This is a genomic window from Treponema sp. OMZ 788 (genome assembly GCF_024181245.1).
Lineage (GTDB): Bacteria > Spirochaetota > Spirochaetia > Treponematales > Treponemataceae > Treponema_B.
In genome coordinates this window covers 461370-519040 of sequence record NZ_CP051199.1, presented here as the reverse complement: position 1 = coordinate 519040, position 57671 = coordinate 461370, and the positions used below count along the sequence as shown (strand labels likewise).

Here is a 57671-nt window from a genome sequence, read left to right as displayed (position 1 = left end):
CACCTAAATCTATAAGGATTTCGGTGGTAGACGGAGCCATCGAAACGATTTTTTCAACCTTTGCAGGTAAAACAATAGGGGCTCCTGCCCTGTCCATCGTTAAATCAATCGAGGGAAGGCTTGCTTCTTTTGCGCCCCCTGCAAAAACCATGGTGCCGGCTGCCAAAAGCAGGGTCAGCAAAAAGAAAATTTTCTTAAACTTTTTCATAACCTACTCCTAAAAAAAGTTTTTTCGAGTAATTTTGCAGAATGCACAACTACATACAATACCGATAAACAGCGAGGCAGTTGTGCCGAACTGTTTATCGAAACTCCTAAACAACTTATTTCCTATTGGCTAAGGCAACGATTCGATTCATCTCGTTATTGATGATCATGTAGCCTTCGTCAACACCCATACCGGGTTTTGCAAGCTGCTGGGCAGCACCGGCTGCAACAGAGCAGTTTACGATAACTTCGGCTGAGCGGTTGGTTTCGTTACATGTACCTCCGCAGTAGGCGCCTACTCCCTTTTCCTTGCAGTAAAGGATGGCTTCGATTGTGTTGTTAATTCCTCCGAGGTCTGGGGTCTTAATCTGAATCATGTGGCCTGCGCGGTTATCTGCAAAGTACTGAATGTCTTCGAGGGTGTTGCACCATTCATCGGCAACAAGCTCTACCTTTACGCCGTTATCGTCAAGGCTCTTTGTAAGAGCTGCAAGCACCTGCATCTGCTTTTCTCTGTCGCCCATATCCATGGGGCCTTCGATTCTAAGTTTAAAAGGAGCGGCAGCTTCTTCCAAGGTTTTAAGATAGGCAGTCATCTTGGGAACATCGTTATTTGTAAAGTCTCCGATTGTGCCGTATACATCGATGTGGAAGATAGGATTGTAGTCCTTGCAAGTTCTCATGGTTTCGACTCTGTTTTTAAGCCACTTAACATATTCCAAAAGTTTTTCGCCGTTTTTGCCGGTTTTTTCTTCAACATTGTTAAATAGACCGTGGGGAAGAACTTCAGCCTGCTTGATAATCATCTTATCGGCGTTTAAGTAGCGGTCATCACCGGACTGGGTGAAGATCGGTATTCTCTTTATTTGACAGCCGGTCTTGTATTCGTCTACAACAACCTCGGCCATCGTTATGTGGCGGGCCTTTGCAACTGCATCAAGAATGGCTTGAGAAATACCGTAGCGGAGAGCCGTGTGCATTCTCTTTCCGTTTACCTTGTGTTCTTCGAAGGTTTTGGCCATTTCTCTAAAGTTTGTAATTTCTTTTCCTACAAAGAGGGGCTTTATGTCCTTTTCGATTACGGGAATAAAGTCCTTTGCCAAAAAGAGGGGATCTCGTCCGCCTGCTCCGGAATACTGCACAGCGGCACAGTCGCCGTATGCAACCTGACCGTCTTCAAGAACGAACATAACGGAAATAGCTTCACCAGCCTGTCTGATTGAGGTAAAGCCCTCGGTTACAGGTTTTCCGGTATAGAAAAATCCGTCATGACCTGCACCCATCTTGATAGCCTTTTGATCATCAAAATAGAATCCTGTTTTTCCTTCTGCGCAAACAACATCAACAATTTTCATCTTTATACTCCTATAAAAACTTTTTGCAGCAAATATCAATTTGCGAAAAAAGTTTTTTCAAGTAGTTTTGCTTTATGCAAAACTACATATAAACAATGCGACGTTTGCCTGAAAGGCAAACTCGAAGATAAACATTGAGGCTTGTATTTCAAGCCGGAATGTTTATCCAACTCCTAATTTCTATAATTTTAGTGTTTAGCGGGTCTTCCGACCAAAACACCTGAACTTACGGCATAAACATCATCAACAGACATTTGGAAATCGACAGCTCTGTTGTCGGCCTTAGCCCTCTCTTCAAGTTTACTCCTGTTAAAGTCAAGAATATCCTTTGTAAAGGGCAGATTTCCCGGCATGAGGTAGCGGATACATCCGTCATTGTCACGGGCAGGCATTACCTTTCCGGCATTGTACTGGGAAGGGGCAAAGGGAATGTCTATTACACCGGCTTCAAAGGCCTTGATTGTGCCTTCAACCAGGTCTCCGTGTCCTATCTCATAGACCCTGTCCATAATACACTTTGTTTCTGCCTTGATAAGCTCAATTTCTTGAGCGAGAATCTTCGAATCGGGATAACGCTGGCCCTTCAAAAGGTTTAGTACCATTTTGGTAGCCTTGATACCTCCTGCATTGGCTTCCTTGGTAGGAATACCGAAGGCTTCATGCGGGGTTTTAACGATTACCTTTGTAGCTCCTGAAAGGGCAGCTGTTGTGCTACCCAAAGAAATAAGGCCGTAGGCCCTGGACTCATCGGCGGGGAAGCCTCCCATCCATTGATGGAAAACGGTGGTGATGCACATATCCTTGTAGCCGAATTTTTTCATATAGTCCTTGGTAATTTCTCTTAAAGAAATTACGGCAGCAACGTCCTGCGTCATGTTTCCGCACATACCGTAGCCTACAGTGATGCTCTTTACACCCTGCTCTGCTGCAAGCAAGGCTTCGATAACGCCTACTGCAATGGCAACTGAGGGAGGAACGAGGGTTCCTGTAAGAGGGCCGAAGGGTTCCCTGTTTAGGTGAACTCCGTTTTCTTCATAGAAACCTACAAGGCGGTCGGCATATTGCCAGCACATAATACTGTGTTCGATTGAAACGGCCTTTGCATAAGGAACGTTGTAGCTTATTCCGCCTCCCTCATTGGAGGTGTAGCCTCCGGCATGAATAATCTCTGAAAGAAGACGGGCATCGGGAGTTCCGTGTCTTGCCTGTAAGGGAAGGTTTACGGCTTCCAAAACTTGGCGGCAGGGGCCGACCCCCCAGTTTACCACAGGAAAACCGTTCATAAGAGAACGGCCAGCCTTCTTTGAAGCCTCAATACCGGCCTCACCCTCTTCATACCTATTTTGACGCGTATAAGCATCAATGGTGCTGGGTAAAAAGTCGGCACCGCCCTCATCCTGTAAAAACTTTAATAGGTTAATGTGTTCATCCAAAAGAGGAACACCGGCACGAGGCTGTGCCGTCGTAATGCCTTCTTTATCGGCTTGTTCAAGTTTGATTGCAAAGTTTTTTTCAGGCGGGATCTTCTTTAGATAATCGATAGACTCTTTTAAGTCAACATCCTTTCCCGTAGGCCAAGTTTGGAGAATCTCTTCTCGCATCTCCATGAACTCTCCCTCGGGAATTTTTTTATTTTTCCATCTCATACTCTTGCTCCTAAAGTATAGTGTCTCATTGTATCACAAAGAGACTTAGGCTTCAAGAGGGGCAAGAGTTTGATATAAAAACCTTAGAACTAAAGACTTTCTATTTTTTCGCGACTTAAGCCGGTTCCCTCAACTATTTTATCGATATCAATTCCAAGCCGTTTAAAATATGCTGCTGTTTCCAACTTTGCTTGATATGACCCCTCCGCCATACCTTCCGCCCGGCCCTCCTCCCTGCCTTCGGCTAAGCCTAGATTTCTTCCTTCTGCACGTCCTTCCGCCAAGCCCTGTCTTCTAGCTTCATTCCGTTCACATTCGACATACATCTCGTATTTTTCGTTAGAGAGCTCTATTGCCATTCGCCTCTCTTCATCCGTTACCCTAAAGAGTGTTGCTTCTGCCATTTTTATACCCTCCTCTAATCTGCATAATTCTTCCAACATTCCGCTTTTTTTGTCTTCTTCATAGTTGGCCAAAAATCTTATCCAAAAGTCTTTTAAGCTATAATCTTCCAAGCTCTTTTTCATAGTATAAACTATTAGCTCGTTTAATTCAACATAAAGATATTGAATTACGGAACCCTCAGGCATTCTGACAAGTTCTGCATTTTTAGGAACATCACAGCCGAAAACCGATATGCTTATTGCATACAAAAAGTCATCTTCTTTCGGCTCAGTTTTTAAAAAGCGGGAGGCCATTCGCATAAGGTACATTTGATTTCGCCTGGGATAGTTGGTCTTCCAAAACTGCTGCATTTCAAGGTCTACAATAAGACCTGTATCGGTCTTAATCAAAAAATCAAGGCGGTAAGTTTCTCCTGCCGACCTATCCCTGATGAGCTCGGTATTAAGGATGTCGGCCTTTGTGATTTTACCGTAGGAATCTTCCAAAAAGGCGTTAAGAAAGCTTATGAGGGCCTTGTTTCCTTCTTCTCCTTTGGAAAACATCAGCTTAAATACCCAATCGGTCTTGGGATTTAAAATAGTTTTTTCATCATTCATAAGAACTCCTTCCATAAATTAAATACTTTGCAGGAATTCCTTCCTGCCTTCATTTAATTATATGGCTCTAAGTTGAATAATTAGTAAAATTTGAAAAAACTTTTATTTTTTACTACAAGCTTTTTATTATCCCTATCATCTCGTCTAGGCCGGCAACTTCGATGCTGTCCTCAGGCGGATATAGGGCTCCTCCGTAATAGATTGAAGGATTTGCCTTGGTAGACGGCTCTACACGCCTTTTAAGGGCAGCAAAGTGAATTTGATCTACACCTGTCAGCTTGATTAGCTTTGCTGCATTTTTTTCGGTAATTCCGCCGCCGGGCAAAATCTCGATTCGGCCCTTAGCTCTTTTTACCATTTCGGCAATCAGGCCGGCCCCCTCATAGGCTGTAGGTTCTTGCCCGCTGGTTAACACCCTGGTAAAGCCTAAAGAAATAAGCTCGTCCAAGGCCTTTAAGGGCTCAGGAACTACATCTATTGCTCGATGAAAAACCTTGTCCCTGCTTCCTGCAATCTTTATAAGAGCTTCACATCTCTTTGCATCGATGGTTCCGTCCTTTTTTAAAAAGCCGAACACCAGCCCGTCGGCTCCGTTATCCATAAAAAGTTTTGCATCTTCAATCATTGTTTTATACTCGTAAGAAGAGTAAAAAAAGCCGGCAGCTCTGGGTCTTACCATAGTCATAACCTTTAAACCGGTTTCTTTTTTAACCAGCCTTAGGGTTCCTAAAGAAGGAGTCAAACCTCCCAAAAAAAGAGAAGAGTTAAGCTCAATCCTTGAAGCTCCTGCCTTTTCTGCCATCACCGCATCCTCAAAAGAACCCGCACAAATTTCTATCGTAATATTCTTCATATAAACACCCCCGGCGATCGAACGCTTTTCCATTCTAAAAAATGCAGGCAAAAAAGTCAACATCCGATAGCAGCTATTGTCAAGAAACAAATAAAAGGTTAGAATAGAAGAATGAATAAGAGTAATAACACGATACCTGTTCTTTTAAAAGAATTAAAAGACCTTGAGTCAAAACTGACGGAAGCATATAAACAGCTTGGAAATAAACTTATCAAAGATACAGCCGATCCGGTTGCAGAAGCAAACGGGGTTTCTCAAGAAAATTTTCTTCAATGGCAAAGGCTGCACGATGAAAGAAAATTTTGTACTGAAAGCGTTTTGGATATAAAAAATAACAGTACGCGTCTTTCCGAACTTGACAACTTTAAAAAGCAGGTCAAAGACAGACTTGCGGATACAAAAAAAGAAACCGAAAAACTAAAGGGAGATTTTTTACTCAAACTTTATAAGGACTTTTTACCTCACTGCGGAAATCTTTTTGATTCTCTTTCTGCCGAAATCAGAACTGAAGAAGCGAAAATGCAGGAAACCATGGAAAAAATTGAAGCTCTAAATTCCGAAAAAAAAGAAGCAAACTTTTTTTTGAAGATCGGCATTTCGGGTAAGATTACCTCTAATGAATTAAAGGTAAAAAATTCCGAAAAAAAAATTAAAAATATTTTCACAAAATCGGACATAGACATTTGTAATTCTCAAGAGGTAAAAGCACTTTATGATGAAGATAAACTTTTCCCCGATCTCAAAAAAAAACTACGAGGAAATTTTAAAGCTCTGTACCGATTTAAGCGATTCTGAAAACCGCCTTAAAATGATAGATGAGGAAGCGGGCTTTGTGACAAAAAAATTAGCCGATGCCGGTGCAGATAAAAATTCAAAAAAACGAATCGATAATTTTACAAACAGGGTAAAAGAAATCGACGAAAAAATAGAGCTTATTTTAGAGTCTACAGGCCTAAAATATACCGAGAATTTTTACTCTGCAGAAGGAGATTCGGCCTTAGGAGAAAATCCTTCGGATGAAGCTCTTGGAAAATATGCGGATTATCTAAAAAAGGCAGGTAAGTACCTCAAAGAAATAAATAAGGTAAAATGCCATATAGAATTTTGCGAGGTAATGCAAAAAATTAAGGCGGAAGAAAATCAGATTCAAAACCTTAACCGCACAATAAAGAATTGCGAAAACTCCATAAAGGAAGCCGAAAAGAAAATAAGCAGCTCCGAAACGGCCATCAAAAACTCAGAAGTTAAAATAGCCGATTTAAAAGAATATGCAGCAGGGCTTGAAGAAAAATTCTCCGGTAAGCCCTCGGAAGAAAGCCGCAGTTCAGGCCAAGAAGAAGTTCAGCCAGATTCGGAAGATAATCAGACGGTTTCGGAGGAAGAATAATGGCTGCAAAAAAGGCTGTTTACGATGAGTCCAAAATAAAAACCTTGAGCTCCCTTGAACATATCCGTTTGCGGACGGGTATGTACATAGGCCGCTTAGGAGACGGTTCAAATCCTGATGACGGAATTTACATTCTCGTAAAAGAAGTTATCGACAACTCCATAGACGAGTTTATAATGGGGAACGGAACCCGCATAGATATTCAGCAAGAGGAAAACAAGATAACCGTCCGCGACTTCGGGCGGGGTATTCCTTTAGGAAAATTAGTAGAATGTGTTTCGGTTATAAATACGGGCGCAAAGTACAACGATGAGGTCTTTCAGTTTTCCGTCGGTCTAAACGGAGTCGGAACAAAGGCCGTAAACGCCCTCTCGGAGCATTTTAGGGTTGCCGCCGTAAGGGACGGTAAATACGCAGAAGCTATTTTTGAAAGAGGAAAGCTTGTAAGCGAAAAAAAAGGAAATGCCAAGCCCGGCGTCAAAAACGGAACCCTTGTCGAATTCATTCCCGACACAAAAATTTTCGGCGAGTATAAATTTAACTTGGACTTTATCGAAAAAAGGATTTGGAACTATGCCTATTTAAACTCAGGCCTTACTTTAAGTTTTAACGGAAAGCTTTTTAAATCTGAAAACGGCCTTTTGGACTTGCTCGAATCCAATGTCGGCACAAACACCATCTATGAGGTTTGCCGCTACAAGGAAAAGCAGCTTGAGTTTGCCTTTTCTCACACAAACAATTACGGCGAAACCTACTACTCCTTTGTAAACGGCCAATATACTTCCGACGGAGGAACTCACCTTTCCGCCTTTAAAGAAGGGCTTCTCAAGGGCATCAACGAATATTTTAGAAAAAGCTATAAGAGCGAGGACGTTCGTGAAGGAACTTGCGCTGCCGTTGCCGTAAAGATTCAGGCTCCCGTATTCGAAAGCCAGACAAAGAACAAGCTCGGAAACACCGAGGTGCGCTCCTGGATAGTCAACGATACAAAGTCTGCAGTCGTAGAATGGCTCCAAAAAAATGCCGACTCGGCTGCAAAACTTGAAAGCAAAATAATCGCAAACGAAAAACTCCGCACCGAGCTAAACACTGTAAAAAAAGAAGCAAAGGCGGCGGCAAAAAAAATTGCCATAAAGATTCCGAAACTGAAGGACTGCAAATTCCATTTGGGAGATGGGAAATTCGGCGAAGACACCATGATCTTTATCACAGAGGGAGATTCTGCGACGGGAGCCATGGTTTCAAGCAGGGATGTTTTAACTCAGGCAATTTTTTCTCTTCGAGGAAAACCCGAAAATATGTACGGCAAAAAACGGGCTCAAATATACAAAAATGCCGAGCTCTACAATATGATGATGGCACTAGGCATCGAAAACGATATCGAGGGCTTGCGCTATTCAAAGATAGTAATAGCAACAGACGCAGACAACGACGGCTTTCATATTCGGAATTTGCTTTTGACATTCTTTTTAAGCTATTTTGAGGAGCTGGTTACCTCAGGCCGCGTATACATCTTGGAAACGCCCCTTTTCAGGGTGCGCACCAAAAAAGAGACATCTTATTGCTATTCCGAAAAGGAAAGGGATGAGGCTGTAAGCCGCTTAGGTTCATCTTCCGAAATTACCCGCTTTAAGGGCTTGGGAGAAATAAGCCCCAAAGAGTTCGGTCAATTTATCGGGGCCGATATAAAGCTCCTCCCCGTAACCGTTCAAACCCTAAAAAAAGTTCCTTCAATCTTGGAATTCTACATGGGCAAGAACACCCCGGAGCGCCGCAAATTTATCATGAAAAATCTTCTGGCCGAGATAGATGCTTAACAACCTCGCCGGCGATTAAAAGACCGGCGATCGAGGGAACCCATGCAGCCGAAGCCGGAGGGTTTTGCTTTATTGTACATTCACTTTTAGAATAAAGCACCTTCAAGTGCTTAACATTCCTTTTTTTTAGCTCGGTGCGCATTACCTTACAAAGAGGGCAGACGCTTGTCTTGTAAATATCTGCAAATTCAAAATCGGAGTTTAGGCGGTTTCCGCAGCCCATTGCCGAAATAAGAGGAACCTCATTTTTTTCGGCTTCAACGGCAAGAAAAATTTTGAGAGAAACCGTATCTACGGCATCTACTATAAAGTCTAAACCATCAAAAAAATCTTCGCCTAAGACTTCATAAAAAGTATCGGGTAAAATAAAGGAATTGATTGCCGTTACCTTACATGAGGGGCTTATATCTGCAATGCGATCCCTTGCAATTTCAGTTTTAGCCCTTCCTATGGTAGAATAGAGGGCATAAAGCTGGCGGTTTATATTGCTTTCTTCTATCGTGTCGCCGTCAATGAGGATGAGCTCCCCTGCCCCGGTTCGGGCCGTTCCGTTACGGGCAACCCCGCTTCTGGCAAGGGCTTCGGCAGTATAGCTTCCTACTCCGCCGAGGCCGAAAACTGCGATACGGGCATTTTCTATCTTCGTTAAATTTGATGAGCCGACGAGAGGTTCAAACCTCGATAAAAAATTCATGGCGTTAAAAAAATCAACCTCAAAGCATTTATCGAATCTTAAAGAGAATTCCTAAAATGACAATAGTAATTAAAATTTGGATAATTACAAAGCGGATTAAAACCTGAGTCGGCGACCATTGCAAATTCTTTTTCATGTGGTCATGGAGCGGAAATCTGATATTCTTAAATATCTTGATCTTAAAAAAGCGGAGCATAACCACCTTCAAAATCCCCGTCCCTCCGTTTATGAGAATAACACCGCTAGTCATCAAAAGGATGAAGGGGTTGCGCGAAATAATTACAAGAACACCGATAAAAAAGCCTAAAGCACGCGAGCCTGCATCTCCCATAAGAACCTTACTCGGATAGGCATTGTGCCAAAGATAGCCCGTAAGCACTCCGCAGAGGGTGAAAATCATAACTGCCCATTTTGCTCCCGTGCTTATATTGGGAACCAAAAGATAGGCCGCAACCTTGACATGACCAAGAACAAAATAAAAAACTATTCCGAGGGAAACCAAGGCCAAGAGAATAAGAGTTCCCGAAAGGCCGTCCACCCCGTCGGTACAGTTTGTTGTGTTAATCGAAATCCACAAAATAATTATCGAAACAGCGAAGAACACAATAGGATGCACTTCGACAAGGCTCGAAGTAAAGGGAAGCCAAAAGGAAACCTTTCCTTCAAAATAGATGTAAAAAATAACAAGGGCTGTTACAGCCGATAAAATAAGATCCAAGCTGCCCTTTAAATATTCTCCCCAAGATTTTTCGGATTTATCATCTAAAAAGCCTGTAAGCATAACGGCAAAGGTTATGGCCAATATTAGACCTTGAGTAATAGTCGGTTTAATCAATAAAAAAACGCAGATTATAAAAATAGAGATAAAAACAATTCCGCCTCCGGTGGGCTTACCCACAGCAGCTTCCGGATTTACGGTAAATTCCCGCCCTCTGTCTTTGGGTAATTTGGAATAAAATTTAGGCAGCATTAAAACGGTAATTAAAAAGCCTAAAAATAAACCTAGAGAAATTAAAACGGCATAGGATTGTAAAAGTCTCATAGGCCCGAAATATGGACCCAGCAATTCTGCAATATGGTATAACATACTCCCATTATAGCAAATTTTTATGGATTATGTCTATCTTGTTTATAACTCAAAATTTATGTATATTTAAGCAATGTTAAACTATATAAAGAAAATAATCGCAGGCATTGCCATAGGAATCGCAAATGTCATCCCCGGCGTTTCAGGCGGAACCATTGCCGTCGTATTCGGGGTTTATTCCGACCTTATAGGGGCAGCAAGTCTTGATGTCAAGACCATTAAGGCTAATTTTAAAACCTATCTTTGCCTTTTCGGAGGCATGGGCTTAGGCATTCTCATTTTTGCAAGCCTTTTTAAGCTTGTTTATGAAAGATTCCCCATACAGACCAATTTCTTTTTTGTAGGCCTTATCGTAGGAAGCATCTTTATAATCTTTGATTTTGTCCGAGAAACGGAAAAAGAGAGCTCTTTTACAAAGGCATCTAAAATTGCTTGGTTTTTTATAGGTTTAAGCCTGATGCTTGCCCTTTACTTTTTTAAGGGAATATCAATTTCTTCTGCCGCAGCAATAGAAACATTAAGCCTCGGAAGTTTTTTATTCTTATTCCTTGCAGGCTTTGCAGGAGCTGCCGCAATGGTAATACCCGGCATATCAGGCTCCTTCCTACTTTTGATCATGGGAGCGTATTATACGGTGATTAAGGCTATTACCGGCTTTAACATTCCTATAATGATTCCCGTAGGACTGGGTGTCCTTGCAGGAATCATCCTCTCGGCAAGACTAATCGGCTTTTTTATGGAAAGATTCCCCAAGATAACCTACGCCTTTATTTTAGGACTCGTTGCGGGCTCAATCAGGCATTTGGTTCCTGACGGCTGAATGCTGCCTTCAATGAGGCTGGCTGCAGTCCTCTGTATGCTTGCAGGCTACGGCCTGATAACGGCATTTGAAAAGATAAACAAAAAATAGTCACTCGGCATTCGACATTTGATACTTGTCATTTATCACTAGGCATTTCCCCTGGCCCGATTGACTTAAGCGGCAATTAAAGTTATCATACAGCCCCGATGGAGATTTAATATGTCACACAAAAAAATTTATCAAGTTGATGAAAAAGTTCCGGCGGGGCTTTTCTTACCCTTAAGTATTCAGCACACATTTGCAATGTTCGGTGCCTCAGTCTTAGTTCCCATTATCTTCGGAATCGATGCAGGCATAGTTTTATTTATGAACGGAGTCGGCACCCTCTTGTTTATAGCCATAACAAGGGGAAAAGCCCCTGCCTACCTCGGTTCGAGCTTTGCCTTTTTAGGGCCTGCAACACTTATTATTTCTTCAATAGGTTTTCAATATGCTCAAGGAGCCTTTATAGTAACGGGGCTTTTAGGCTGTCTCATTGCCTTTATAATTTATAAGTTCGGAACCTCATGGATAAACATAATCCTTCCGCCCGCAGCAATGGGCTCTGTAGTTTCCCTCATCGGTTTTGAGCTTACAGGACTCACAGTAAGAGGCGGTACTATAGGTGCAAACATCATGACGGAATCAGCCTCACGGGGAGACATAATAGTCTTTTTTATCACGATAGGGGCTGCCGTTCTGGGCTCCGTACTTTTTAAAGGATTTTTATCAACAATTTCCATTTTAATTGCAAGCATCGCAGGCTACATAGCCGCAATCTTTTTCGGCATGGTAGATTTTTCGATAATAAGAGAAGCAGGGCTTTTTACCGTCCCTCATTTTCAGCTTCCTAAATTCGATCTTATGGCCGTAATTACAATGCTTCCCGTCTTGCTGGTTATCACAAGCGAGCACATAAGCCATCAGGTAGTAACCTCCAACATCGTCGGACGAGATTTGTTAAAAGATCCGGGCCTTCACAGGAGTATCTTTGCCGATAACTTTTCGACAGCCCTTTCAGGCCTTGTAGGAGGAGTTCCAACCACAACCTACGGCGAAAACATAGGCGTTATGGCGGTTACCGGTATTTACAGCGTCTATGTAATTGCGGGTGCGGCAATAATTTCTATCTGTATGGCCTTTATAAGCCCCCTTGCAGCCCTAATCCGCACCGTGCCCGGAAACGTCATAGGAGGCATAACCTTCTTGCTCTACGGAATGATAGGGGCCTCAGGCATCCGCCTTTTGGTAGATTCAAAAGTAGATTATTCAAAATCGAAAAATCTCATTCTAACCTCGGTCGTCTTTACCACGGGTTTGAGCGGCCTCAGCATAAAATTCGGCGAAATAGAATTTAAGGGAATGGTACTCGCCTCCCTCGTTGCCGTTATTTTGAGTTTTATCTTCTTTGTTTTTGAAAAGCTGGGAGTGCTGGAGGAGTAAATATTTGACAATGGCAATTATATGTGTTAAAATATCGGTATAGAAGATTACTATGAAAAGTTATACATCCCGTGAGGTTATAAAAATATTACAAAATGACGGCTGGTATGAGGTGGCAGTTGTTGGAAGTCACCATCAGTTTAAACATGAAACAAAAAGAACATTTTTTTTATCCTGCAATATTCACTTATAATGGCGAAAAAGAAATTGCCGTTATTTTTCCGGACTTGAATTGTGCTACCTCAGGAGAAGATGAGGCTGATGCTTTATTATCTGCAAGATAATTACTTGGATGTGTATTGTGCGGACTTGAAGATGACGGCGAACCTATTCCGGAGGCATCTCATTTGAGCAATATAAAAATGCGTAAAAATGAAAAAGCGGTTTTAATTGATGTATATCTTCCTACTTACCGCATGATGCAAAAGACACATTCGGTTAACCGCACCGTAACCTTGCCTGCATGGCTAAGTGCTCTTGCCTCGGAACATAACATAAATTGCTCTCAGCTTTTGCAAGAAAGCCTAAAAAAACGACTTCAAACGGTTTTACAAACGCGATAAGTTTTATGGATATTTTTTAATTCTTCCTAAAAATATTTACGAGGTTGACGGTTATAGGAATCGTGCAAATTAAACCTATACTCCCCGAAACGGCCCGCAATATCTCGGCAGATAAAAGCTCCAAGTTTATAATTTCCGTAAAGCCGTTGGAAAAAATTATAAAGAGTAAGAGTACGGGGATTGATGTACTCACATAGGCCAAAATAAGAGTGTTTGACATAGAACCTATTATATCCCGGCCTATATTCATTCCGGATTTTACAAGCTGCTTATTCGAAATCTTAGGACTTACAGAAATTATTTCCCACATTGCAGAAGAAACGGACATGGCGACATCCATGACAGCCCCAAGGGAACCTATCATAATTCCTGCAAATAAAAGGCCCTGATAATCTATCTTACGGTATTGGGGAACGAAGGCCAGCATTTGGGCATCTTCGTTTCCAAGCCCCGAGAGCCTTAAAATTTTTCCTGCAGCAAAGGCAAAAAGGCCTGCAATAATAACCCCGCCTATTGTTCCCAAAATAGCCGTGTAAGTCTTTTTGTTCTTCCCCGAAATTATAAAAAGAGTAATTACTGAAGCAGAGCTGCAAATTATAACAGCCCAAAGCATAGGATTATAGCCTCGAATGATAAGAGGAAGGAAGAGGCCGAATATAAGGCCCACGGTAAACCCAAGAGAGATAAGGGCTTTTACTCCGTTTTTTTTACCGACAAAGATTAAAACCGAAGCAAAGATAAGAATAAGAGCATAGACCTTATAATCCCTTGCCCTCTCGTAAATGCGCAAATTGTTTACCTTGCCTGTTTCGTCTTCATCCAGCTGTAAGACAAGTGTTTCGTTTACCTTAAAAATCAGCTTATAAGGAATTGCAAGCTCTATCGTGTTCCGGATTGTGTAAACCTCTCCCCTGTGCTTCCCGGTTAAAATCTTAACCTTTAAGTGCTGGTAACGGAAGTCCGATTCTATGGGAATATCGGGGCGGCTTTCCCCTGTGTCGTCATAAACGATTTCGATAACCCTGGCCTTAACAGCCTCGCTTTTGGGAGCGTTTATCTGAGCATCATAGTATTGGCTTAAGCCCTGATATTTATTGTCCAGGCCGTTAGACCGGTCTTTAGACAGGGATCCGGAAGACGCTTGCCCTGTATCTTCCGCAGATAGATTAAAACATAGAATAAGGATTACAATAAAAGTGAAAATATGTTTCATGTTTGATTCCGGCCGATTTTATTTTAAGAAAAAAGCGGTGCAAAATTTTTCACACCGCTTTAAATTGGTTCCCGTTATTTGCTTATATCTTTAATATAATCTACAGGTAGGGGCTTAATTGTTTTAGCCTTTTTGATTGCATCGATAAGGGCATCCCTTATGGATACGCTTTCTGCAACGTTTTCAGCCTTAGAAAAATCGTAAGAGTCTCCGCCCGTAAACATAAAGCTGTTTACTACAACCTTATATTTTTTATTCATGTCGAGGGGATTTCCGTCCATAAGAGTAATTTTTGTAATTCTGTTTTCAAAAGGTTTTTTGCCGTCATATTCTACCCTAAGTCCTGCAAATTGACCGTCTGTGATGTTAGGATTCATAATACCATGATCTATGGCCTTTTTAATCTCGGAACCGGGAAGATCGAAAACGACGAGGTAGTTGTCAAAGGGCATAATCTCGTAAAGATCTCCTACAGTGATATTACCGGCTGCAAGGGTTCGGCGTAAGCCTCCTCCGTTTTGAATGGCAATATCGGCCTTTCCCAGCTGTCGCTGAACCTCGGCGGCCCATGCACCCAAAGCAGTGTTGCTTCCCTTCTCGCTTCGCTCATGAGCAAACTCGGCTTCTGCAATACCGATAACCTCTCCCATAATAGGCCCTAGTTCTGTCTCATATTTTGTATAGAGAGCCTTACCCTTTGCATCTTCGATAAGAGAATCCTTGTGCTTATATATTTCGTCTACCATAGGCACAATCTTTACAATCTTGTTTTTTTCTCCGAAGGTGATGCTGAGCTTACCTACAGCCCGGCCGTGACAGTAAGCTTGAAGTATGGGCATACCGTTTGCTTCTCCTGCAACGGTTTGGTGGCTGTGAGCCGAAAGAACTGCATCCAAGCCCTTGATTTCGGTAAGCTTAACGGCATTTCCGCTTATCTTTCCGTCTTTTTGGAATGAATCGATGTGGGTCAGGGCAATAATTGCATCGGGCTTGCCTTCCTTGGCCTTTCCTGCCAAAAGATAGTCCGCCCATTCTTGACCTGTTTTTACGGGGTCGGTAAACTCCAAACCGCTTACATGTTCGGCACTGGTCAAAACAGCCGTATCGGGATGGGCAAGACCGATAAAGGCAATCTTGTAGTTTCCTTTGGTTATAATTGAGTAGGGTTTTGCCCATGACACGGGTTTCCCGCTCTTTTTTTCGACAATGTTAGCAGCCAAGAAGGTAAAGTTTCCGTCCTTTTGCCACTTTGTCATGCGGTTTGAACCCCAGTCAAATTCATGGTTACCTACGGCACAAACCTTAACATTCATCGCCCTCATCATGGCAGAAACGGGAGCTCCATAGGTTAGATTGGATATGGCTGTCCCCTGATAGTTGTCGCCTCCTGCAGCCACAATGGTGTTAGGATTTTCCATTCCGGCAGTGCGGACATAGCCTATCATCTTGGCCATACCGGCATTTTTTCCCTTTCCGGGGCGGGTATCTTCTGCAACGTTTCCGTGAAAGTCGTTAAAAAGAAGAATATCGACTTGATTTGCAGGGGCCTTTGCCTCAATGCCTGCATACTGACCGCTTACATCATGGGATTCGGTTTCACATCCTGTAAAGGCGGCACTTAGGATGAGAACGATCACAACAAAGCCGACGGCTTTAAAAAATTTGCTGTTCTTCATAAGCATACCTCCTATAAAAACTTTTTTTGTTATAATAAAATTATACAACGGTATGCGAAAAATTACAAGTTTTCTTTACACCTTACCAAAAACTTTTCGGCTATGGGCTTATCGGTTTTGATGATACAGGGATGGCCGTGGCAGACCCAGTCCATTTTTTCTTTTGTGTCGGGTTTTAGAAGGATATAGCCCGTGTCTTCGATAGAACAGATATCGGGGCCGACATATTCGAGAGGGATGCCAGAATCTATCTTGTTCATCGAAATAAACTCGTATTCGTTTTCTGAAAGTTTTTTGCCTATTTTGCCTGCAAGCATATAGGGGGACTTAGACTCGCCAACAGTGGTCTTATTGGCCTCCGCACTCGAAAAATAGAAACCCGTAGTAAATTCCCTATGGGCAGTATTGTACAATTCTTCAACAAAGGGAGAAGCCTCATCGGCGCTTATCTTTCCATTTAAAAAATCTATCTTTTTACGGTAGGCTCTTGTGGTCAAGGCAGTATAGTAAATGCTTTTCATGCGGCCCTCTATTTTTAGTGAGTCTACTCCGGCTTCTTTCATCTTGTCGAGGTAGTCGATCATACAAAGATCCTTTGAAGAAAAAAAGAGCCGTATAGTTTTCGCCTTCTTCTACGGGGAAAAGCTCTCCCTTCCGCTCCGACTCTTCAACAAAGAATTCTTCCTTAGGTTTTTCTGAATACATCTTGTAGTTCCAGCGGCAAGAATGGGTGCAGGCCCCGGCATTTGCGCTTCGGTCGGTAAGGTAGGAGCTTATCAGGCAGCGCCCCGAATAAGAAATACACATAGCCCCATGCACAAAACATTCAAGCTCCATTTCGGGAACCCGCTGCTTTATTTCTCGTACATCCTCAAGGCTTGCTTCCCTTCCCAAGACCACACGGGAAAAGCCCAAGTCCCTGTAAACCTTTACAGCCTCATAGTTTATGCAGTTTGCCTGAGTGCTTAAATGAAGCGGAATGTCGGGAAAGTTTTCTTTTAAAATTCGGGCGGCTCCCAAGTCTTGGACGATAAAGGCATCGAAAGGATATTGTTTAAAATATTGGACCTCAGACAACAAGTTTTTTAAGTCCTCATTATGAAAGCTTATATTTATTGCGCAATAAAGTTTTTTTGTTAAGCCCCGCTTTTTGTAGACTTCTTTTAAAAGAGAAATATTTTTATATTCTTCGCCCGAAAAATTATCGGCCTTAGCCCTAAGCGAAAAATTCTTTAATCCTATATAAGCTGCATCGGCTCCGTACTCCCATGCATAATCCAATTTTTCAAAATTGCCCGCAGGCGCAAGAAGTTCCATATTTATTCCCCTATTAAATTCGCTTGATTTTCTATCAAAGAGCCGCTCTCAAAAAATGAATTTACTTTTTTTCCTACAGCTTCAACTTCGAGGTGAGCCTCGGCAAAGTAGTCGGGGACTGCTTGAAACAGGTGAGGCATGTTTTCCATTATGTCAAGAGCGGATCTCCCTCCGGCCTTTTCGATTTTTTCGCAAAGACGGATTGAGTCATCCAAAAGAATCTCATTACTTCCGCATTGAATAAAAACGGGAGGAAAATTTTCAAAGCTGCCGAAAATAGGAGAGACAAGCTCGTTTGTAAGATTTTTTTCTTCCGTATATAATTGGGCAGCCCCCAACAAGGCTTCTTGAGAAAAAACAAAATCTTTTTTGCGGTTTGCACTCAATCCGCCGCTTGAACAAGTTAAATCAGCCCATGGCGAAAGTAAAACCAGCAAAGCAGGAAGAGGAAGATGTTTATTTTTTAAATAATGAATCAGCGAAAGAATTAAGCCTCCTCCGGCTCCGTCTCCTGCGAGAATCAAATTTGAAGGGGCGACGGTATGCGATTCTATAAGTTTTGCATAGACCTTATAAAAATCTTCGAGGGCGGCAGGAAAGGGCTGCTCGGGGGCAAGCTTGTACTCGGGTAAATATAAATCTGCCGAAGCCTCATGAGCAAGGCCCGCACAAAAAGAGCGGTAAGCTTTTTTTGTGCCGCTTATAAAAGAACCTCCATGGGCATATAGGATTACCCTGCCTGACACCGCCATCTCAGGCTTTAATACATCGGTATCTACACCGCGCAATTCGACTTCGGATAAGTCTACATTGTTCGGTACATGAGGAGAATAAAGAATATCGTCATAGGCAAGACGCAGCTCGTCTATAGTATGTTTTCGAGAAAGTACGGCTCTTTTAAATTTCTTTTTTAACTCGCGTAAATCCTTCAATTCGTTTTGCACTTAAATGTCTCCATTTAATTAATTGGTTTTTGAGGTATCGTTTAAAACTCATCGAGTTTGCGTAAATTGGCATAGATGCCGTTTAAACTTAAAAGCTCCTCATGAGTACCGCTTTCCATGATGCCCTCATCGGTAACTACCAAAATCCTGTCGGCATTTCTTATCGTAGAAAGACGGTGGGCTATAACTATCGTGGTCCTCTCCTCCGAAAGTTCCTCAATAGCTTTTTGAATTAAAATTTCGTTTTCGGTATCGAGGGCCGAAGTTGCCTCGTCCAAGATCAAAATCGGAGGATTTTTTAAAAAGACTCTGGCAATCGAGATTCTCTGCTTTTGTCCGCCTGAAAGCATTACACCGCGCTCCCCCACATAGGAGTCATAACCCTCTTCTAAACTCATAATAAAATCGTGAATATGAGCGTTTTTAGCGGCTTCTATAATCTCTTCATCGGAAGCATCGGGCTTACCGTAGGCTATGTTCTCTTTTATGGTTCCGCCGAAAAGATAAACATCCTGCTGGACAATTCCGATATTTTCTCTCAATGACTTTAGGGTCAAATCCCTTACATCCTTTCCGTCTATGCTTATCTTTCCGGCTGTTACATCATAAAAGCGCGGAAGAAGGGAGCATATAGTCGTCTTTCCGCCTCCTGAGGGACCTACAAGAGCAAGGGTTTTTCCCGCAGGAATATCTATGGAAATATTTTTTAAGATTGCGGCCGTTTCATTGTAGCTGAAATCTACATTTTCGTATTTGATATTTCCTCTTACATCCTTTAGCTCGACGGCATCTTCCTTTTCGGTTATTTCGGGGGCTGTTTCTATAATCTGCAAAAATCGTTTAAAACCCGCAGCTCCCTTTTGGAACATCTCAGTAAAATTGATAAGGAGATTTATCGGAGCTATATAGATATTTATATACAAGACATAGATGGTTAAATCGGGAATGGTCAGCTCATTCCTTGCAACAAAAAAACTTCCGGCTACAACGGTTACTATAAAAAACAAGCCTTGCAAAAGACCGTTTACGGCAAAAAATCCGCCCATCTGTTTATAGTTTAAATACTTTGAATGTACAAAGGCCTCGTTTGCAGTATAGAATTTTTTACTTTCCAAGGCCTCGTTTGCAAAGGACTGAACAACCCTTATACCCGAAAGAGTATCTTGCACCTGCGAATTTATTCCGGCTATTGTTTTGCGGTTGAGCATAAAAATTTTACGCATCTTTTTATTTTGAAAAAAGGTAAAGATAAACATAAGGGAGGTAACCGAGGCTAAAATAAGGGTCAGCCTTACGTTGATAAAACAAAGGAGCGAAAAAGAACCTATTATTTTAAGAAAGGAAATAAAAAGGTTTTCGGGGCCGTGGTGGGCCAGTTCCGAAATATCGAAAAGGTCTGAAACAATTCGGGAAATCATGTCTCCCGTTTTGTTCTTATCGTAATATGAAAAGGAAAGACGCTGCATATGATTAAAGAGGTCGTTTCTCATATCCCTTTCCATGCGGGCTCCCATTATGTGCCCCCATGAGGTTATAAAATATTGGGCAAAATATCTTATAATATAAAGCCCCAAAAGAATTAAGGCAATTATAAAACCAAGGTAGATGATGGCCGATGCCGTTACATCGAAGTCCAAAATTGTTCTATCTGAAAACAGAGAAAGCTCTCCGCTTCTTATTTTTGGAATTACCCTTGTCAAATACCTTATCACTTGCGGAAAAACCAAGTCTACCGCAGAAACCAAAAGAGCGCAAAATAAATCGAAGAAAAATAAGAATTTATAAGGCGTGTAATAGGCTGCAAATTTGAAAAAGGTGCTTTTTTTGTGCATAATTTATGATAATATACGATAAACCAAAAAAAGTAAATAGGCGTTTTTAGATGCACCTTTTACAACCTATAAAGCCCTTCGATTAGCTTTGTTATTGCTTCAAGAGCCCTTCCCCTGTGGGATACCGAATTCTTTTGTTCGGGGCTAAGCTCTGCAAAGGTTTTTCCGAACTCTTCAACAAAAAATATGGGGTCGTAACCGAAGCCGCCCGAACCTGACGGAGCTTCGGTTATATTTCCCTCGCAAGTTTCCTGTACCGAATAAAAACGGTCTTCATTTAAAAGAAAAATCATGCAGCAAGCAAACCGGGCACTGCGATCTTTTACCCCTTTTAATTCTTCAAGCACCTTATTTATACCGGCTTCAGCAGAAACATGCTCTCCATTTAAAGCACCATAACGGGCAGAATGAATTCCGGGAGCTCCGTTTAAAAAATCCACACAAAGGCCTGAATCATCTGCAAGAACAGGTGCTTGTACAATACCGTAAAGGGCCTTGGCCTTAATCATAGAATTTTCAAAAAATGTACTTCCCGTTTCTTCAGGGTCAAAGTCTATACCTTCTTCTTTAGGCAGAACAATTTTATGAGACGGAAGAAGCTCCTGCACTTCCTTTTTTTTGTTTACATTTCCCGATGCCAGATATATTTTCATACTGCTGAGTATACCAAATTTTCAAACTCTTGGCAATATTTTTATCGATTGTCCCCTTATACAGATTGATATATTTTCCTATATCGGTACTGCTCGGAGCCTTTAACTGCCGCCTGTTTAATCTTTTTGCCTTATCCCACAAATGGCGGTTATGCTTTAGCGAAAAACAAATCTTTGTAAGTTGAGTCTTTGTATTATAAGTATGCATTAAAAGATATTTAAAAAGTTGAGCTTTAACATAATATCTGTTTCTATTGCCTACACAATAATTTATTTTTTCATACCGGTTAAAGCAAGCCGACTTGAGATCATGAAGAATAGAACATAGGAGACGGGGATCCATTTTAATTGCAGCAGCTATTTTATCTATCAAATCATCATCAAGAAAAAAGCAAGCCCGGCAGGCAAGCAAAAAAATCTTTCTATGCTTACACGGCATACCAAAATAAATATCCCTCATCCGGGTCAAATATTTTGATTGAGGTTTTTCATCATTCAAACCTAAGGCTTTTGGTTTTACATCGCAGTAGGACGGTTCAGGCTCAGCCACATAAAAGTTAAAATTTTCATCTAAATCATATTCACCCATAAGATACTCCCACCGTGAGCCTTCCTGCTCGGCAATAACCGTATCGTTTATTTCATGCCTTACGGTTTTGCACTTAAACGTTAAATAATAAAATCGAAGATGATTTGTTAAATAAGTATAAAAACTTGAAAGTGAAGAATTATAATTTTCCAAAATTCTAGGAAGCTTATAATAAAACTTGAGTAAAAAATCACTTCGTAAATCTTCATCCTTAAAATACAAACCGAATCTTTCCGCATTCACATAAATTATCTCAAAGATATGCATTAAGAGCTCTTGCCGTCTTACAGGATCTGTCTTATTGATATTGTAGGCCTTGACAAATTCCTCTCCTTTTTCTAAACTGAAATCCACTTTTTTATCTCCTTTAACTTTAATAATTATATGTTGATAGAAGCAAAAAGAGTGCAAAGCTGCCGGCTTTAAAAAAAAGGATTATTTGGATTTTTTTTCATTTTTATAAACCACAAAAAATGAGTTTTTCTATTTTTTTATAAGAGCTCAAAAAACTATCAATAAAAAAATGAGATTTTCCATAAAAGACTAAATTTATTAGTCTTAAAAACACAAAAAATACCGATAATTAGAAGCGGAGAACAAATTTATGATAAGAAAACAAACAGAAAAAGAATCCCGTACAGGAAGCATAACTTTTTACTCTAAAGAACAGGTAGAATGTCCGGTATGCAGTACAAAATTTAAAAGAGAAGAACTCCACTCCGGAGGAGGAAGGCTTATAGCCGGAGACCTAACCGATGAGCTTCGAAGACTTTATGAACCGTCTGCAAAATACGGAGAAATATTTCCTGTAGTGTACAATTTGACCGTTTGTCATAAATGTCTTTATACCGCCTTTCCGCAAGACTTTTCTATTCCGCCCCGCCCTGTTATCGAAAAACTTTTTGAAAACACCGAAGCCCGATACTCAGCCGTAAAGGGTCTTTTTCACAATATAGATTTTACAAAATCCCGCGGCTTAAATGAAGGAGCGGCATCCTATTACCTTGCTATTTTGTGTTATGAACTTTTTGAAGAAAAATTTTCCCCCACGATAAAGCAGGGTATATGTGCAATAAGGGCAGCATGGCTATTTGACGAGCTAGGCAAAAAATATCCTGAAGAAAATTACAAATATGTTTCTGACCTTTTTTATCAAAAGGCAACCTTTCTTTACCGCCGAGCCCTCGAGCTGGAATCAAGCGGAGAAGAAATAATTGCCGGATTAAAATCTTTCGGCCCCGATGTGGACAAAAACTACGGATATGACGGAATAATCTATCTTTCAGCCCTTCTCGAATATAAGTACGGCCAAAAAATCGACATGGAAATGCGCCTAAAGCGTTTGGACTATCACAAATTTGCCCTTGCAAAGATGTTCGGCCTAGGCAGATCCAGTAAGGCCAAGCCTGGTCCGATCTTGGAAGCCGCCAGAAATCTATATGATCTTCTAAAAGTCGAGTTAAAGGAAGTAGAAGAATAATGGAGGCATCCCAAAACCAAAAAAATATCCTCCTTACCCTTTCTTATGACGGAACAAATTTTTGCGGCTGGCAAAAGCAAACGAAAGAAGGAAGCGAAACATTTAGGACTGTTCAAGGAGAATTGGAAAAGGCCTTAACCAAAATACACAAACATCCTGTCGAAACAAACGGCTCAGGCCGCACCGATTCGGGAGTTCATGCAGCCCGCCAAGCCGTAAACTTTTTTAGCGATATAAAAAGTATGAGGGCACAAAATTTTTTACCGGCCCTTAACTCAATCCTTCCTAAGGATATAAGGGTGATGGATGCAGCCGAAGTTTCTCCCCTTTTGCATGCCCGCTTTAATGCTCTTTCCCGCACCTACCGCTACAAAATTAAATGCGGGAAAACAATCTTTGCCCATGAACAGCCGTATGCATGGCACATAAGGCGTTACCCTGATATAAACAACTTAAACGAAATGGCCTTCTGCCTTTCGGGAGAGTTGGATTGCACCGCCTTTTCTGCGGCGGGGGATCAAAGTATAAGCAAATCACGCTATATCAAAAAGGCAGTCTTTTTTATAGAAAACGATTATCTTATTTTTGAAATTTGTGCAAATGCCTTCTTATGGAAGATGGTCCGCTCTATCGTTGGAACTCTTTTGCATTTAGACGAAACCGGAGCTTCCAAAAAAGATTTTAAGGAAATCTTAGAATCAAAAATGCGGGCAAAGGCAGGCCCCACCGCTCCGCCGCAAGGCCTTTTTTTATGGTCTATAGAATATCCCCAAGACCTGCTAAAAGCACCGCAGGATAATTCTAATAAACAGTAAAGCTAATTGCTCTTAAAACGGTCATACCGGCTTACGGCATTAGAAACCGTAAAAAACACAAGAACAATTCCAAAAATAATAAAATAAGACCCTATAGAAAAAAACATATTATAAAAACCGTGTATAAGCCATGTAACAAGAAACGGCCTTATCGGCTTTTTTTTCCCTTGTGCAATGCCGGTTTCAAGATAGTACACACCTAAGCCTGCATGCAAAATATTTGAAGTAAATGTTCTGATCCAAATTGATTCGGGATACCGTATCACATAAGCAACATTCTCAAACGAAGCAAAAATTAAACCATAAAACACAGATAAAAGCAGGAGGGCTCTTATATGCGAAGCGGTTTGAGCCGAGGTAAGACTATCAGTGTTTTTAATCTTCTGCATCCAAATCAATTTTATAAAAATATAAAAAAGCAGGGCCTTAACGGTTTCCTCAGGCAATGAAGAATGAATGAAACAGTCAAAAACAAGGTAGTAAGCATATCCTGCCTTTTTCAAAAAATCCTGAGAAAAAAAATATATGACTTTCTGCATTAAAATCGAAATAAAAACGGCAAAAAACGAAAACAAAAAAATATATAGCAATGTTTTAGCCGATAAATTTTCTTTTTTTATAACAATAAACGCCCAAACAATCGAAAGAGCAAAAGAAATCAAGATTATTGCCGCAATCTGCATACAAAAAAAAGAATACATTGAAAAAGAATTAAATTCAAGAGGTTTATCGGATAAGGCCTTTATTTTGAACTGAAAATACCTTATAATGTTACATGGAGTAAAAACTATGGATAAAGAAAAAAATAATTATGACAAGCTTTTTTCTGAAATTATAAACGCAAAGCACCTCGTAGCCTTTACAGGGGCCGGAATAAGCACCCTCGCAGGAATAAAGGACTTTAGGGGGAAGGACGGCCTTTATAAACAGCCTAATACCGAAAAAATGTTCGATATAGATGTCTTTTATCGGGATCCTTCGGTTTATTACGGCATGGCCAAGGAATTTATCTACGGATTGGAAGATAAAAGGCCGGCAATTGTGCATACCGTCCTTGCAGATCTTGAAAAAAGAGGCATCCTAAAAGCCGTAATTACCCAAAACATTGATTTACTCCATCAAAAAGCCGGCAGCAAAAATGTAATTGAGGTACACGGCTCTCCCTCCGTTCACTATTGTATAAATTGCACCTATACCGAAACATTTGAGGAAGCTGCAAAAACAGCCAAAACCGGAGCCGTACCCCGATGTCCCAAATGCGGAAGCCCCATAAAACCGGCTATAACCTTTTTTGGAGAAGCCCTGCCGCAAAAGGCCATGATTCAGGCAGAAATCGAGGCCTCAAAGGCCGATTTTATGCTTGTTTTAGGTACAACCCTCTTGGTTTATCCTGCGGCCGCACTCCCAGCCTATACATTAAGAAACGGCGGCAAGATAGCAATAGTAAACAACCAGCCGACCCAATTAGACTCCTATGCAGAAATCTTATTTGAAGATTTGGAAGAAACCTTTGAAAAAATAGATAAAAAATTAAAAAATTTATAGTTTTTTTTAATAAATTCACTTGACAAAAAAGTAAGGATATGGTAACTTACATCTAGGCACAGATTGCGGGTAGTTACCAAAAATTACCTGCGTAAAGCGTTCATAAAAGTATTTATATGTGAATGGTTTATACTCTATTTTAATCGCTCCGGTCCGCATACTCCCGGAGCGATTTTTTTATCTATATGCATTATAGACATTTAAGATTTACCGCCTTAATGCCGATAAATAAACCGAGAAAGATTTACCTTAAAATCACTCAAAAAGGTATTTATTTTTTTTTATTTATGTGTTAGGATGTAATTCATGGAAAAAGATAAAAGAATAATTGTTGATTCAGAAAAAATTGAAACGGCCATTCGCTTGGGTGTTCCTATCGCTATAACTTCATATACCTTGCCCAAAGAAACTGAAGTTTATATTACGGATGTTATTTCCGAATTTTTAAAACAGCTTCATTGTACGGATATTACGGATTATATCGTATACTACACTAATGAACTTACAACAAATGCAAAAAAAGCCAATACAAAACGGGTCTATTTTAAAGAAAGGGGCCTAAATATTTCCGATTCCGAGGACTATGACCTTGGTATGAAGGATTTTAAAGAAGAAACAATATCGAACATGGAGCATTACCTTGAGCTTCAAAAAAAAGCAGGTCTTTATGTTAAAATGTCCCTTCAATTAAAACGGGATAATATAATCCTTGAAGTAAGCAACAATGCTGCCCTAACACGCCAAGAATTTAAGAGAATTTTTGACAAAATAGTCAGAGCAAGACAGTTTTCATCACTGGATGAGGCCTTTACCCAAGTTTTAGACAGTACAGAGGGTGCCGGTCTGGGGCTTGTAATAATGGTTTTAATGCTTAAAAAAATGGGGCTTGACGAAAAAGCCTATCAAATAGATGTTGTAGACGGAGTTACCATAAACCGTGTTACAATTCCTCTTAAACTGGAATTAAAGAAAGAGGCCGAACCTCTTACAAGAGCTATTGTAGAATATATCAACGAAATACCTCAATTCCCTGAAAATATTATGCAAATTCAAAGGGCCATTAACGATCCCGACTCAAAGATGCAAAAAATTGCCCAGCTTATAAGCAGCGACATTGGATTGGCAACAGACCTTTTAAAACATGTAAACTCTGTGGCATTCGGTCTTTCCAAGCCCTGTATGAACATTGTAGAAGCCGTTAAGTTTGTAGGCTTGCGGGGAATACAAAACCTGTTGTATTCTATGGGTACTATTAAGGTACTGGAAACAACAGAAAATGAGCAAAAGCAGATTTGGGAAAACGCCTACAGGCTCGCATTTTTCTCATTGAATGTTGCAAAACTTACGGGAAAACGGAATATAGTCGATGATGCATATATTTGCGGCCTTTTGCATGACCTTGGAAAAATCATACTTGGTTCAATGTATCCGGAATTGATTGTAAAGCTCGCAGAAATTCAAGCCGAAAGGAATATTTCTCCGCAAGTTATGGACATGATTATGAGCGGTATGGCCCAAGCCGAAATCGGTGCAACCCTTGCCGAAAAATGGAATTTCCCTGAACCCATAGTAGTAACAATAAGGTATCAGGATAATTTTGAAAATGCACCTGAAGAGCACAAAGAGCTGGTTGAAAGCGTTTGTTTTGCAGACTTTATGCTCAACTTTTCTCAAAACAGAATTGAATACTATCAGGTTCCTGAAGCCTTGTTAAAAAGATTCAAAATAAAATCGGAAGAACAGCTTAAAAATCTTTGTGAAAAGTTTGAGTTTGCTTTTGAAAAATAAGAATCCTGTTATTTAATATCCGGAAAAAGCTCTTTTATAATCTCTCTATAGTTTTTGCCGTAATATAGATGGCCGTAGATGATTGCGGCGGCAAGCACATTTCTGCCGTAGCCTCTTGTTTCAGCATAAGCAAGACTTTCTAAAAATAAGTCGGTCGGCAGATCTCCGGCCTGTCTTACCCAGCGTTTAACTGCATTGGGACCTGCATTATAAGAAAAAAGAGCGTGCATAATTTTTCCGCCATTTCGGCGTATCATCTCAGACAAATAAAAGGCCCCGAAGCGGATATTTGTATCGGGATTGTTGAGGTCATAAGAATCTATCTTCAAACGTCGGGCTATATCGGCGGCAGTAGGTTTCATCAGCTGGGCAAGCCCGATAGCCCCGGCATGGGAAATAACCTCAGACTTAAAATAGCTTTCACTTCTAAGAAGGGCATATAAAAGATATTCAGGCAAATTATATTCTGCGGAGTATCTTTTAACCGAGTCAAGCCAAGGCCTAGGATAGATTAATTTTAAGTGTTCCTCTCCAAAGTCGGCACCTTCGGAGTTAACCGCAAATGACATAGTTCTCATAGAATCGGCATAATAACCGTTTTCGGATAAAATTTTTGAAAAAAAGGAAGCCTCTTCCGTAGTGATTTGAGGATATAAAACGGTAATTTTATTGTATAATTGAGAATAAAGTTTATATTTGACAAAGCCCTTTAAAATCTTAACCGTATCTTCATCCGAAAAACCGCCGCCGCCTTTTCGTTTATAATTTTTTCCGTATGGGGAAGAAACGATGGGCAGCCCAAGTTGATAGGCAGCCATCAGTCTGTAATAAAAAGAGGCATGATCCTTTTCGTAGGCTTCTCGGTAAAGTTTTTTGGACTCATCAGCAGGCAATTTTTTAGAGCGGGCAAGAATATAGGCATGGCGTGCATGATCCGAAAAAAGGTTTGTTTTTTGAACAGCTTTTTGAAGCCTTTCAAGGCCGTTCCAATCTTTGGCAAGAACAAGTTTCATACAGGCATGAGCTGTCAGCTCTTCATAAACTGGCATATTTTTCCATGAAGGAGCCGTAAAGCAAAGTTCATCCAAAAACACCTTAAACGATCTATTTTTTTCTATATCTAAAATGTACCAAAGGGCAACATCATAATCATAGGCTTGAGGCGGATAGCTCTTAGCTTTTTTAAAAAGTAAAACAGCCTTTTCGGTATTTTCCTTACCGCCCATTTTTAAACGCATACGGGCGGCATAAAAAGCGTACATATATTTTTGCACAATATAATCTGAGGTCTTGTTTGATCTTTGTTCATAAAACTCAAGCCGCTTTTCAAAAAGGACGGCATCGGCAGCATAATCAACAGAACCTGACAAAGCTGCCCTTCCTGCATCGGAAAGAACAGTTCTATGCTCAAACAAAGCCTCTTCCCCTGCCTCCATCAAGTCCTTAAAAATAGGCCATGCATCTTTAAACCGAGATTCAAAAGTTAATTTTCTTGCTGTTAGAATTCTAAAAAAATTGTTTCCGTAGACTTTTAACTCAGACTTATTCTTTTCGATATTTTTTAAACCTTCAATAAGCTCTGAGTCAAATTTTTGAGCGTTAAGATAGTCAGGTAAGGGCTGCTCCATTTTGTTAAAATTACCCGATAAAAATAAGAGCTTTTGAATTGCAGCTCTTATATCTTTATCGTTTTTTGCATCCAAGCGGAGGGCTTCGGGCAAAGCAAGTTTTTCTTCAAGACGCTTAATTTTTTCTTCATTTGACAAAAGAGAATAAAGCTCATCATCAGCCAGTTTTTTATACGGCATAGGAGAGTTTTTGATTGCATATTCAAAATAAGCCCTTGCCGATTCGTCATAGATTTTTTTATCGGCAGACCTTACCCTCGCCTTTTGAAGGGCAAGTCCTATGTAGTACAAAGATGAAGGATCGGTATTATATAGTTTTTTTAATTCCAAGGGCTGAGGCTTTAAAAAACGGTAAAAATTTTCCGAATAGAGGGCATCAATCAATTCTGCTTCTTCAGCTTTATCATAGGAGCCTGCACACGACAACCCCGAAAGACAAAAACAGAAGCAGAATAGGATACAACCAAGGCGTACAAAAAATTTAGATTTTATAAGGCTAACCCCTCAAACTTATTTAGGCGGAATATCTATATAGGTACCGGCGACAATAAGATTAGGATTTTTAATTTTGTTGTAATCAGCTATCTTTTTATAAAGCCAAGGGGTCTTATAGTATGTTTCCGACAGATCCCAGAGGGTGTCGCCCCATTTAATCTTGTAGCGTACAGCTCCCTTAGCATTTACCTTAGATTTCTTTTTAGAATCGGCCTTTTTCTTGGCAGCAGCCTTTTGTTTTGCTTCTTCGTCAGCCTTCTTTTTAGCCTCTGCGGCCTTTTGCTTAGCTTCTTCATCTGCCTTTTTCTTGGCCTCAGCTTTTTGGCGAGCTTCTTCTTCAGCCTTCCTTTTGGCTTCGGCGGCGGCCTTTTCTTCAGCATCTTCCTTGGGGGCATTAGAAGTTGTTGCATTTACATCTTTTTTAGGTTCCTGTACCTGCTCCACCTTTTCCGGAGCGGAAGCTATCATATCCTTGTCTGCAAAGGGCATTTTTTTTGTCAAAAGAAGGATGGCAAAAACCAAGGCTGTTATACACAGGATGATTATAAGAATTATCAGCCACATCGGCATCTTCTTCTTTTTTTCGGGTCTTTCTTCATCATATGTATGAAGCTGAGTCTCTTCATGAGTCTCGGTTTCAAAGGAATCATCAAAAGAAGTTTCATCACCTTCCTTGATAAAATAATCATCATCGCTGCTTTCAAAACCGGATGAATCATCAAGGGGGGCAAAATCAAAGTCGATACCGTCCAGACTTGTCTCATCAAGATTTTTTAACGAAACCCTCAGGGACTGATGAGAGCCTGAGCCCTCGTCCATTGCTTCTGCTGAAAGATTTTTTTCTTCATCAAGTTTTATTTTTAAATTTATAGTGGGGTCTCCTGCAGGGCCGGTCGAGATATCTTCTACAATAAGAGAACCTATATATTCTGGTTCTGTTTCTTCAAATTGCTTAAATAAATTTATTTGAACACTTTCCTGATTTTCCCTAACAGTAGTCAATTCCAAAGACTGTTCGGACAGGGCATCTTCATCCAAAATAGGGAAAAAGGTCCCGTCTGCAAGTTTGATTCCTATTTTTGAAGCCATATCGTCCTCCTGCAAAATTCCAAGTTTAATCTTTAATCATAGCGTCTATAACTATTCTAAACGCAAACGAGGTTCTTGTCAATGAATTTAAAACAAAAACTCCGGTGATATTATCGGCTAAATCAGCTTAAAAATTTAAAAATTTTTACCATATATTATAGAATCGAGAGTTTTTTTTCCGGCCAAGAGCATAATAAGGCGGTCAAAGCCCATCGCAACGCCGGAGCACTGCGGCATCTTAGAGCAAATTTCGCCGAAGCCCTTTACAGGCGGATGCGGAACAAGGGCATTTTTTTGTTTTAATTCGTTTTCTTTTTTAAAATAAGAATTTATTTTTTCAGGATTCCTTTCTTCGGTGTAGCAGTTTGCAAGTTCAACCCCGTTCAAATAAACCTCCCAACGCTCAACCGTCTTCCATTCGAGCTCTTCATTTTTTTTGTTTAAAACTTTTTGAGAATTTGCTTGGGCAAGACAGGGCACAAAGGCAGGGTAATCCAAAAGGGCTATGAGCTTATTTTTGGGAAGATTGGGTTCGACGGCATGAACCAAAATAAGCTCGTATAAGTCGTCTTCGTTCCAGCCGGAATAATCATCGGCACTTCCCAAACCTAATTTTTCCGCATAGGCAGTAAGTTCTTCCGGTGAGTGTTCCAAGCTTAAGGGTACTCCTGCGTATTTTCTAAAGGCCTCATCCATGGTAAGACATTCAAAGCCTTTTGAAAGGGTTTGTAAAACAGACCTTTCGACAAGGGGATTTTCTTTTACCCTATCGGCAACATGGTTTAAAAAAGCTTCAGTTATCTTTACGGAATCCATATAGTTTGCGTTTACAGTGTAATATTCAAGCATGGTAAATTCGGGGCTGTGGATATTGCCTATAGACTCTACATTGCGGTAACATTTGGAAATTTGAAACACCGAGCGGGAAGTTTGGGCTATGACGGGCTTAATATAAACTTCGGGTGAAGGTACCAAAAAAAGAGGCTTTTTTTCGTTCAATCCCTTTGATACGGCAGGGCTTAGATACTCAGTTTTAAAAACTTCCAAACAAGTTTCAGGGATGAGCTCGCCCGAAAGGGCAGGAGTATCCAGTTCCAGATATTTCATTTTAATAAAAAATTCCCTTGCAGCCTGAATGGTCAAGGCACGCAATTCTAAAGCTTCAATATCCATAAATAAACCTCGATTATTTTTAAAGAGTCCTACTCTGCAAGGGCTTGTACCGGGTCAAGCCTTGAAGCCTTGATCGCAGGATGCAGGCCGAAAAAGATTCCGGTACATACGCTTACAAAAAAAGCTATAAGGGAGCCCGAAAAATTGGGCAAAAAAATTATTTCCGGCGGAAAAAAGAAGTTTACAATCAGCTTACTAATCACAAGCCCCAGCACAATTCCTATAAGCCCGCCTGTAAGGGTAAGCGATGCCGACTCGATTAAAAACTGCATCCTTATTGCCTTGCCTGTAGCCCCGAGAGCTTTCCGTATGCCTATTTCTTTTCGGCGTTCGGTAACGGTAACAAGCATTATGTTCATAATGCCGATGCCGCCGACTAAAAGGGATATCCCCGCAATGGCGGAAAGCACAAGGCTTACCATCCCCGTAATCTTACCCATTTGTTCAAATTGCTGACGGGCAGAATAAACCCAGATAGCAAAGCGGTTTCCTCCCGATAACTCTTCGGAAAAATCCTGAATCTTTGTCTCAACATTTGAGGTGTCCTCAGGATTCGATATAACTACCTCGGCCGCCCAAACAGGTGCATTTCTATCTCCTAAAACCTTGTTCAAGGCAAATTTCCTCGGCACAAAGATTGCGTCCGAGGTGCGTAGGATCCAAGTGTTTTTCGGTTTTACGACTCCTATAACCTCAAGCCGTAGGGTTCTGGGAGGAGCATTTTCTCCGCTTGAAGGAATTTGCAAGGTAATAAATTTACCTACAGCCCTGCCCTCAGGGAAGAGCTGAAAGGCAACCCTCTCGCCTATAAGAGCCTTTTCTGCACCTGTAGAATAGTCAGCGGAAGAAAAAAAACTGCCGTAATCCATTGACACGCGGTGAGACTCAAGCCTTTCGGCCTCTATACCTTCTATATCGCTAATTTCAATCCGTAAATCGTTTCTTACAACTGCGGCTTGAAAACGGTTGGAATAAAAAACATGCCTTATCTCCGGGATTTTTTTAATCATTTTTTTGCGGAATTCATCATCAAATTTTATTTCTCCGCTGCCGCCGAATTCGGGATTCCCCATCTGGGTTCCTATATTGATTATATCCATACTGAACTCTTCAAACTCTTTTACCATGCTGTTTGAAAGGGAGCTTGCAAGGCTTGTAACGACTATAACCGAGGTAACTCCTATCACTATACCCAATAGGGAAAGCAGGGTACGCATCTTGTTCGTTTTAAAATTATGAATGGCGTTAATAAAATCCTCAAACATTTTCTTCCCCTGTTTGTTTAAGACCGGCGGCATTAAGGGAATCGGCTACCACAAGCCCGTCTTTTAAATGGATTGAGCGGGGAGCCAAAGAAGCGATTTCCTTATCGTGAGTTACCATTATGACAGCCGTTCCCGTCTTGTTGATTTTTAAAAAAAGATCCAAAACAGAATGTCCCGTCTCGGAATCCAAGGCGCCCGTGGGCTCATCGGCCAAAATAATCTTAGGATGTGTAACAAGGGCTCTGGCTATGGCAACCCTCTGCTTTTGACCTCCTGAAAGCTCTCCAGGCCTGTGCTTTAACCTGCCGGAAAGACCCACTTTTTCAAGCTCTTCCGCCGCCCGTTTTTTTCTTTTATCCAAGGAAAGCCCCTGATACCTCAAGGGGAGCATTACGTTTTCAAGCACATTTAGATTGGGGAGGAGGTAGTATTGCTGAAAAACAAAGCCCACGGTTTTGTTCCGTAGGGCGGCAAGATCGTTTTCGGTCATGTCGGCAGTACTTACCCCGTCAATATAAATTTTCCCTGAGGTCGGCCTGTCGAGGCAGCCTATCATATTCATGCAGGTAGACTTGCCCGATCCCGACGGGCCCATTATGGAAACAAAGGAGGATTCTTCTATTTTAAATGAAACCCCGGCAAGGGCCTTAACAAGAGTATCACCCATCTCAAAGGTTTTAACTACATTTTCAAGGCGTATAATATCGGCCATAAGCAAAGCTCCTACCACTTGGGAGGTTTGAACCTCAGGGTGTCGCCTTCCTTTAAGCCCGATAAAACCTTTACGGTGCCCGAAGTATAGGCTTCAACCTCTACCTTGACCCTCTCAACCTTTCCGTTTTCAAGAATCCTTTCAACATAGGGCTCGCCCTTGTCGTATGAAATTGCCGTCTGATCCAAAAGGAGAACTTCTTCGTCTTCACCTGCAACGATGCTGCCGCTAAAAGAATAGCCGGGTAAAACATTTTCGGGGAGTTTATCGACAACTATCTTTGTTTCTATCACCGTATAACCCCTTTGTGCACTTGCTTTTGCTATCGAAGAATGATAGGTAACGCGGCCTTCTACCTCTTCATCTCCCAAGGCTTGAAAGTTGAGGAGAACTTTCTGCCCGACCTTTAAGCGCGGAACATCCCTTTCGGAAACATCCACAGTGGACTTAAAAAAGGAGCGGTCTATAATTACCCCGAAATTATCTTTAGGCATAACATAGGAGCCTTCAGCCAAATCAAAGGAAACGACTATACCGTCAAACTTTGCATAAACACTCCGGTCTTTTAATGCCCGTTTTAAAGATTCAAGTTCCAACTTCATCAGTTCAAGGTTTTTGGAATAACCTTGTAATTTTTCCTTTTCGATTGCGAATTCCTGTTTTGCAACCTGGAAGGTTTGATAGGTATTGTCAAGGGCAAAGATAAGGTCGCCTTTTTTTACAGTGTCGCCCTCCTTTACCGCAACCTTCTTTATAATGCCCTCTCCGGGAGATTGAAGGTTCTGCTGCTGGGCGGGCTGAATATAACCGGAGATTTGAATTCTATCCTGAATTATTTCTTTTGTTACCGTAACGCTTTGAGAAAAATCTTCGGTTCCTTTCTTAGGTAAAAAAATAATCCATACTATCGCAAGAATTATGATAAGGGCCGCTATTATTAAAATAATCTTTTTGCTATTTCTTTTGTTTTTTTGTTTTTTATCCTGCATTTATTTTTCCTCTATGTAGAAAGTATCTTTTATTTCGGCATTAAAAGTATTGACGGCGATATGCGAATCAGCCAGACGTACAAGGGCCGTAATATATTGCAAATATGCCTGTTTATTTTCCAAGGAATTTATAAGACCTCGTTCAAACCATTTTGTATGTTCATCCGCATTTTCCTTATAAATATTCAGCTCCTCGGCATAGCGTATTTGCTGCCATTCAAGCTGCTCCCATTTAAGTTTTAAGCTGTTCACATCCTTAGTAAGCTTCAGCCTTGTATCTGCAAGTTTTATTTTTTCGCCGGATTCCGTTATTGCTGCATTTTTTTTACGCAAAGAATAACTATAAACAGCCAGAGGATTTATCGAAAAAGATATTTGCATAGACGGAATAGAATCTTTGCTTAAAGGCAAGCTGATACCAGTAGTAATAGCTCCTCCCGGAAAATTCATAGATATGCCTGAGTTTATGTTATTCGAATTATTCATAGAGTAAGAGTAATCCAACTTTGCAGAAGCCGAAAAGGGGGCTAAATCCATTTTATTTTTTTCAAGCAGTTTGTCATAATCTTTTTCGGCCTTGATTAGAGAATTATAATTTTCAGGCCTTAGGGTTTCAATGGAAATAAGTTTTTGTTCAGGTATGCTTTTTGCAAGTTTTATAAAAAAATCATCCTCTCCTTTTTTTTCTATTTTAAGACCGCAGGATTCAAAAAAAAGACGGGCCGAAACTTCAAACAAAAATTCAGCTTCTTTTTCATCTCTCTCAGCACTTATCAAATTAAGCTTTGCAGTCCTTAGTTTGGAAGAGTTTTGAGAATATCCTTCTGCAAGGATTTGCTTGTAGTTTATATCGGACTGGATGCCGGCAAGCCTCTTTGAAAGAAGAGCCGAATATTCGTTTAAAATGTTTTTAATGTCGATTAAAAGCTTATTTTCGGCAAGCTCTTGACTCATGCCGGCTTTCTTTTCGGCTTCTTTAAGAACTTCAAGATAAGCTTCAATTTCATTCTTTTTGCTTTTTCGAGTTTGGCTGTAAATATCTCCAGAAATGCCGAACGAAAAACCTGAGGCCTTGGAATTTCCTGCTGCCCCTGACGAATAATTAGCCGACAAGTTAAGACCAAGATTATTATAAAGAGGCAGCCCTGCCGAAACCGATGGATTAATCGAAAAAAAGGATTTACTCTTTTCGGAGCTAAGATTAAAATTTAAGGTAGAACCAAAATTAAAGGCAAAAATAGAATTAAGCCTTACGGATTTATAATTATTTAAAGCTATTTTTGCTTCATTTTCTATCAAAGTCAAATTCGTATCATTTTTATAGCGGTATTCCAAAATCTTGTCATAAATATTTTCTTCAGCATAAATTCTTTGCACAAAAAAAGAGTCGAAAAAAACAACAAGAAAAACTAAAAAAATGGTTTGTCTGTTTTTAAGCATTTTGCATCCTTATGGAATTAACGGCATTAAAATTACAAAAAAAAAATAAAAAAGTCAATAAAGAGGAATGAGAATACTTGCATCAAACCATAAAAGAAAGCCGATTAGGCTTTCCAAATGACGAATAAAATATGGTTTTAAGGATAATCTTGTGCCTGCTTATACTTCTATGAGTTTAAACTGATGGGCTCCGGTAATCCTAAAGAAGCCGTCCGGCAAATAAAAGAAAAGGGAATTATAGCTTAGAGAATAATAACCTTTCAGTTTGCAAAAACTAAACCGCTGTATAATCCGCAACTTACTCTTGTTTTTTTTCAAAAATAATGTATAATTATTTAGTAAACTTACTATGCAATGAGAGGGTTCAAAATGAAGAGAAGCACTATCTTTAAGAAGGCAATCGTAACTACTGCCTTAATTCTTTCGGTATTTATTCTGGTATTTGGTTGTGACAATCCTATCGAAACACCAAAAAATACAAATGTCGGCTCTACTGAGGTTATCAGTATAACTATAAACAGCGAAACAGGAAGTGAACTTACCGATAATGTTAAATTTACAGAGAAAACCATTCTTTATGCAAAATCTGAATCCATACCTGAAAACTCGGCCTATGTCAGCTGGGAAATAGACGGCCTAGGAGGTTCTCTAAAAGCAGAATATTTTGAAAACGGAATTAAAAAAACGCTTCCAATGGGAGGTAAAAAAATTCCGGTGGGCACTAAAATTGCTTTTACGGCCTTACCTGACAAAGAAAACTATTACGAGGTAGAAAGCTGGAATGCGGGGGGGGGGGGCTCTCCGTTTCTTCGGATAAGCTGACAGCAGACCTCTCAGTGCATAATAAAAACGGCATAAAAGTTACGCTTAAGTTTATCAAAGAAAAAGCAGACTTAAACCTTAAAGCAGAAGCAAACGGAACTCTTCAAGCCGCATGGTCAGGCAACACTGAAACTGTTGCAGAAAATGGAACAAAAAAACTATCTATCGAAAAAGGTACAACAGTAGAATTAAAGGCAATACCTAATACGGGCTATGAATTTGCAAACTGGACAAAGATACCCAATCCTAAAACAAACCCTAACATCATCACCGTAACGGAAAATATTGAGATAAGCGCTAAATTTAAAAAGATAATCCCTGTTCCAAAATACATAAAACTTAACGGCTATACTGTGGACCTAACCGATTGGAAGGTAAGTGTTCCTAACAGCTTGAAAGCTATAAATCAAGCCGAAGGAAAATTTACCGCAGGAGCTGCGGAGATTACTCCCTCAATTCTAATTGAAAACAACCCTGTATCTCTTACCGAAGGAGCTGAAACTGAGGTTACTTTGAAAATTGAAGGAGCTCAAGATCAATACGGAGAATGGAAACAGACTATAAAAGTAAAATGCTTATCGCCTTCGGATCTGCCTGATTTAATCCTTAAATCTTTAAAAGTGCATGGAGAAGCGGCAGATTTAACTTCTATGTCGGTCAGTGTACCTAACGATAAGGAAACCATCACAAGTGCCAACATAAAAGCCGTTTTTTTTAGATTTTCAGAAGAGATTCAAAATATACAGGTAACTCAGGATCCCGTTTCAATTAATCTTACAGTAGGAGAACCTGCATCCATAACTCTTTCCGTTGCCGAAAAGTCGGGGGAAGGAGGCTATAAGGCTTGGACTCAAACCCTCTCTGTTACCCGAAAAAAACTTCCCGTAACAGGAGTGGAGCTTTCAGCTGCAACGCTTGACCTTGAAGTTGGAGAACAGCATAAACTGACAGCAACGGTTCAGCCTTCAAATGCAACAAATCAAAATGTAGAGTGGAGGTCTGATAATAATGCGGCGGCCTCGGTTGAGCAAAATGGAACCGTTACGGCTAAAGGGCCCGGCACTGCAAAAATCACGGTAAAAACATTGGACGGTAACTTCGAAAAAACTTGTACCGTAAATGTCATACAAAAATTCACTGTAAACTTCGCTGTTGAAGGAAGCGGAGGAACAGTTGAAGTAAAGGCCGGAGAAAACGAGGTAACAAACAGTTCAAAACTACAGGCAGATACGCTTCTTAAATTTACAGCAATCCCGGAAGAAGGCTTTGAAATTTTAAACTGGGAAGGAATAAGTGTAAGTCCGGCTAATGCGGCAGCCATTCAGCATCAATTAACCGAAGACCTGAACGTAAAAGTAAAATTTAAGCAAAAAACATATAAGGTCATCTTTGAAGCGAACGGCGGAATCCCTGAACCCGAAAAACAAACTATTAGCCACGGAGATAAAATCACCGAGCCTTCTTCAATCACAAAAGCCGGAAATGACTTGGAAGGCTGGTATACTGACGATAAATTTACCTCAAAATGGAACTTCGAAACGGATAAAGTAACAGACAATATAAGGCTTTATGCAAAATGGGAAAAGAAAAAAATAACCGTCAAATTCGATACAGACAAAATAAAGGCCTTCTTAAACCGCTTAGGCTCAGAATTAGGTAACGATGACAAAGTTTTCATAGGAGATAAGATATATCTTAGTGCTTTCCCCCTTGAAGAAGGTAAAAAACCTTCATGGATAATAAACGGAAAGCCTTCATCCTCAATAAAACCTTATGCAAGCCCTGTGGGATTTCCCCATTTATATGAGTATACAGTAAAAGAAGAAGATGCCGACAACCGCATTATCCGTTTTGACTATACTCCGGCTATGGCTGAAAAACTTACAATTGATTATGACAACTCAGTCAAAAGGATTTTTATTTCGGAAAAAGGAGCACCTGAAATAACTAAAGGTTCACAGGTAGATGAGGGTAAAATAATTGTTATTGAAGCGAAGTTCGATGAAGGTATGATAATCGATCAATGTTTAGTAAACGGTAAGCCTGCCTCAGGCGAGATTATAATGAGACTTTTTGGCTATAAAATAAGCACGGCTGATGCAGACAGCAATAAAATGCTAAACTTCAGCTGTACGCCAAAAACACCTTCTACAGGAACCGTACACTGGGATAATGAAAAAAGCCGTATGACCTGTGAAAAACAAAACCAACACGGCCCAAACACCTCAATAACTAACGGCGAGCAGGTACAAGAAGGAGATGCTCTTAAATTTACCGCTGATATTGATGAAGGGGAAATATTAGACAAATGGCTTGTAAACGGTATTGAAACAGAAACAGAAATTCTACTCGGTGGCAATAGACCTAACGAATTTAACATTATTATAAAGACAGAGCATATCTCAAAGGGCACCCTTACAATAAGCTATAGCAAAAAAAAGCTGGCAAAAGGAAACTTACAATGGAATGAAACAGAAAATCCCATGACCTGCACCAAAAGAGACAAAAACGGTCATGGAACCGAAATAACTAACGGCGATCAAGTACAAGAAGGGGATGAGCTTTCCTTTACTGCCAATCCTACAGACGGGCAAATAGTCGATGAGTGGACCGTAAACGGTAAGGAAGTATCAAATGGTTCAGGTGGCGAGCCTAACAGTGAAAAAGTCAATAATAGTGCATACCCTAAATTCCCTAAAATATAGTTTAAGCTGCCGGTTTTGATAAACCGGTTTCAAACAGTTCCCGATAAATCGCAGGAGGATAACCTTTCGGATTCATTGTGGTAATCCTTCGTCGGTTGTAGTAGACAATAAACCTCCAGACGATTTTCTTTACTTCTTCCCTTTTCAATTTTGTTGTATCTATGCGGTATAGCTTCTCCTTCTTGAGTGTCGCAAAAAAGGATTCCATTCTCGCATTATCATAACATTTTCCCACACCGCTCATGCTTTGAATTGCATGACGGCGAGCCAACTCAAGTTTGTACGCCTCACTCGTGTATTGAGAGCCATCACTGTGATGTATGAGCCCATCAGCTTTCTTAATTCATATGCCTCCTTTAGAGCTTTTATACAAAGCTCTTTTTTTCATGTTGTCGTCCATCGCTACTGCGATTATCTCTCCTGCAAAGCAGTCCATCATCGGTGCAATATACAGCTTTCCATCTTTGCACGGAACCTGCGTTATATCGGTCAGCCATTTCTTGTTAGGAGCGTCTGCGCTAAAGTCCCCTTTAAGAAGATTTTCAGGCCTTTGCGCCTTTCTGTCGGCTTTGGTAAGTCCATCAGGGCTTCTTCTGCTCTTATGAAGCAGATTCCCCTTCCTCATCGCTCTGATTATAGTCGAGCGAGAAACTTTTATGCCTCGCTGCTCAAGTGCTAATCGCATTCTCTGTATTCCATAATTATCGTTTTCAGGATCTTGTGAAAGAATCTTGTGTATTTCGACCAGAAGAAGTTGCCAGCGTTTCATCTTTGTACGGTTCCGTTTCCACTTGTAAAAACCCGTTTCGCTCACCTTTAGGGTTCTACACAGCTTTACAATTGACCACATTTTCTCTTTTGCATTTTCCAAAATGTAGCTGAATAACCCTTGCGTACTTACTTCTTCCGGTCTACGACGAAAAAACCGAGAGCGTCCTTGAGTATTTCGTTTGCTTTTTTCAGCTCCTGTATTTCTCGCTGCATGGCAAGCTCTCTCTCGTTTAACGGTGTTTTGTCCGATGCGATTCTCTCTTCCTTCGCCTTTCGGCTTCTCACCTTCCTCCACTCTGCAATCGTGTAATAACTGAGTCCCAGCTGTTCGGCTGCCTTTTTCACTCCTATCTCATCTGACAATAGCAGTGCCTGTTCCTTAAATTCTTTATTGTACTTGACCATATCTTCCCTTCCTTTATTTTTCGGGTTTTTAGGTCTGCACTTTTATGATAACGGTTCACAGGTTTTGGCTTCACGTAAAGCCTGAACACCTAACAAGCGGCACACTTACAATAAGCTATACCACAAAAGGAGCAGCAACAGGAAGCATAAAATTTGAAAATCCCATGACATGTGAAAAAAATAACCAACACGGTAATGGTACCTCAATAACTAACGGCGATCAAGTACAAGAAGGGGATATGCTTTCCTTTACTGCCAATCCTAAAGGAGGGCAAGTAGTCGATAAGTGGACGGTAAACTGAAAAAGTCAATAATAGTGCATACCCTAAATTCCCTAAAATATAGTTTAAGCTGCCGGTTTTGATAAACCGGTTTCAAACAGTTCCCGATAAATCGCAGGAGGATAACCTTTCGGATTCATTGTGGTAATCCTTCGTCGGTTGTAGTAGACAATAAACCTCCAGACGATTTTCTTTACTTCTTCCCTTTTCAATTTTGTTGTATCTATGCGGTATAGCTTCTCCTTCTTGAGTGTCGCAAAAAAGGATTCCATTCTCGCATTATCATAACATTTTCCCACACCGCTCATGCTTTGAATTGCATGACGGCGAGCCAACTCAAGTTTGTACGCCTCACTCGTGTATTGAGAGCTTAAGCATCACTGTGATGTATGAGCCCATCAGCTCTAAGCTTTCTTAATTCATATGCCTCCTTTAGAGCTTTTATACAAAGCTCTTTTTTCATGTTGTCGTCCATCGCTACTGCGATTATCTCTCCTGCAAAGCAGTCCATCATCGGTGCAATATACAGCTTTCCATCTTTGCACGGAACCTGCGTTATATCGGTCAGCCATTTCTTGTTAGGAGCGTCTGCGCTAAAGTCCCCTTTAAGAAGATTTTCAGGCCTTTGCGCCTTTCTGTCGGCTTTGGTAAGTCCATCAGGGCTTCTTCTGCTCTTATGAAGCAGATTCCCCTTCCTCATCGCTCTGATTATAGTCGAGCGAGAAACTTTTATGCCTCGCTGCTCAAGTGCTAATCGCATTCTCTGTATTCCATAATTATCGTTTTCAGGATCTTGTGAAAGAATCTTGTGTATTTCGACCAGAAGAAGTTGCCAGCGTTTCATCTTTGTACGGTTCCGTTTCCACTTGTAAAAACCCGTTTCGCTCACCTTTAGGGTTCTACACAGCTTTACAATTGACCACATTTTCTCTTTTGCATTTTCCAAAATGTAGCTGAATAACCCTTGCGTACTTACTTCTTCCGGTCTACGACGAAAAAACCGAGAGCGTCCTTGAGTATTTCGTTTGCTTTTTTCAGCTCCTGTATTTCTCGCTGCATGGCAAGCTCTCTCTCGTTTAACGGTGTTTTGTCCGATGCGATTCTCTCTTCCTTCGCCTTTCGGCTTCTCACCTTCCTCCACTCTGCAATCGTGTAATAACTGAGTCCCAGCTGTTCGGCTGCCTTTTTCACTCCTATCTCATCTGACAATAGCAGTGCCTGTTCCTTAAATTCTTTATTGTACTTGACCATATCTTCCCTTCCTTTATTTTTCGGGTTTTTAGGTCTGCACTTTTATGATAACGGTTCATCACGTAAAGCCTGAACACCTAACAAGCGGCACACTTACAATAAGCTATACCACAAAAGGAGCAGCAACAGGAAGCATAAAATTTGAAAATCCCATGACCTGTATAAAAAATAACCAACACGGTAATGGTACCTCAATAACTAGCGGCGATCAGGTACAAGAAGGGGATAGGCTTGACTTTTATGTCAATCTTCCTCAAGGAAAAGTGGTCGGTAAGTGGATGGTAAATGGTACTCAAATATCAAACGGATCGGGGGGTGAATATCATCAGCTTTGGCTTACCGTACAGGCTAAACACTTTAAAGACAATATACTCAACATAAGCTATACCTTAATACCTGCGGCTCAGACAAAGGTAAACTTTGACGGCAACATAAGGTGTTCTGTAAACCGAAATGGAACAAACATTGATGTAGAATCCGATAAGACCATTGTTTATGAAGGGGAATCTCTAGACTTTAAAGCTCTGGGTATGCCTGATTCTGCCGTTAAAGGCTGGAAGATAAATGACAAGAAACCTCAAGGCTGGAATGGGCAAGAAAATACACGGTTTAATGTTACGGTAATGAAATTTTATATATCTGAGAGTTCAGGAGGCCCTATAATGGTAAGCTGCGAGCTTAAAGAAGGCTTAAAAAGTGCAGCTTTGGACTTTGATTCCGGCAAGATAAAATGCCGACAACAATATGGAGATGAATTTAATTCGGGCCTAAGAGTTTATGCAGATGTCAGACTTGAATTTAATGCTCTTTTATCCGGATTGGAAGAAGTAAAAAGCTGGAAAATCAACGGTATTGAGCAGGAAAATAGCGGACACAAAAATTTCAGTTACATGGTGCAAGAATCAGACCTAAACGGAGATAACTTTACCGTAGAAATAGTGCTTAAATAATTTTTAAGTAATTATCCTGCAAAAAAAGCGGCCTGCACCTAGGTGCAGGCCTTTTTCTTAATTAGGCTTAAAGCTCTTCAATAATCCACTCCCCGACGGTCTTTTCTTCCGCATCAAAGCTGACACCGATTAGCAAGATTTTTTTGTTTTCTGCCTTGAACCTTTCGGCATAGTTTTTTTCTTTGATTTGTTTTAAGGCGGCAGCGGCATCTTCTTTCAGCTTAAACTCAAAGATGTAAATCCTTGAGTCAGTTTTTATTACGGCATCCGTTCTTCCATTGGAAACAGGAGTTTCAAGCTCGATAAACTGTCCTAAAAGAGCAAAGACCAAGTATACGCAGACCTGAAAATTATGCTCCCTCAAGGCGATGCTTTCACCGCTTTCTTTTTTTACGGTATCATAGGGGAGGCTTGCCATTATCGACTTTAACCTTTGCATAAACTCCTCTACCCTGCCCGCAATTATATCCCGATAAAATTGAGCTATGCAAAACGGCCCTTCCGCATAAACTACATTGCAATAGTTCGGGAAAAGATTATACAAAAAGCCGTATCTGACTTCATCGTTAGGAAAGCCGAGCCTGTAAAGCTGCAAGAGCTTATCATAGCCCTTTATCGTTAAGTAGCCTGCCTGAAACAATACGGGTATTTCCGAACCCGCCTCAGCCCTGTAATCGGATAGTCCAGCCGAGGTCATCTCAACATTGCCGTCAAGATTGGGAATGTGATAATCGCTCCGCTTTAAAGAATTTACCAAAAATGTAGGTGTACCAGTAGCAAACCAATAATACTCAAATTGATTCCCGAAAAATACATTTAGTAAGCTGAAGGGATTGTACATTCTTTCCGTTTCAGGCACAAAGCAATAGCCGTCATATTTTTGCTGTAAGGTTTTGATACAGTCCTCATAGCTTAGCTCATTTGCTTCGGCTAAGGCCCTTATTTCGGGCTCAAAGGTTTTTAGCAGCTCTGTATGAGTTATTCCGCAGATACCTGAAAATTGAGGGACTAAACTAATATCGTTTAAGTTGTTTAGATCGCTGAATATGCTGACCTTGCTGAATTTTGTCACTCCCGTTAAAAATGCAAGGCGTATATATTGGTCGGAACTTTTTAAAACCGAGTAAAAGGATTTTAAGACGGCACGATACTCGTCATTCAATGGCTGATTTTCCATAGAATATAAAAGAGGCTTATCGTACTCGTCTATAAGTACAACTACCTGTTTTCCTGTTTTTTCATAAGCTCTTTTTAAAAGGCCTTCAAAGCGTTTTGCAAAATTATCCTCAGCCCTGGATGTCCCATATTTTTCTTCTAAATCGGACAAAAACACATTAAAATTGGTATTCAAAGCTTCAATACAGTCATATTTTCCGACATTAAAGTCCAAGTAAAAAACGGGATACTCCTGCCAAATTTCTCTTTTTCCCTTTTCGGCTTCTTCAAGTTTTTCGATTGCGAGGCCCTTAAACAATTCTTTTTTTCCTAAAAAATAAGCTTCCAATGTCGAAAGAAAAAGGCTTTTTCCGAACCTTCTCGGGCGGCTTAAAAAATAAACACGTCCTGTAGAGGCTAATTTATAAATATATTCGGTCTTATCTACATAGAGATAATTATCATCACGCAATACCTTAAAACTCTGTACACCTATAGGCAGTTTTCTACTAAAATCCATCATGACATTAGTTTAGCACAAGGGCAACAGCTTGTCAATTATCGGATCTTTTTGCTATAATGCTTGTCATTATGGAAAATTCACAAGCGATTGAGAGCTTTGAAGCTCTTTTTAATGTAATTAAAAGATTAAGAGGCCCCGGAGGCTGTCCATGGGATATAGCTCAAACACCGATGAGTATGCGTCGGCCCCTTTTGGAAGAAGCCTATGAGGCCGCCGATGCAGTAGAAGAACACAAGACTTCCGGCAAGGATGCGGAACACGTAAAAGAAGAGCTCGGAGATGTTCTTTTAAACGTACTTATGATTTCGTATATGTACGAACAGGAAGGGCTTTTTTCGGCTGCCGACGTTATGAAAAACCTGACAGAAAAACTCATAAGAAGGCACCCCCATGTCTTCGGAGAAACGGAGGGCTATGAAGGCCCTGAAAGCGATAAAAAGGCTTCGACCCCGGAATCGGTTTTAAACCAATGGGAAAACATAAAGGAAAAAATCGAAAAACCTAAGGCTGAATCGATTTTGGATTCCATCCCTAAAAACTTTCCGCCCATGCTTAGGGCCTTAAAGATTTCAAAAAAAGCTGCAAAGGCAGGCTTTGAGTGGAACGAAATAGGAGGAGTCATCGAAAAAATAAAGGAAGAAACGGAAGAATTTGCCGAAGCCGTTAAATCGGGTTCTCAGTCCGCTATGGAAGACGAGATAGGAGATGTGTTTTTTGTTGCAGTAAACGCAGCCCGATTTTTAAAGATAGATCCCGAACTGGCCCTAATGCACGCAAACAAAAAATTTGAAAGCCGTTTTAGATTTGTCGAAGCTGAGATGAAAAAAAACGGCTTTGACCTTTTACCTGAAAATTCTGAAAAAATGGAAGAATTTTGGAATAAAGCAAAACTGAAAGAGAAATCTAAAAACTAAGATCCGCATAAAAAAAGAGTTTTGCCTAAAAGTACAAAACTCTTTTTTTTTTTAAATACATCAAAAGACTATTTTTTTGACGATTCTTTTTTGGGTGAGATACTTAAAAGCTCAATGTCAAATATCAACACAGCATTGCCGGGAATTATAATGGCAGAACCTTGAACAATTCCCTGCTCGCCATAGCCCAATGCAGGCGGAACATAAAGTCTGAATTTTGAACCGGGGCTCATAAGCTGCAAGCCTTCTTTCCAGCCGGGAATAACCCTTGATAACTGAATCTTTACACTTGAACCGCTTTTATATGAATCATCAAAAACATTTCCGTCAATGAGTTTTCCGATATAGTTTACTTCAACCTCATCGGCTTCTGAAGGATAGATCTCATCCTTACCCTTTGAAAGCACCTCATACTGTAAACCCGATTCGGTAACCATAACACCTTCTTTAGCCTTGTTCTTTTCCAAAAAGGCATTCGCTTCCTCAAGAGATTTTGCAGCTTTTTCCATTTGAGCTATTTGAAAGGCCTTATTTAAAACCATCTGAGCATCCTGAAGACCGGTTTCCTTAAAATCCTTGGCCATGGCCGCATTATAACCTTTTAAAATATGCTTAGGATTAACTTTTATACCGTCTTGCTTTACGGTTTGGGCAATGATAACGCCGAAGGCATAACCTACCTCATCTTCGCTTACCGAAATATCTTCTTTTGCCTCGGCGGCATTACCTTCGGAAGAAGACTCAGATTCAGCCTTTTTTTCCTGACAGGATGTAAACACAAACAAAAGAAAGGCACAGCATAAAATGAGAGTAAAATTTTTAATAAATTTCATAGAATAAATCCTTATAAATATTGAATATTAAAGCATAAGATTATCAATCTTTTAAAAAACAGTCAATAGCTGGACTTTTATAAAAAATATGCTATAATTGATATAGTACAACTTAATTTCTAGGAGTGTCTTATGGCTTCATTTAAAATAACCTTTCCTGACGGAAATCAAAAAGAATTTGTTCATCCTGTAACGGCCCGGGAGCTGGTGCAATATTTTCCGGCATCGGCTGTTCCGATAGTAGGTATAAAGGTCAACAATTTGGTAGTTCCATTGAACAAAACCATCGATGTACAATCAAAGATTGAACCGGTAAAATTAACAGATCGTGAGGGATCAAATTTTTACCGAAGAACACTCTGCCTTATTTTGGCTGCTGCAGCAAAAGAGCTATACCCCGGCTTGCGGCTTTTAATGGGACATAGTTTGGATTACGGTTATTATTACACCCTTGAAGGAAAAAAATTCGGGTAAGGTCGACTTTAAGGCTATCAAGGCAAAAATGGATGAAATGGTTGCTCAAGATATGCCTATCGATACCCATTGGCTTTCGTATGAAGAAGCCTTGGAAAAGTTCGAAAACTCAAATCAGCCGGATACCTACAGGCTTTTAAACTATACCAGTAAGCCGCGAATTTTAATAAACCGCTTAGGTACTTATGAGGATCTTTATTTTCAACCCCTTATGGACAGAATAGGAGAAGTCAAGGTCTTTGATGTAATGCCCTATGATAACGGCTTTTTACTCCGCTTTCCGAAAACCTCATGCCCTGCAAAACTTTCCGAATTTAAAGATATACCCCATCTTTTTGAAATTTATAAAGAGTATAAGCAATGGGGAAAACTCGTAGGAGTTTCCTCGGTAGGCCAATTAAACGATTTAATCACTTCTAGGAAAATAAAAGATTATGTAGAAATTACCGAGATACTCCAAAACAACAAACTTGCCGAAATTGCAAAACAAGTAACGGCTAAAAAAACTGCAAGGGTAATTCTGATAGCAGGACCTTCAAGTTCCGGCAAAACTACTTCGGCAAAAAAGCTGTCAATGCAGCTTAAGGTTCTCGGCTACGTACCCAAGGTTATAAGCCTTGATGATTTTTACCTAGGCATAGCCAAAACGCCGAAAAAAGAAGACGGGAGGCCCGACTTTGAATGTGTTGAAGCCTTGGACATTGATCTTTTAAACGATGTTCTCCTCCGTTTATTCAATGGAGAAACGGTTGAAATGCCGTCCTACGATTTTAAAATAAGTTCCCGCCGTCCTGAAGGCAAGATGTTCACTCCCGAAAAAAACACTATCTTTATCTTGGAAGGAATCCATGCTCTCAACGATAAACTTACGGCAAAAATAGACGAGTCACTAAAATTTAAGGTATATCTTTCGGCCCTTACACAGCTTAATTTGGATGACCACAACCGCATCCCGACCTCGGACAACAGGCTTATAAGACGAATAGTGCGGGATGCCCAATTCAGAGGAAGTCCGGCTTCAAGGACAATAGGAATGTGGGGCGATGTACGAAGCGGAGAATCAAAATATATTTTCCCCTTCCAAGGAAATGCCGATGCAGTCTTTAACACGGCTTTGGACTACGAGCTTGCAGTCTTAAAAGTCTATGCAGAACCTCTTTTAAAGGCGGTAAAACCAAACCAAAAAGAATACAACGAAGCATCGCGGCTATTAACATTTTTAGGAAACTTTTTACCTCTTCCGGCCAGTTTTGTACATGGGCAATCGATCTTGCGCGAATTTATAGGCGACAGCGATTTCTCGTACAGCTAAATTCACGGCTTACGCATGAATTCCTTAGCTAAATAAAACATTAAACCTAAATGAATCATCAAAAGTACAAAGCATTTTCTTCCTTTTCAGAGTTTTACCGTTTTGATACATTTTCATTCGATTAAAGCAAATCCTCCTTAAAATTGCTATGTTTTCAGCAGTATTTTTTTCTCGAATTTGACATTCATCGTCTCTAAATATTACATCCAGCGACCAGTGTAAGGTGTTTTCTATTGTCCAATGTGTTCTTACAGCTGTTACAAACTCATTTATATCCTCTATACTGCTAATAAAGTAACGCTTTTCACTGTATTGTTTGCCTTTGCACCTTACAGTGCTTTTGACCATTCCAAAACTCTTTAAATTTGCCCATTTATTCTTATCTGCAAACCAGTTTATATTAGAAGAAAGAAAGTATTCTCTTTTTTTCTTCTCTGCCATGCCCTATATCCAAGGTTTCAAATCTTAAAAGTGTGTTTTGAAAGTCTTTATCTTCTATAGAAAAATAATCTTTTACATCATTATACGCTGCCGGTTGATTTTCTTTTAGAGCCAATACATAATCACATTTTTTCTTTGTGATTTCTTTTGCTATTTCTTTTTGACAACCCATGGCATCTATAGTAATTATCGAGCTTTTTAGTTTTAAAAGGTTAAGGAGTTCAGGAATTGCTGTGATTTCATTCGATTTTTCAGCACATTTTATTTGTCCTAGTACAACTCCCGCTTCGTGAGCAAATGCACTTACTAAATGAATGCCCTTGCTTTGTTCACTTGCACTTCCACGTAATGTTTTTCCATCAATGTGAATGTATGAACCTGCTGGAATATTAAGGGATTGTTCAATCCACGAGATAAAAAGGCTTTGAAATTGTTTGGGATTAATCATCGCAAGGACTCTTCCTATGGTGTCGTGCGAAGGAACGCCATTTTCTAACAAGAGTCCTACCTCATTTTTTAGCTAATCCTTTTTTACTTCGGCAAATTCCCCTATTTCAAATACAGTTTGAACTCCGCTACAAACAGCACACAGTGCTATTACCAATATTTCACTGATTAGATGTTTTACTTTGCCAGACTGACGATTATCATTAAGTTCGTTAAAATATTCTTTTAATGTTTTCATACTTTAAATATCGGCTATTTTTTTTCGTGCGTAAGCCGTGAGCTAAATTTCAGCCTCGTAGACTAAAAAAGATATTTATGCTATAATCTTCGAACATATGAGTAAGAAATTTGTTTTTTCAGCAAAAGAAGTTGTCGTTTATCCCGGGCAGGGTGTAGGAACTATTACCGATATTACCAAAAAAGAAATTGCCGGCGAGGTTATAGACTATTATGTTATCTACCTTGCAGATTCGGATATGACGGTTTTGGTACCCACGACGGGAATTGATAATCTCGGTATAAGGCGTATAGTAACAAAGGCAGAAGCAGAAGCCGCCCTCAAATTCCTATCCGAAGATTTTGAGCCGATCCCTATAGATTGGAAGGCACGCTATCAAATGAATATGGATTTATTTAAAAGCGGAAAGATATTGGACACGGCATCTGTTGTACGCTCCCTATATCAGCGAAGCAAAACAAAGGAGCTCCCCATTCAGGAAAGAAAGCTCTACGACTCAGCCTATAGAATTTTTCAAGACGAAATAGCAGCTGCATTAAAAATGACAAAGACCGAAGTAGAGGCCTCTATACACTTGCACCTTGAACCTCTCGGAGGTCCCATAGAAAAAATTCAAAGACGAATATGACGAAGATGATGATTTAATCGTAAACGATGATGAAAAATTTGACGATATGGACGAAGACGACATAGAAGATTCCGATATGTATGAAGACGATTAAAAATTTAGGATTTGCTGCCGTAATAACTGCGGCGGGCAAATCTCAAAGGATGAATTTAAATACAAAAAAAGAATATTTAAGATTACCCGAATTCGGAGAGAATGCTACAGTCCTCTCCGAATGCATTTTAAAATTTTTAAAAACACAGCTGTTTGAAGTCATAGTGATTACCGTTCCTCCCGACGATATTTTCGAAGCAAATAATATGATTTTTCAAGATAAAAGAATCGAAAAAAATCTCGCAGAAAAAAATACAAAAATAGTTTTTACTGCCGGAGCCGATACAAGGCAGAATTCAGTCTTTAAGGCCTTGTTAAAGCTCGAAGAACTTAAAGAAAAAAAAGAAGCCGTTTTTAAATTTGTATTGATCCATGACGGTGCCCGCCCATGGGTCAGCTGCGAGCTTATAAAACAAGTTGCGAATGAGGTCTGCAATACCGGTGCGGTAATTCCCGGCTATCAAGCAGTAGATACGCAAAAAATTGCAGACAAATCCGGTAAGATAATTCAACACCTAAAAAGAAGCTCGGTATATTCGGTACAAACCCCTCAAGGATTCGACTTTGACAAAATACTCGCCGCTCACAAACAAGCCTTGGGAAGCGGAAAAGAATACACCGATGACAGCGAAATTTACGGAGAATTTGCCGGAGAGGTTTTTATTTGTGCCGGAGAAGTCTCCAACAAAAAAATAACTTTTAAGGAAGATATAAAATGAGAACAGGCCTGGGCTACGACTTACACAGATTAGTCAGAGGAAAAAAACTTATGATCGGCGGCATTCATATTCCTTTTAAAAAGGGTGAAAAAGCCCACTCGGACGGAGATGTCCTTCTCCACGCTATAACCGATGCACTCCTAGGTGCCTGCGGCATGGGAGACATAGGAGAATTTTTTCCGCCAAGCGATAAAAAATGGAAGGACGCAAATTCTGCAGAGCTTCTATCAACAGTGTGGGGAAAAATAAGAGCACAAGGCTGGAAAATCCAAAACATTGACTGCGTAATAATAATAGAAGAACCGAAAATACTGCCTTTCCGCGAAGAAATAAGAAATTCAATCGCCGGAATTTTAAAAATACAAAAAGAACAAATTTTTATAAAGGCAAAAACCGGCGAAGGTATAGGAATAATAGGAAGGGGCAAGGCCGTTGCCGCCCTTGCCTCATGCCTTATATTTTGTTAGTATACTCAAGAATAAGATCTACTTCCCCTATCGATAAATTTAAAGCCTTTGCAATCTCATTACTTTTCCATCCTTGACGGGAAAGTTTCAATACATTTTCTTTTGTACTTGCTGAAGGACTTCCGCTTTCGTTCCTTTCCGGTTTTTCTCCCTTAAAAAGGTCAGACATAAGTTTTAGCTGAGCTTCGGACTCGTCAGAAATTTCCTTAAGCCTTGTTTCTGTTGCAGCAAGCCAGCTTCTAGCCTGCTTTAGGTTATCCATCTTGGCATCCAAATCGGATAATGCGGAATCTACATTTTCTATCTTTTCACAAACAAGCTCTGCCCTGTCCTGATTTGATAAAAGAGTTTCGAGAGTAGTTTTTATCCTTTCTATATCGGGAGGAATGATGCTTACTTCAGCCTTAAATTTCTTTATATCTAACTCAAGCTCTTTTAAATTTTCAAAAGCGGAATCAATGCTTGCAAGGGTTTGATTTAATACGGCATCTTTTTTCTCTAGCCTTTCATAACGGGTATTTACATCACCGATACTCTCTTCAAGTTTTCTAATTTGCACTTGATATTGCTGCAAGTCATCATTTACGGCAGTAAGCTCCACGATTTTTTTATCCATGGAATCCGAAAGAGCATTAAGTTTGATAAACTCGCCTTCAAGAAGCTCAATATTTTTACGCTCGGTCATAAAGCGGTTTACTTTTTGTTTGGCTTCTTCTTCCAAATGAGTAACCTTCTCATATTGAATAGAAAGATCTTCCATTTTGCTTTGGTAAATTTCAAATTTAGTAACCTCGTTTTTCAAAGAAGCAATATCTTTTTCTAAAGCCCCTTTTAACTCATCAGCTTTTTCAAAGACCTTTGTTTGAGTAATAAAGTCGTTTTGTTTTTTGTCTATTTCTTCCAGGACTGAATTTAAGCGGTCAGAATCGGATTGTATCTTTTCCCGGACCTTATCCTGAGTTTCATCAAGGCGGTTTCTGACTTCAAGAATCATATCGTTGATGCCCTGAACAGATTTTTCAGCCTCAGAAGATGCATCCTTAATTTTCTTATTGATTACCTGATTTAACTTTTCTGCATCAGTATTAAAGCGGGTTGTAATTTCGGAAACATGCTCATCAATCGATTTGTTTGCCGAAGCGACCTTGGTATCGACAGCATTAAGTTTAGTTTGAATACCGTTAAACGCATCGCCGCTTTTTGCTATAAAGTCCTTGTACTGGGCATTATACTTGGTATCAAGATTTTTAATGGCATTTTCAGTCAAATGACCGAAGTTAGTAATCTTCTCATCAAAGAAGGTTCGGGCATCGGTAAACTGCTGATCCGTACGGCTCTTCCAAGTCTCAAAGTCTTTTTTAATTGTTTCAAACTTGTCTTCAGATTCTTGTTTAATTGAAACAAGTTTTTCCTGCAAGAGCTTTGATGTGTTTTCAAGCTCTTTGCTCTGATCAGTCATAAGGGTCTGAATATGCTCCTTATATGCCGAAAGTTCGATTTCAAGCTGCTGTGCAGCCTTGGCCTTTATCTGATTTACATTTTCACGGAATGATTCGATAGATTCCTCTACAGAGCCATCCATCGCAGAAATGCGGGAATCCAATCCGGCCTCAACATTTTTAACCTTTTCATCCAGCTTGGAAAAAAGAGCCTTATATTCCTCGGCAGCCTGACCCAGTCTTACACGCAGATCAGCCTTATATTTTTCTTCCAAATCCTTCCTTGCCGATTCATTTTCTGAAGCAAGAAGGGTCATGTTGGCGGAAACATCTTCTTTCCATTGATCAAAGCTTAAGTTTATAGCATCGCTCCTCTTTGCAAGATCCGCAAAGAAGTCGTCTTCAAACATTTTAAGTTTTTCAGAAACATTTGTGTAGGCCTTGGCCTTAAGATCATCTATACCTGCATCAATGGCCTTCATGCGTTCGCGTATTTTTTCGGAATTATTTGTAAACTCGTTAAAAAAGTTTTGCTGACTTTGTTTTGCAGAATTTACATAAGAAGAGAATTCGGCCGTCATCTCATTTTTAATAAGCACTTGAGATTTTTCGATTTCTTCTTTTAGGTTGTCGACATTTTCAATGGCCTTTTCGAATTTGGTAAACCTCTCTTCAGTCTCGATCCTAAATTCATTTAATTTTTTGTCTGTAACCTTGGAAAGGGAATTTATGTTATCCTGAAAATTTGCAGCAAGGGTGTTAAACTGCGACCTCATTGTAGCTTCGGTTTGACTTAAATCTGAGGAAAGAGCATCCGATCTCATCGAAACCGAGTCTTCCGTTTCTTTTAATTTTTCGGATATGGAATTTAGACGCGAAGAAATATTTTGTTCGGCTTGCGAAAATTCCGATTGCATTTGTGCAAGATAGTCATTTGCCTGAGTTTCCCATTCCGATTTAAATTCTGAAGCAATCTGTCTTGTCATGGTTAGATTGTCATCCATCTGAGCTTCAATCTCTGCCGCAGTTTCTTCAAATTCTTTACGGTAGCTTTGAACCCTTTCCGCAGTTTCTTCTTTTAATTTGGCAAATGCGGCCTCTTGAAGAGCTCCGGCCTTGTCCGCAGCAGCGTTATAAGCTTCTTTATATAAATCCTGAAGTTTAATAGCCGTCACTTCCAACAAGTCTCCGGTATCCTTTTGGGCGGAGGCAAGGCGGTTTTCAACATCATCAATTACAAGGCCCATTTCATCCAATATTTTGCTTTTATATTCACTTAATTTTGCATCGGCCTCGGCGGCAAAATTTTGTTTTAATTCGGGAATACTTTCGGTGAGATTATTGAGCTGAGTCCTTGCATTATTGATGGATCTTGCAAGCGAATCGACAAAGTCCGCTTCTCTTGTAATTTCCGCTAGGTTTTTTTCTGCCAAGGCCGTCATATCCATAAGTTTTTGAATTGTTTGTTCAGATTCGGTAATATATCTATCAATATTCCGAATAGCGGCAGAGCGTTCTTCTACCGTCTTAGTTTGCTCCAAAAAATCGGCCCGCAACTCATCAAGGCGTTTTACCGTCGCAATAGCCTTACTTTGCTGCACGGTCAATTCTGTGGAAAGATCGCTTAAAGTAGAATTTTTTTCGTTTACAAAAGCTTCAAGATCTTCCTTTACTTTATCTCCATATTTTTTTGCTTTTTCGATAGATCGGTTACTTTTATCGCTTTGTCTAAAAGCAATAATGATACCCACACAAATTACCAATGTGATAAGATTGAATAGAATATAATTCATTAAAAAGTCCCACCCTTTTTTTTATAATATCAGATTATATCATAAATTTCAATAATTGGCGATAGTTTGAAAAATAAATATCAGGTTTTTCATTATCTTTTTGAGCAAAAATTTTTTTAAATAAAATAAACAATCTGCTCTTTATGCATGCCGTGTACATTCCTGCAGCCTTGGCTCCTGCAACATCATATTTTAGGTTGTTTCCCACATATAAAATCTTATCGCAAGGCAGATCAAGGGCATCAGCCAGTCTTTTAAATGGAAGAGTAGAAGGCTTTAAGGCCCCGATAGCCTCTGTTCCAAAGGATGCATCACAAAGAGGCAAAATCCCCCATACATCATTTTTTTGTTCCGGTAAAAAATCTGAAAGAAGGGCTATTTTAAGACCTCTCCTTTTAAATTCTTCTATAGATTCTTTTGCAAAAAAGTAAGGCCTTATCCGTGCAAAACGCTTTTTCCAACCCTCATAAACTTGGATTTCCAAAAAATGCTTAACATCTTCCTGGCTCTTTCCTGCATATTTTGCCAAGATTTCTGCCTGAAAATCAAAAAAGTTGTTTAAAAGTTTATCGGGATTTTTTTCCTGCCATAATCGAATATCTTTTCGGGTCTTGTTAAAAGCAGACATAATTGTAAAATGCTTTACAAGAAAGGGAATTATGCGTAAATGAAAACGCCATGAAGGATAAAGCGTACCATCAATGTCAAATGCTATAGCAGAAATACCGTACTTCATATTATTTTATACTATAAATACCGAGCTTTGTCTACCTATTGGCTCTTTACAAAAAATTTGATAAATTAACAAAATGAATATAAGCTTAGAACAGATACAAAGTTTTTTTAGAGCAAACTTTACGTTGCCCTTTTTTATGTCTATTTTGTCCCTCATTGGGATAATTTTAATTACATACATCTTTTTTAAAATTATAATTAAATCGCTTAAAAAAATTACAGAGAACAAGGTAAGTCCTGCAATTCAGAACCTTATAACAAAGATTCTCCAATACACCTGTCTGGCGGTTATCTTGATGACAATATTCAAAAAGCTCGGTATAAATATAAATGCCTTTGTCGGAGCTGCCGGTATCGCCGGTGTTGCCATAGGTTTTGCAGCACAAACCTCGGTATCAAACATAATTTCTGGCTTCTTTGTCCTTGCCGAAAAAGCCTTTAAGGTAGGCGACCGCATCCAGCTTGCCGACATAACGGGAAATGTGGAATCAATCGATTTTATGGCCATCAGAGTAAAAACCCTTGACGGAAACATAGTGCGTATTCCGAACGAGGTAGTCATCAAGGGAAACCTGATAAACTACTCAAGCCTTCCGATAAGGAGAATTGAAACAAAGATAAGCATTGCATACGGCAGCGATATGGAAAAGGTAGAAGCCGTTTTAATGGAAATCCCGAACCGTGTACCGCAAATTTTACAAGACCCCGAACCCTTTATTTTATGGTCGGTTTATGCAAATTCCGGCATAGAAGTCGCCTTTTATGCTTGGGGAGCAAATGAAGACTTTCTTGTAATAAAGAATTCCGTGTTTAAGCTGATAAACGAGCTGTTTGAAGAAGCCGAAATCAAAATACCCTTCCCACAGATGGATGTCTATATCAATCCCTACTCCAAAGGAGCAAAGTAACCTATTTCATCTCGGCCGGATCTTTTTAAAAGTTGAACTTCTACTTCTACAGGTAAAAAAGCCCGGCCGAAGTCTGTGGGCATTGTAGAAGTATATTTAAGCTGATACATTCCTAAGGGCTGTTCTATAATGTCATCAATAAGAGGTTTTAAACCCTTTTCGGCATAGATATATGCAGCCTTACCTCCCGTCTTTTTTGCAAGATAACTCATTTCGGAGGCCGGAGCTCCCTTTTTTAAGCTAATCGGGTAAAAATGTATATTGTTATTTTTCATATATGAAGCAAGATCGTTTAAATTATATTGCTTAAAATTATCCGAATTAGGATCGCTGAAATTCAAAAAAAGAACAGCTCTTTTTTGTTCGGCATTTATCAGTTCTCCTACGGCAAGGCGTAAGGCAAGATCGAATTTCCAATCAGTAGAGGCCGGAGCCTTTATGCGGTTAGGCAGGGTCATCAAGTCGGCGGGAGAGAATTTTCCTTCAAGAGAGGGAATAGAAGAGGCCGAAATAAGGCTTATCCTTCCCCTGCCCTGCATGGCTTCTGCAATCTCCTTTAAGGCTGCCTCTATCAAGGCCTTTTCCTTTAAGGAGTTAGGAGATCTTTCTACAATGACGGCTATGTCACAGGTTTTATTAAGATAAGAAGAACCTGTAAGGCTATAATCGGCAACAGGCCTGTTGCCTTCCGTGATGATAAAGTTATCCTGCGTCAAGCCTACAATCTGCTTTCCGTCCCGGTTTTGGACGCTTACTTCAATCAAAACATCAGGGAATTTATCGGAGTAGATTTTTTTTATCAATACAAAAAGGCCGCCTGCAAGTTCATTTATTCTTGAGGTTATTTCGACCTTTTGATTTTTATGATCTATCAAAAGAAGACTTCCGTTTACATCGGGAACTGCGGCCGTAATATTGGTAGGAACATTTCCCAAACTAGTCAACTCGCTTATTGTCGAAAAAGCAATGTCGATAAGGTAGACCTTGTTCCCTGCAGAGGCAACAAGATTACCGTTCCATTCTCTAAGAGACTCTATTTGTTTTAATGTTCCATCAGGCAAAAGGGATTGCACAAAGTTGCCGGCCGTATCAAATGTGTAAACGGCACCCTTTACCGAATCGGCAACATAGACAAGTCCGTCAACTACAGCTATGCCCGAAGGAGCCGTAAAGCCCCCGAAAAGACCGCTCTTTTTTCCAAAGGTAAAAAGAGGCTCTCCTGCAGAAGAAAAAACTACAATTCTTGCATTTCCAAAATCACAAACATAGATATTTCCGTAATCGTCCGAGGCCAAAAACTGAGGGCCTATAAATTCCCCGTTTCCCCTGCCCCGCGTTCCGAAAGATTTTATAAAAGAACCGTTTTTATCAAGAAGAGAAAGCCTGTCGGCAGCAAATTCCGAAACCAAGAGATTCCCGTCCGATAAGGCGATAACATCGAAGGGCCTGTCAAAGCCTTGAATGGGGCCGCGGGTTCTATCTAAAATTATACCGTTTACATTAAAATGCAAAAGCTCGTTTGAACCGTAGGCCGTCATCCAAAAGGAGCCGTCAGAAACGGCAGCTACCGAAAGAGGCTGGCGGAAAAGTTCTATGCTGCCGTTCTTCGAGCTAAAAGACGAGTTTTCTACATATTTCATGTTATCGGAAGCATAGGGGGTGAGGCTCCTCGATTCTTTTAAAATTTCTATCTTATTTTTTAAAAGCATTCCGCCGTAACCGGCCGCTTCGGCCAATTCCCACTGAGTCATGGCAGCACCCTCAACCCCGGAGCTGTAATAAGCCTTGCCGAGCCAGTCCAAAATTAAGGGCTCGCTAGGTAGATAAGAA

At 40.2% G+C, this 57671-nt stretch carries 53 protein-coding genes and 5 pseudogenes (2 of these 58 cut by a window edge); 22 read left to right on the top strand and 36 right to left on the bottom strand.

Features of this window, described 5'->3' with window-relative positions:
* The 5 genes and pseudogenes from E4O00_RS02400 to E4O00_RS02380 all read right to left on the bottom strand — a co-directional run.
* A pseudogene (locus E4O00_RS02400) lies at positions 1–208 on the bottom strand (ABC transporter substrate-binding protein); it reaches 729 nt to the left of the window's first position.
* 115 nt (positions 209–323) lie between these two features.
* Positions 324–1562 (bottom strand): methylaspartate ammonia-lyase, encoded by a 1239-nt coding sequence (locus E4O00_RS02395; protein ID WP_253678411.1) that lies wholly within the window; start codon positions 1560–1562, stop codon positions 324–326.
* A 188-nt stretch (positions 1563–1750) separates the two neighbouring features.
* A complete protein-coding gene (locus E4O00_RS02390) occupies positions 1751–3208 on the bottom strand; it encodes a methylaspartate mutase subunit E (protein ID WP_253678410.1) in 1458 nt (485 codons plus the stop codon).
* A gap of 89 nt (positions 3209–3297) precedes the next feature.
* Positions 3298–4209 carry an Rpn family recombination-promoting nuclease/putative transposase gene (locus E4O00_RS02385; RefSeq protein ID WP_253678409.1) on the bottom strand — a complete coding sequence of 304 codons (912 nt, stop codon included), beginning with the start codon at positions 4207–4209 and terminating at the stop codon, positions 3298–3300.
* Positions 4210–4321: 112 nt separating this feature from the next.
* Complete coding sequence (locus E4O00_RS02380) at positions 4322–5062, bottom strand: copper homeostasis protein CutC (protein WP_253678408.1); 741 nt, start codon at positions 5060–5062, stop codon at positions 4322–4324.
* A gap of 111 nt (positions 5063–5173) precedes the next feature.
* Here E4O00_RS02380 and E4O00_RS02375 point away from each other — a divergent pair, with 111 nt between their 5' ends.
* The 3 genes from E4O00_RS02375 to E4O00_RS02365 are packed head-to-tail and all read left to right on the top strand — an operon-like array spanning position 5174 to position 8266.
* The gene (locus tag E4O00_RS02375; RefSeq protein ID WP_253678407.1) at positions 5174–5857 is read left to right on the top strand and encodes a hypothetical protein; all 684 of its coding nucleotides are present in this window, start codon (positions 5174–5176) and stop codon (positions 5855–5857) included.
* Positions 5775–6449, top strand: coding sequence for a hypothetical protein (locus tag E4O00_RS02370; RefSeq protein ID WP_253678406.1), 675 nt, complete (start codon positions 5775–5777; stop codon positions 6447–6449). The genes E4O00_RS02375 and E4O00_RS02370 overlap by 83 nt, the downstream gene beginning before the upstream one ends.
* Positions 6449–8266 (top strand): DNA topoisomerase IV subunit B, encoded by a 1818-nt coding sequence (locus tag E4O00_RS02365; RefSeq protein ID WP_253678405.1) that lies wholly within the window; start codon positions 6449–6451, stop codon positions 8264–8266. The genes E4O00_RS02370 and E4O00_RS02365 overlap by 1 nt, the downstream gene beginning before the upstream one ends.
* Here E4O00_RS02365 and E4O00_RS02360 read toward each other — a convergent pair.
* Together E4O00_RS02360 and E4O00_RS02355 are read right to left on the bottom strand one after the other, a co-directional pair.
* Positions 8232–8960: a tRNA threonylcarbamoyladenosine dehydratase gene (locus E4O00_RS02360; RefSeq protein WP_253678404.1), complete on the bottom strand. Its 729-nt coding sequence runs from the start codon at positions 8958–8960 to the stop codon at positions 8232–8234. The two genes, E4O00_RS02365 and E4O00_RS02360, sit on opposite strands and share 35 nt — an antisense overlap.
* 28 nt (positions 8961–8988) lie before the next feature.
* Positions 8989–10047, bottom strand: a complete 1059-nt coding sequence (locus tag E4O00_RS02355; protein ID WP_253678403.1) for a phospho-N-acetylmuramoyl-pentapeptide-transferase — start codon at positions 10045–10047, stop codon at positions 8989–8991.
* 73 nt (positions 10048–10120) lie between these two features.
* On the opposite strand from E4O00_RS02355, the gene E4O00_RS02350 reads away from it, so the two are divergent.
* From E4O00_RS02350 to E4O00_RS02335, 4 genes are all read left to right on the top strand, one after another.
* On the top strand, positions 10121–10867 hold the full coding sequence (locus E4O00_RS02350; protein ID WP_253678402.1) for a DUF368 domain-containing protein: 747 nt from the start codon (positions 10121–10123) through the stop codon (positions 10865–10867).
* A 201-nt stretch (positions 10868–11068) separates the two neighbouring features.
* A complete protein-coding gene (uraA, locus tag E4O00_RS02345) occupies positions 11069–12331 on the top strand; it encodes a uracil permease (RefSeq protein ID WP_253678401.1) in 1263 nt (420 codons plus the stop codon).
* A gap of 52 nt (positions 12332–12383) precedes the next feature.
* Positions 12384–12524 (top strand): type II toxin-antitoxin system HicA family toxin, encoded by a 141-nt coding sequence (locus E4O00_RS02340; RefSeq protein ID WP_253678400.1) that lies wholly within the window; start codon positions 12384–12386, stop codon positions 12522–12524.
* Positions 12525–12630: 106 nt separating this feature from the next.
* Positions 12631–12894, top strand: a complete 264-nt coding sequence (locus E4O00_RS02335; protein ID WP_253678399.1) for a hypothetical protein — start codon at positions 12631–12633, stop codon at positions 12892–12894.
* A gap of 16 nt (positions 12895–12910) precedes the next feature.
* On the opposite strand, the gene E4O00_RS02330 is transcribed toward E4O00_RS02335, so the two are convergent.
* The 7 genes and pseudogenes from E4O00_RS02330 to E4O00_RS02300 all read right to left on the bottom strand — a co-directional run bounded on the left by E4O00_RS02330 (position 12911) and on the right by E4O00_RS02300 (position 21472).
* Positions 12911–14107: a YibE/F family protein gene (locus tag E4O00_RS02330; protein ID WP_253678398.1), complete on the bottom strand. Its 1197-nt coding sequence runs from the start codon at positions 14105–14107 to the stop codon at positions 12911–12913.
* Between the two features lie 74 nt (positions 14108–14181).
* Entirely contained in the window at positions 14182–15783 is a 1602-nt protein-coding gene (locus E4O00_RS02325) for a 5'-nucleotidase C-terminal domain-containing protein (RefSeq protein WP_253678397.1), read from the bottom strand.
* Between the two features lie 62 nt (positions 15784–15845).
* Positions 15846–17100: pseudogene (locus tag E4O00_RS02320) on the bottom strand (peptidase U32 family protein).
* 2 nt (positions 17101–17102) lie between these two features.
* The gene (locus E4O00_RS02315) at positions 17103–18044 is read right to left on the bottom strand and encodes an alpha/beta hydrolase fold domain-containing protein (RefSeq protein WP_253678396.1); all 942 of its coding nucleotides are present in this window, start codon (positions 18042–18044) and stop codon (positions 17103–17105) included.
* 41 nt (positions 18045–18085) lie between these two features.
* A complete protein-coding gene (locus tag E4O00_RS02310; RefSeq protein WP_253678395.1) occupies positions 18086–19876 on the bottom strand; it encodes an ABC transporter ATP-binding protein in 1791 nt (596 codons plus the stop codon).
* A 59-nt stretch (positions 19877–19935) separates the two neighbouring features.
* Positions 19936–20529: an RdgB/HAM1 family non-canonical purine NTP pyrophosphatase gene (rdgB, locus tag E4O00_RS02305; protein ID WP_253678394.1), complete on the bottom strand. Its 594-nt coding sequence runs from the start codon at positions 20527–20529 to the stop codon at positions 19936–19938.
* A complete protein-coding gene (locus E4O00_RS02300; RefSeq protein WP_253678393.1) occupies positions 20459–21472 on the bottom strand; it encodes a nucleoside-triphosphatase in 1014 nt (337 codons plus the stop codon). The genes rdgB and E4O00_RS02300 overlap by 71 nt, the downstream gene beginning before the upstream one ends.
* A gap of 250 nt (positions 21473–21722) precedes the next feature.
* Between E4O00_RS02300 and E4O00_RS02295 the strand changes: the two genes are divergently transcribed.
* Entirely contained in the window at positions 21723–22598 is an 876-nt protein-coding gene (locus E4O00_RS02295; protein WP_253678392.1) for a DUF2225 domain-containing protein, read from the top strand.
* Positions 22598–23413: a tRNA pseudouridine(38-40) synthase TruA gene (gene truA, locus E4O00_RS02290; RefSeq protein ID WP_253678391.1), complete on the top strand. Its 816-nt coding sequence runs from the start codon at positions 22598–22600 to the stop codon at positions 23411–23413. Before E4O00_RS02295 ends, truA begins: the two co-directional genes overlap by 1 nt.
* A gap of 2 nt (positions 23414–23415) precedes the next feature.
* On the opposite strand, the gene E4O00_RS02285 is transcribed toward truA, so the two are convergent.
* Positions 23416–23916: a PrsW family intramembrane metalloprotease gene (locus E4O00_RS02285; RefSeq protein WP_253678390.1), complete on the bottom strand. Its 501-nt coding sequence runs from the start codon at positions 23914–23916 to the stop codon at positions 23416–23418.
* Between the two features lie 22 nt (positions 23917–23938).
* Between E4O00_RS02285 and E4O00_RS02280 the strand changes: the two genes are divergently transcribed.
* The 3 genes from E4O00_RS02280 to E4O00_RS02270 all read left to right on the top strand — a co-directional run bounded on the left by E4O00_RS02280 (position 23939) and on the right by E4O00_RS02270 (position 26746).
* Positions 23939–24169 (top strand): hypothetical protein, encoded by a 231-nt coding sequence (locus E4O00_RS02280; RefSeq protein WP_253678389.1) that lies wholly within the window; start codon positions 23939–23941, stop codon positions 24167–24169.
* Positions 24170–24202: 33 nt separating this feature from the next.
* Positions 24203–24958 carry an NAD-dependent protein deacylase gene (locus E4O00_RS02275; RefSeq protein ID WP_253678388.1) on the top strand — a complete coding sequence of 252 codons (756 nt, stop codon included), beginning with the start codon at positions 24203–24205 and terminating at the stop codon, positions 24956–24958.
* A 306-nt stretch (positions 24959–25264) separates the two neighbouring features.
* Positions 25265–26746 carry an HDOD domain-containing protein gene (locus tag E4O00_RS02270; protein ID WP_253678387.1) on the top strand — a complete coding sequence of 494 codons (1482 nt, stop codon included), beginning with the start codon at positions 25265–25267 and terminating at the stop codon, positions 26744–26746.
* A gap of 8 nt (positions 26747–26754) precedes the next feature.
* On the opposite strand, the gene E4O00_RS02265 is transcribed toward E4O00_RS02270, so the two are convergent.
* The 7 genes from E4O00_RS02265 to E4O00_RS02235 all read right to left on the bottom strand — a co-directional run bounded on the left by E4O00_RS02265 (position 26755) and on the right by E4O00_RS02235 (position 35537).
* Positions 26755–28800 carry a flagellar assembly lytic transglycosylase gene (locus E4O00_RS02265; RefSeq protein ID WP_253678386.1) on the bottom strand — a complete coding sequence of 682 codons (2046 nt, stop codon included), beginning with the start codon at positions 28798–28800 and terminating at the stop codon, positions 26755–26757.
* 84 nt (positions 28801–28884) lie between these two features.
* A complete protein-coding gene (locus tag E4O00_RS02260) occupies positions 28885–29958 on the bottom strand; it encodes an Hsp70 family protein (RefSeq protein WP_253678385.1) in 1074 nt (357 codons plus the stop codon).
* Positions 29959–30093: 135 nt separating this feature from the next.
* Positions 30094–31131 carry an EF-P lysine aminoacylase GenX gene (locus E4O00_RS02255; protein ID WP_253678384.1) on the bottom strand — a complete coding sequence of 346 codons (1038 nt, stop codon included), beginning with the start codon at positions 31129–31131 and terminating at the stop codon, positions 30094–30096.
* Positions 31132–31160: 29 nt separating this feature from the next.
* Positions 31161–32396, bottom strand: a complete 1236-nt coding sequence (locus E4O00_RS02250; RefSeq protein WP_253678383.1) for an ABC transporter permease — start codon at positions 32394–32396, stop codon at positions 31161–31163.
* Positions 32389–33108: an ABC transporter ATP-binding protein gene (locus tag E4O00_RS02245; protein ID WP_253678382.1), complete on the bottom strand. Its 720-nt coding sequence runs from the start codon at positions 33106–33108 to the stop codon at positions 32389–32391. The genes E4O00_RS02250 and E4O00_RS02245 overlap by 8 nt, the downstream gene beginning before the upstream one ends.
* A gap of 11 nt (positions 33109–33119) precedes the next feature.
* Entirely contained in the window at positions 33120–34097 is a 978-nt protein-coding gene (locus E4O00_RS02240; RefSeq protein ID WP_253678381.1) for an efflux RND transporter periplasmic adaptor subunit, read from the bottom strand.
* Positions 34098–35537: a hypothetical protein gene (locus E4O00_RS02235; protein WP_253678380.1), complete on the bottom strand. Its 1440-nt coding sequence runs from the start codon at positions 35535–35537 to the stop codon at positions 34098–34100.
* Between the two features lie 369 nt (positions 35538–35906).
* On the opposite strand from E4O00_RS02235, the gene E4O00_RS02230 reads away from it, so the two are divergent.
* Both E4O00_RS02230 and E4O00_RS02225 read left to right on the top strand, forming a co-directional pair.
* Positions 35907–36359, top strand: coding sequence for a hypothetical protein (locus tag E4O00_RS02230; RefSeq protein ID WP_253678379.1), 453 nt, complete (start codon positions 35907–35909; stop codon positions 36357–36359).
* 14 nt (positions 36360–36373) lie between these two features.
* Positions 36374–39064 (top strand): InlB B-repeat-containing protein, encoded by a 2691-nt coding sequence (locus E4O00_RS02225; protein WP_253678378.1) that lies wholly within the window; start codon positions 36374–36376, stop codon positions 39062–39064.
* A 1-nt stretch (position 39065) separates the two neighbouring features.
* Here the strand turns inward: E4O00_RS02225 and E4O00_RS02220 are convergent, their stop codons facing one another.
* From E4O00_RS02220 to E4O00_RS02210, 3 genes are all read right to left on the bottom strand, one after another.
* On the bottom strand, positions 39066–39335 hold the full coding sequence (locus E4O00_RS02220) for an integrase core domain-containing protein (protein WP_253678376.1): 270 nt from the start codon (positions 39333–39335) through the stop codon (positions 39066–39068).
* A gap of 72 nt (positions 39336–39407) precedes the next feature.
* Positions 39408–39935 (bottom strand): DDE-type integrase/transposase/recombinase, encoded by a 528-nt coding sequence (locus tag E4O00_RS02215; RefSeq protein ID WP_253677866.1) that lies wholly within the window; start codon positions 39933–39935, stop codon positions 39408–39410.
* 26 nt (positions 39936–39961) lie between these two features.
* Positions 39962–40240: a transposase gene (locus E4O00_RS02210; RefSeq protein ID WP_210121237.1), complete on the bottom strand. Its 279-nt coding sequence runs from the start codon at positions 40238–40240 to the stop codon at positions 39962–39964.
* Between the two features lie 44 nt (positions 40241–40284).
* Between E4O00_RS02210 and E4O00_RS02205 the strand changes: the two genes are divergently transcribed.
* A complete protein-coding gene (locus E4O00_RS02205) occupies positions 40285–40542 on the top strand; it encodes a hypothetical protein (RefSeq protein WP_253678377.1) in 258 nt (85 codons plus the stop codon).
* Between the two features lie 44 nt (positions 40543–40586).
* Here E4O00_RS02205 and E4O00_RS02200 read toward each other — a convergent pair whose 3' ends face one another.
* The 3 genes from E4O00_RS02200 to E4O00_RS02190 are packed head-to-tail and all read right to left on the bottom strand — an operon-like array spanning position 40587 to position 41772.
* Positions 40587–40856: an integrase core domain-containing protein gene (locus E4O00_RS02200; RefSeq protein ID WP_253678376.1), complete on the bottom strand. Its 270-nt coding sequence runs from the start codon at positions 40854–40856 to the stop codon at positions 40587–40589.
* A gap of 35 nt (positions 40857–40891) precedes the next feature.
* On the bottom strand, positions 40892–41467 hold the full coding sequence (locus E4O00_RS02195) for an IS3 family transposase (protein WP_253678375.1): 576 nt from the start codon (positions 41465–41467) through the stop codon (positions 40892–40894).
* A gap of 26 nt (positions 41468–41493) precedes the next feature.
* A complete protein-coding gene (locus E4O00_RS02190; RefSeq protein ID WP_210121237.1) occupies positions 41494–41772 on the bottom strand; it encodes a transposase in 279 nt (92 codons plus the stop codon).
* Between the two features lie 44 nt (positions 41773–41816).
* Between E4O00_RS02190 and E4O00_RS02185 the strand changes: the two genes are divergently transcribed.
* Entirely contained in the window at positions 41817–42722 is a 906-nt protein-coding gene (locus E4O00_RS02185) for a hypothetical protein (RefSeq protein WP_253678374.1), read from the top strand.
* A gap of 67 nt (positions 42723–42789) precedes the next feature.
* Here the strand turns inward: E4O00_RS02185 and E4O00_RS02180 are convergent, their stop codons facing one another.
* Complete coding sequence (locus E4O00_RS02180) at positions 42790–44397, bottom strand: ATP-binding protein (RefSeq protein ID WP_253679610.1); 1608 nt, start codon at positions 44395–44397, stop codon at positions 42790–42792.
* A gap of 71 nt (positions 44398–44468) precedes the next feature.
* On the opposite strand from E4O00_RS02180, the gene mazG reads away from it, so the two are divergent.
* Positions 44469–45314 carry a nucleoside triphosphate pyrophosphohydrolase gene (mazG, locus tag E4O00_RS02175; protein ID WP_253678373.1) on the top strand — a complete coding sequence of 282 codons (846 nt, stop codon included), beginning with the start codon at positions 44469–44471 and terminating at the stop codon, positions 45312–45314.
* 68 nt (positions 45315–45382) lie between these two features.
* Here the strand turns inward: mazG and E4O00_RS02170 are convergent, their stop codons facing one another.
* The gene (locus tag E4O00_RS02170; RefSeq protein WP_253678372.1) at positions 45383–46147 is read right to left on the bottom strand and encodes an FKBP-type peptidyl-prolyl cis-trans isomerase; all 765 of its coding nucleotides are present in this window, start codon (positions 46145–46147) and stop codon (positions 45383–45385) included.
* A gap of 132 nt (positions 46148–46279) precedes the next feature.
* Between E4O00_RS02170 and E4O00_RS02165 the strand changes: the two are divergent.
* A pseudogene (locus E4O00_RS02165) lies at positions 46280–47933 on the top strand (nucleoside kinase).
* A 24-nt stretch (positions 47934–47957) separates the two neighbouring features.
* Here the strand turns inward: E4O00_RS02165 and E4O00_RS02160 are convergent.
* From E4O00_RS02160 to E4O00_RS02150, 3 genes and pseudogenes are all read right to left on the bottom strand, one after another.
* Complete coding sequence (locus tag E4O00_RS02160; protein ID WP_253677383.1) at positions 47958–48374, bottom strand: ISAs1 family transposase; 417 nt, start codon at positions 48372–48374, stop codon at positions 47958–47960.
* On the bottom strand, positions 48334–48822 hold the full coding sequence (locus E4O00_RS02155) for an ISAs1 family transposase (protein ID WP_253679608.1): 489 nt from the start codon (positions 48820–48822) through the stop codon (positions 48334–48336). Before E4O00_RS02155 ends, E4O00_RS02160 begins: the two co-directional genes overlap by 41 nt.
* 15 nt (positions 48823–48837) lie before the next feature.
* A pseudogene (locus tag E4O00_RS02150) lies at positions 48838–49059 on the bottom strand (transposase family protein); the annotation flags it as partial.
* A 97-nt stretch (positions 49060–49156) separates the two neighbouring features.
* Here E4O00_RS02150 and E4O00_RS02145 point away from each other — a divergent pair.
* The 3 genes and pseudogenes from E4O00_RS02145 (at position 49157) to ispF (ending at position 50966) form a co-directional block, all read left to right on the top strand.
* Positions 49157–49781 (top strand): annotated as a pseudogene (locus tag E4O00_RS02145) (CarD family transcriptional regulator).
* The gene (locus tag E4O00_RS02140; RefSeq protein WP_253678370.1) at positions 49768–50499 is read left to right on the top strand and encodes an IspD/TarI family cytidylyltransferase; all 732 of its coding nucleotides are present in this window, start codon (positions 49768–49770) and stop codon (positions 50497–50499) included. The pseudogene E4O00_RS02145 and the gene E4O00_RS02140 overlap by 14 nt, the downstream one beginning before the upstream one ends.
* Complete coding sequence (ispF, locus tag E4O00_RS02135) at positions 50496–50966, top strand: 2-C-methyl-D-erythritol 2,4-cyclodiphosphate synthase (RefSeq protein ID WP_253678369.1); 471 nt, start codon at positions 50496–50498, stop codon at positions 50964–50966. Before E4O00_RS02140 ends, ispF begins: the two co-directional genes overlap by 4 nt.
* Here ispF and E4O00_RS02130 read toward each other — a convergent pair.
* Complete coding sequence (locus E4O00_RS02130) at positions 50953–54198, bottom strand: SpiroCoCo family coiled-coil protein (protein ID WP_253678368.1); 3246 nt, start codon at positions 54196–54198, stop codon at positions 50953–50955. The genes ispF and E4O00_RS02130 overlap by 14 nt on opposite strands.
* Before the next feature lie 34 nt (positions 54199–54232).
* Positions 54233–54934 (bottom strand): HAD family hydrolase, encoded by a 702-nt coding sequence (locus E4O00_RS02125; protein ID WP_253678367.1) that lies wholly within the window; start codon positions 54932–54934, stop codon positions 54233–54235.
* Between the two features lie 73 nt (positions 54935–55007).
* On the opposite strand from E4O00_RS02125, the gene E4O00_RS02120 reads away from it, so the two are divergent.
* Positions 55008–55841 (top strand): mechanosensitive ion channel family protein, encoded by an 834-nt coding sequence (locus tag E4O00_RS02120; protein WP_371922704.1) that lies wholly within the window; start codon positions 55008–55010, stop codon positions 55839–55841.
* Here the strand turns inward: E4O00_RS02120 and E4O00_RS02115 are convergent.
* On the bottom strand, positions 55820–57671 hold the 3' portion of the coding sequence (locus E4O00_RS02115) for a hypothetical protein (protein WP_253678365.1). The gene runs 203 nt beyond the window's last position; 1852 of the gene's 2055 nt are visible here — the last part of the coding sequence; the start codon falls outside the window, past its right edge; its stop codon occupies positions 55820–55822. The two genes, E4O00_RS02120 and E4O00_RS02115, sit on opposite strands and share 22 nt — an antisense overlap.

Excerpts from the sequence above, each read along its gene's own strand:
- E4O00_RS02395 (WP_253678411.1), bottom strand. The coding sequence starts at position 1,562 with ATGAAAATTGTTGATGTTGTTTGCGCAGAAGGAAAAACAGGATTCTAT.
- E4O00_RS02390 (WP_253678410.1), bottom strand. The coding sequence starts at position 3,208 with ATGAGATGGAAAAATAAAAAAATTCCCGAGGGAGAGTTCATGGAGATG.
- E4O00_RS02385 (WP_253678409.1), bottom strand. The coding sequence starts at position 4,209 with ATGAATGATGAAAAAACTATTTTAAATCCCAAGACCGATTGGGTATTT.
- E4O00_RS02380 (WP_253678408.1), bottom strand. The coding sequence starts at position 5,062 with ATGAAGAATATTACGATAGAAATTTGTGCGGGTTCTTTTGAGGATGCG.
- E4O00_RS02375 (WP_253678407.1), top strand. The coding sequence starts at position 5,174 with ATGAATAAGAGTAATAACACGATACCTGTTCTTTTAAAAGAATTAAAA.
- E4O00_RS02370 (WP_253678406.1), top strand. The coding sequence starts at position 5,775 with ATGATGAAGATAAACTTTTCCCCGATCTCAAAAAAAAACTACGAGGAA.
- E4O00_RS02365 (WP_253678405.1), top strand. The coding sequence starts at position 6,449 with ATGGCTGCAAAAAAGGCTGTTTACGATGAGTCCAAAATAAAAACCTTG.
- E4O00_RS02360 (WP_253678404.1), bottom strand. The coding sequence starts at position 8,960 with ATGAATTTTTTATCGAGGTTTGAACCTCTCGTCGGCTCATCAAATTTA.
- E4O00_RS02355 (WP_253678403.1), bottom strand. The coding sequence starts at position 10,047 with ATGTTATACCATATTGCAGAATTGCTGGGTCCATATTTCGGGCCTATG.
- E4O00_RS02350 (WP_253678402.1), top strand. The coding sequence starts at position 10,121 with ATGTTAAACTATATAAAGAAAATAATCGCAGGCATTGCCATAGGAATC.
- uraA (WP_253678401.1), top strand. The coding sequence starts at position 11,069 with ATGTCACACAAAAAAATTTATCAAGTTGATGAAAAAGTTCCGGCGGGG.
- E4O00_RS02340 (WP_253678400.1), top strand. The coding sequence starts at position 12,384 with ATGAAAAGTTATACATCCCGTGAGGTTATAAAAATATTACAAAATGAC.
- E4O00_RS02330 (WP_253678398.1), bottom strand. The coding sequence starts at position 14,107 with ATGAAACATATTTTCACTTTTATTGTAATCCTTATTCTATGTTTTAAT.
- E4O00_RS02325 (WP_253678397.1), bottom strand. The coding sequence starts at position 15,783 with ATGAAGAACAGCAAATTTTTTAAAGCCGTCGGCTTTGTTGTGATCGTT.
- E4O00_RS02310 (WP_253678395.1), bottom strand. The coding sequence starts at position 19,876 with ATGCACAAAAAAAGCACCTTTTTCAAATTTGCAGCCTATTACACGCCT.
- rdgB (WP_253678394.1), bottom strand. The coding sequence starts at position 20,529 with ATGAAAATATATCTGGCATCGGGAAATGTAAACAAAAAAAAGGAAGTG.
- E4O00_RS02295 (WP_253678392.1), top strand. The coding sequence starts at position 21,723 with ATGATAAGAAAACAAACAGAAAAAGAATCCCGTACAGGAAGCATAACT.
- truA (WP_253678391.1), top strand. The coding sequence starts at position 22,598 with ATGGAGGCATCCCAAAACCAAAAAAATATCCTCCTTACCCTTTCTTAT.
- E4O00_RS02280 (WP_253678389.1), top strand. The coding sequence starts at position 23,939 with ATGACTTTCTGCATTAAAATCGAAATAAAAACGGCAAAAAACGAAAAC.
- E4O00_RS02275 (WP_253678388.1), top strand. The coding sequence starts at position 24,203 with ATGGATAAAGAAAAAAATAATTATGACAAGCTTTTTTCTGAAATTATA.
- E4O00_RS02270 (WP_253678387.1), top strand. The coding sequence starts at position 25,265 with ATGGAAAAAGATAAAAGAATAATTGTTGATTCAGAAAAAATTGAAACG.
- E4O00_RS02260 (WP_253678385.1), bottom strand. The coding sequence starts at position 29,958 with ATGGCTTCAAAAATAGGAATCAAACTTGCAGACGGGACCTTTTTCCCT.
- E4O00_RS02255 (WP_253678384.1), bottom strand. The coding sequence starts at position 31,131 with ATGGATATTGAAGCTTTAGAATTGCGTGCCTTGACCATTCAGGCTGCA.
- E4O00_RS02250 (WP_253678383.1), bottom strand. The coding sequence starts at position 32,396 with ATGTTTGAGGATTTTATTAACGCCATTCATAATTTTAAAACGAACAAG.
- E4O00_RS02245 (WP_253678382.1), bottom strand. The coding sequence starts at position 33,108 with ATGGCCGATATTATACGCCTTGAAAATGTAGTTAAAACCTTTGAGATG.
- E4O00_RS02240 (WP_253678381.1), bottom strand. The coding sequence starts at position 34,097 with ATGCAGGATAAAAAACAAAAAAACAAAAGAAATAGCAAAAAGATTATT.
- E4O00_RS02235 (WP_253678380.1), bottom strand. The coding sequence starts at position 35,537 with ATGCTTAAAAACAGACAAACCATTTTTTTAGTTTTTCTTGTTGTTTTT.
- E4O00_RS02230 (WP_253678379.1), top strand. The coding sequence starts at position 35,907 with ATGAAGAGAAGCACTATCTTTAAGAAGGCAATCGTAACTACTGCCTTA.
- E4O00_RS02210 (WP_210121237.1), bottom strand. The coding sequence starts at position 40,240 with ATGGTCAAGTACAATAAAGAATTTAAGGAACAGGCACTGCTATTGTCA.
- E4O00_RS02205 (WP_253678377.1), top strand. The coding sequence starts at position 40,285 with ATGATAACGGTTCACAGGTTTTGGCTTCACGTAAAGCCTGAACACCTA.
- E4O00_RS02190 (WP_210121237.1), bottom strand. The coding sequence starts at position 41,772 with ATGGTCAAGTACAATAAAGAATTTAAGGAACAGGCACTGCTATTGTCA.
- E4O00_RS02185 (WP_253678374.1), top strand. The coding sequence starts at position 41,817 with ATGATAACGGTTCATCACGTAAAGCCTGAACACCTAACAAGCGGCACA.
- E4O00_RS02180 (WP_253679610.1), bottom strand. The coding sequence starts at position 44,397 with ATGGATTTTAGTAGAAAACTGCCTATAGGTGTACAGAGTTTTAAGGTA.
- mazG (WP_253678373.1), top strand. The coding sequence starts at position 44,469 with ATGGAAAATTCACAAGCGATTGAGAGCTTTGAAGCTCTTTTTAATGTA.
- E4O00_RS02170 (WP_253678372.1), bottom strand. The coding sequence starts at position 46,147 with ATGAAATTTATTAAAAATTTTACTCTCATTTTATGCTGTGCCTTTCTT.
- E4O00_RS02160 (WP_253677383.1), bottom strand. The coding sequence starts at position 48,374 with ATGGCAGAGAAGAAAAAAAGAGAATACTTTCTTTCTTCTAATATAAAC.
- E4O00_RS02155 (WP_253679608.1), bottom strand. The coding sequence starts at position 48,822 with ATGATTAATCCCAAACAATTTCAAAGCCTTTTTATCTCGTGGATTGAA.
- E4O00_RS02140 (WP_253678370.1), top strand. The coding sequence starts at position 49,768 with ATGAAGACGATTAAAAATTTAGGATTTGCTGCCGTAATAACTGCGGCG.
- ispF (WP_253678369.1), top strand. The coding sequence starts at position 50,496 with ATGAGAACAGGCCTGGGCTACGACTTACACAGATTAGTCAGAGGAAAA.
- E4O00_RS02130 (WP_253678368.1), bottom strand. The coding sequence starts at position 54,198 with ATGAATTATATTCTATTCAATCTTATCACATTGGTAATTTGTGTGGGT.
- E4O00_RS02125 (WP_253678367.1), bottom strand. The coding sequence starts at position 54,934 with ATGAAGTACGGTATTTCTGCTATAGCATTTGACATTGATGGTACGCTT.
- E4O00_RS02120 (WP_371922704.1), top strand. The coding sequence starts at position 55,008 with ATGAATATAAGCTTAGAACAGATACAAAGTTTTTTTAGAGCAAACTTT.